The organism is Streptomyces sp. NPDC048560 (assembly GCF_040650955.1).
Lineage (GTDB): Bacteria > Actinomycetota > Actinomycetes > Streptomycetales > Streptomycetaceae > Streptomyces.
Genome location: NZ_JBEZIJ010000005.1, coordinates 413,762 through 471,432, shown reverse-complemented (window position 1 = coordinate 471,432; position 57,671 = coordinate 413,762). Strand labels below are relative to the sequence as shown.

At 70.1% G+C, this 57,671-nt stretch carries 49 protein-coding genes, 2 tRNA genes and 1 pseudogene (2 of these 52 running past the window's edge); 33 read left to right on the top strand and 19 right to left on the bottom strand.

Translation table 11 applies throughout. The features are described 5' to 3' along the window. From AB0C82_RS17105 to AB0C82_RS17095, 3 genes are all read right to left on the bottom strand, one after another. Positions 1-901: the 5' portion of an ABC transporter substrate-binding protein gene (locus tag AB0C82_RS17105; protein ID WP_362842005.1), read on the bottom strand. It extends 440 nt beyond the left edge of the window; 901 of the gene's 1,341 nt are visible here — the first part of the coding sequence; its start codon is at positions 899-901; its stop codon lies beyond the left edge, outside the window. 62 nt (positions 902-963) lie between these two features. Then, positions 964-2,178 carry an ROK family transcriptional regulator gene (locus tag AB0C82_RS17100; RefSeq protein ID WP_362842002.1) on the bottom strand — a complete coding sequence of 405 codons (1,215 nt, stop codon included), beginning with the start codon at positions 2,176-2,178 and terminating at the stop codon, positions 964-966. Between the two features lie 225 nt (positions 2,179-2,403). Beyond that, on the bottom strand, positions 2,404-3,468 hold the full coding sequence (locus AB0C82_RS17095; protein ID WP_362841999.1) for a mechanosensitive ion channel family protein: 1,065 nt from the start codon (positions 3,466-3,468) through the stop codon (positions 2,404-2,406). Between the two features lie 316 nt (positions 3,469-3,784). Here AB0C82_RS17095 and AB0C82_RS17090 point away from each other — a divergent pair, with 316 nt between their 5' ends. Then, positions 3,785-4,321 (top strand): HNH endonuclease, encoded by a 537-nt coding sequence (locus AB0C82_RS17090; RefSeq protein ID WP_362841997.1) that lies wholly within the window; start codon positions 3,785-3,787, stop codon positions 4,319-4,321. 102 nt (positions 4,322-4,423) lie between these two features. Here the strand turns inward: AB0C82_RS17090 and AB0C82_RS17085 are convergent, their stop codons facing one another. Further along, positions 4,424-7,408 (bottom strand): beta-N-acetylglucosaminidase domain-containing protein, encoded by a 2,985-nt coding sequence (locus AB0C82_RS17085; RefSeq protein ID WP_362841994.1) that lies wholly within the window; start codon positions 7,406-7,408, stop codon positions 4,424-4,426. 327 nt (positions 7,409-7,735) lie between these two features. On the opposite strand from AB0C82_RS17085, the gene AB0C82_RS17080 reads away from it, so the two are divergent. The 6 genes from AB0C82_RS17080 (at position 7,736) to AB0C82_RS17055 (ending at position 13,290) form a co-directional block, all read left to right on the top strand. Next, the gene (locus AB0C82_RS17080) at positions 7,736-8,050 is read left to right on the top strand and encodes a hypothetical protein (protein WP_362841992.1); all 315 of its coding nucleotides are present in this window, start codon (positions 7,736-7,738) and stop codon (positions 8,048-8,050) included. Continuing rightward, complete coding sequence (gene malQ / locus AB0C82_RS17075; protein ID WP_362841989.1) at positions 8,051-10,237, top strand: 4-alpha-glucanotransferase; 2,187 nt, start codon at positions 8,051-8,053, stop codon at positions 10,235-10,237. Between the two features lie 20 nt (positions 10,238-10,257). Further along, the gene (locus AB0C82_RS17070; RefSeq protein ID WP_362841986.1) at positions 10,258-10,488 is read left to right on the top strand and encodes a hypothetical protein; all 231 of its coding nucleotides are present in this window, start codon (positions 10,258-10,260) and stop codon (positions 10,486-10,488) included. 90 nt (positions 10,489-10,578) lie between these two features. Continuing rightward, the gene (locus AB0C82_RS17065) at positions 10,579-11,487 is read left to right on the top strand and encodes a LysR substrate-binding domain-containing protein (protein ID WP_362841983.1); all 909 of its coding nucleotides are present in this window, start codon (positions 10,579-10,581) and stop codon (positions 11,485-11,487) included. Positions 11,488-11,556: 69 nt separating this feature from the next. Further along, on the top strand, positions 11,557-12,705 hold the full coding sequence (gene alc / locus AB0C82_RS17060) for an allantoicase (protein ID WP_362841980.1): 1,149 nt from the start codon (positions 11,557-11,559) through the stop codon (positions 12,703-12,705). 174 nt (positions 12,706-12,879) lie between these two features. Beyond that, complete coding sequence (locus AB0C82_RS17055; protein ID WP_362842109.1) at positions 12,880-13,290, top strand: VOC family protein; 411 nt, start codon at positions 12,880-12,882, stop codon at positions 13,288-13,290. A gap of 62 nt (positions 13,291-13,352) precedes the next feature. On the opposite strand, the gene pepN (AB0C82_RS17050) is transcribed toward AB0C82_RS17055, so the two are convergent. Further along, positions 13,353-15,929 (bottom strand): aminopeptidase N, encoded by a 2,577-nt coding sequence (pepN, locus tag AB0C82_RS17050; protein WP_362841977.1) that lies wholly within the window; start codon positions 15,927-15,929, stop codon positions 13,353-13,355. Between the two features lie 112 nt (positions 15,930-16,041). Between pepN (AB0C82_RS17050) and AB0C82_RS17045 the strand changes: the two genes are divergently transcribed. Genes AB0C82_RS17045 through AB0C82_RS17035 form a run of 3 tightly spaced genes read left to right on the top strand, consistent with a single transcriptional unit; the run spans position 16,042 to position 17,165 of the window. Further along, positions 16,042-16,542 (top strand): DUF1203 domain-containing protein, encoded by a 501-nt coding sequence (locus AB0C82_RS17045; RefSeq protein ID WP_362841974.1) that lies wholly within the window; start codon positions 16,042-16,044, stop codon positions 16,540-16,542. 58 nt (positions 16,543-16,600) lie between these two features. After that, positions 16,601-16,825: a ribbon-helix-helix domain-containing protein gene (locus AB0C82_RS17040; protein WP_362841971.1), complete on the top strand. Its 225-nt coding sequence runs from the start codon at positions 16,601-16,603 to the stop codon at positions 16,823-16,825. Next, positions 16,818-17,165 carry a type II toxin-antitoxin system PemK/MazF family toxin gene (locus tag AB0C82_RS17035; RefSeq protein WP_362841968.1) on the top strand — a complete coding sequence of 116 codons (348 nt, stop codon included), beginning with the start codon at positions 16,818-16,820 and terminating at the stop codon, positions 17,163-17,165. The genes AB0C82_RS17040 and AB0C82_RS17035 overlap by 8 nt, the downstream gene beginning before the upstream one ends. A 65-nt stretch (positions 17,166-17,230) precedes the next feature. Here the strand turns inward: AB0C82_RS17035 and AB0C82_RS17030 are convergent, their stop codons facing one another. After that, on the bottom strand, positions 17,231-18,259 hold the full coding sequence (locus tag AB0C82_RS17030; protein ID WP_362841965.1) for an aspartate-semialdehyde dehydrogenase: 1,029 nt from the start codon (positions 18,257-18,259) through the stop codon (positions 17,231-17,233). Positions 18,260-18,428: 169 nt separating this feature from the next. Between AB0C82_RS17030 and AB0C82_RS17025 the strand changes: the two genes are divergently transcribed. Then, on the top strand, positions 18,429-18,959 hold the full coding sequence (locus tag AB0C82_RS17025) for a sigma-70 family RNA polymerase sigma factor (RefSeq protein WP_362841963.1): 531 nt from the start codon (positions 18,429-18,431) through the stop codon (positions 18,957-18,959). A 2-nt stretch (positions 18,960-18,961) separates the two neighbouring features. Continuing rightward, entirely contained in the window at positions 18,962-19,609 is a 648-nt protein-coding gene (locus tag AB0C82_RS17020; protein ID WP_362841961.1) for a hypothetical protein, read from the top strand. A gap of 62 nt (positions 19,610-19,671) precedes the next feature. On the opposite strand, the gene AB0C82_RS17015 is transcribed toward AB0C82_RS17020, so the two are convergent. The 3 genes from AB0C82_RS17015 to pepN (AB0C82_RS17005) form a co-directional block, all read right to left on the bottom strand. Next, the gene (locus AB0C82_RS17015; RefSeq protein WP_362841958.1) at positions 19,672-22,965 is read right to left on the bottom strand and encodes a S8 family serine peptidase; all 3,294 of its coding nucleotides are present in this window, start codon (positions 22,963-22,965) and stop codon (positions 19,672-19,674) included. A gap of 166 nt (positions 22,966-23,131) precedes the next feature. Beyond that, on the bottom strand, positions 23,132-24,148 hold the full coding sequence (locus AB0C82_RS17010; protein ID WP_362841955.1) for a hypothetical protein: 1,017 nt from the start codon (positions 24,146-24,148) through the stop codon (positions 23,132-23,134). 287 nt (positions 24,149-24,435) lie between these two features. Beyond that, a complete protein-coding gene (gene pepN / locus AB0C82_RS17005; protein ID WP_362841953.1) occupies positions 24,436-27,015 on the bottom strand; it encodes an aminopeptidase N in 2,580 nt (859 codons plus the stop codon). 130 nt (positions 27,016-27,145) lie between these two features. Between pepN (AB0C82_RS17005) and AB0C82_RS17000 the strand changes: the two genes are divergently transcribed. Next, entirely contained in the window at positions 27,146-27,793 is a 648-nt protein-coding gene (locus AB0C82_RS17000; protein WP_362841950.1) for a disulfide bond formation protein DsbA, read from the top strand. 57 nt (positions 27,794-27,850) lie between these two features. On the opposite strand, the pseudogene AB0C82_RS16995 reads toward AB0C82_RS17000, so the two are convergent. The 5 genes and pseudogenes from AB0C82_RS16995 to AB0C82_RS16975 all read right to left on the bottom strand — a co-directional run. Then, a pseudogene (locus AB0C82_RS16995) lies at positions 27,851-28,090 on the bottom strand (VOC family protein); the annotation flags it as partial. Positions 28,091-28,276: 186 nt separating this feature from the next. Next, entirely contained in the window at positions 28,277-28,933 is a 657-nt protein-coding gene (locus tag AB0C82_RS16990; RefSeq protein WP_362841947.1) for a CatB-related O-acetyltransferase, read from the bottom strand. A 102-nt stretch (positions 28,934-29,035) separates the two neighbouring features. Beyond that, a complete protein-coding gene (locus tag AB0C82_RS16985; protein ID WP_362841945.1) occupies positions 29,036-30,106 on the bottom strand; it encodes a glycerophosphodiester phosphodiesterase family protein in 1,071 nt (356 codons plus the stop codon). A 158-nt stretch (positions 30,107-30,264) separates the two neighbouring features. After that, on the bottom strand, positions 30,265-31,683 hold the full coding sequence (locus AB0C82_RS16980) for an amino acid permease (protein WP_362842106.1): 1,419 nt from the start codon (positions 31,681-31,683) through the stop codon (positions 30,265-30,267). Between the two features lie 122 nt (positions 31,684-31,805). After that, positions 31,806-33,239: an amino acid permease gene (locus tag AB0C82_RS16975; RefSeq protein WP_362841944.1), complete on the bottom strand. Its 1,434-nt coding sequence runs from the start codon at positions 33,237-33,239 to the stop codon at positions 31,806-31,808. A 259-nt stretch (positions 33,240-33,498) separates the two neighbouring features. On the opposite strand from AB0C82_RS16975, the gene AB0C82_RS16970 reads away from it, so the two are divergent. After that, entirely contained in the window at positions 33,499-34,092 is a 594-nt protein-coding gene (locus AB0C82_RS16970; protein WP_362841941.1) for a biotin transporter BioY, read from the top strand. Between the two features lie 389 nt (positions 34,093-34,481). Here AB0C82_RS16970 and AB0C82_RS16965 read toward each other — a convergent pair whose 3' ends face one another. Then, a complete protein-coding gene (locus AB0C82_RS16965; RefSeq protein WP_362841939.1) occupies positions 34,482-35,957 on the bottom strand; it encodes an amino acid permease in 1,476 nt (491 codons plus the stop codon). A gap of 252 nt (positions 35,958-36,209) precedes the next feature. Between AB0C82_RS16965 and AB0C82_RS16960 the strand changes: the two genes are divergently transcribed. The 3 genes from AB0C82_RS16960 to AB0C82_RS16950 all read left to right on the top strand — a co-directional run bounded on the left by AB0C82_RS16960 (position 36,210) and on the right by AB0C82_RS16950 (position 38,929). Then, positions 36,210-36,698, top strand: coding sequence for a ribose-5-phosphate isomerase (locus tag AB0C82_RS16960; RefSeq protein ID WP_362841936.1), 489 nt, complete (start codon positions 36,210-36,212; stop codon positions 36,696-36,698). 92 nt (positions 36,699-36,790) lie between these two features. Next, on the top strand, positions 36,791-37,600 hold the full coding sequence (locus tag AB0C82_RS16955; protein ID WP_362841933.1) for a DNA-formamidopyrimidine glycosylase family protein: 810 nt from the start codon (positions 36,791-36,793) through the stop codon (positions 37,598-37,600). Positions 37,601-37,783: 183 nt separating this feature from the next. Beyond that, positions 37,784-38,929, top strand: a complete 1,146-nt coding sequence (locus AB0C82_RS16950; RefSeq protein ID WP_362841931.1) for a PP2C family protein-serine/threonine phosphatase — start codon at positions 37,784-37,786, stop codon at positions 38,927-38,929. 76 nt (positions 38,930-39,005) lie between these two features. On the opposite strand, the gene AB0C82_RS16945 is transcribed toward AB0C82_RS16950, so the two are convergent. After that, on the bottom strand, positions 39,006-40,172 hold the full coding sequence (locus AB0C82_RS16945) for a cation:proton antiporter (protein WP_362841928.1): 1,167 nt from the start codon (positions 40,170-40,172) through the stop codon (positions 39,006-39,008). A gap of 203 nt (positions 40,173-40,375) precedes the next feature. On the opposite strand from AB0C82_RS16945, the gene AB0C82_RS16940 reads away from it, so the two are divergent. Then, complete coding sequence (locus AB0C82_RS16940; protein ID WP_362841926.1) at positions 40,376-40,837, top strand: HD domain-containing protein; 462 nt, start codon at positions 40,376-40,378, stop codon at positions 40,835-40,837. Positions 40,838-40,879: 42 nt separating this feature from the next. Here AB0C82_RS16940 and AB0C82_RS16935 read toward each other — a convergent pair whose 3' ends face one another. Next, positions 40,880-42,034, bottom strand: coding sequence for an acyltransferase family protein (locus AB0C82_RS16935; RefSeq protein WP_362841923.1), 1,155 nt, complete (start codon positions 42,032-42,034; stop codon positions 40,880-40,882). Between the two features lie 499 nt (positions 42,035-42,533). Between AB0C82_RS16935 and AB0C82_RS16930 the strand changes: the two genes are divergently transcribed. Continuing rightward, positions 42,534-42,728, top strand: coding sequence for a hypothetical protein (locus AB0C82_RS16930; RefSeq protein ID WP_173313276.1), 195 nt, complete (start codon positions 42,534-42,536; stop codon positions 42,726-42,728). Between the two features lie 83 nt (positions 42,729-42,811). Here AB0C82_RS16930 and AB0C82_RS16925 read toward each other — a convergent pair. Next, a tRNA-Gly gene (locus AB0C82_RS16925) sits at positions 42,812-42,885 on the bottom strand. A 192-nt stretch (positions 42,886-43,077) separates the two neighbouring features. On the opposite strand from AB0C82_RS16925, the gene AB0C82_RS16920 reads away from it, so the two are divergent. From AB0C82_RS16920 to AB0C82_RS16890, 7 genes are all read left to right on the top strand, one after another. After that, positions 43,078-43,154, top strand: a tRNA-Pro gene (locus AB0C82_RS16920). A gap of 149 nt (positions 43,155-43,303) precedes the next feature. Further along, entirely contained in the window at positions 43,304-44,710 is a 1,407-nt protein-coding gene (gene tig / locus AB0C82_RS16915; RefSeq protein WP_362841920.1) for a trigger factor, read from the top strand. Positions 44,711-44,971: 261 nt separating this feature from the next. Then, a complete protein-coding gene (locus tag AB0C82_RS16910) occupies positions 44,972-45,577 on the top strand; it encodes an ATP-dependent Clp protease proteolytic subunit (RefSeq protein ID WP_362842103.1) in 606 nt (201 codons plus the stop codon). Between the two features lie 76 nt (positions 45,578-45,653). Then, positions 45,654-46,337: an ATP-dependent Clp protease proteolytic subunit gene (locus tag AB0C82_RS16905; RefSeq protein ID WP_308460991.1), complete on the top strand. Its 684-nt coding sequence runs from the start codon at positions 45,654-45,656 to the stop codon at positions 46,335-46,337. A gap of 155 nt (positions 46,338-46,492) precedes the next feature. Beyond that, positions 46,493-47,791 (top strand): ATP-dependent Clp protease ATP-binding subunit ClpX, encoded by a 1,299-nt coding sequence (gene clpX, locus AB0C82_RS16900; protein ID WP_362841917.1) that lies wholly within the window; start codon positions 46,493-46,495, stop codon positions 47,789-47,791. A gap of 101 nt (positions 47,792-47,892) precedes the next feature. Next, positions 47,893-48,276 carry a type II toxin-antitoxin system RelE/ParE family toxin gene (locus tag AB0C82_RS16895; RefSeq protein ID WP_362841914.1) on the top strand — a complete coding sequence of 128 codons (384 nt, stop codon included), beginning with the start codon at positions 47,893-47,895 and terminating at the stop codon, positions 48,274-48,276. Further along, positions 48,276-48,581 (top strand): helix-turn-helix transcriptional regulator, encoded by a 306-nt coding sequence (locus AB0C82_RS16890; RefSeq protein ID WP_362841911.1) that lies wholly within the window; start codon positions 48,276-48,278, stop codon positions 48,579-48,581. The genes AB0C82_RS16895 and AB0C82_RS16890 overlap by 1 nt, the downstream gene beginning before the upstream one ends. 157 nt (positions 48,582-48,738) lie before the next feature. On the opposite strand, the gene AB0C82_RS16885 is transcribed toward AB0C82_RS16890, so the two are convergent. Further along, a complete protein-coding gene (locus AB0C82_RS16885; RefSeq protein ID WP_362841908.1) occupies positions 48,739-49,743 on the bottom strand; it encodes a hypothetical protein in 1,005 nt (334 codons plus the stop codon). 137 nt (positions 49,744-49,880) lie between these two features. Here AB0C82_RS16885 and AB0C82_RS16880 point away from each other — a divergent pair, with 137 nt between their 5' ends. The 7 genes from AB0C82_RS16880 to mreD form a co-directional block, all read left to right on the top strand. After that, positions 49,881-52,502 (top strand): valine--tRNA ligase, encoded by a 2,622-nt coding sequence (locus AB0C82_RS16880; protein ID WP_362841905.1) that lies wholly within the window; start codon positions 49,881-49,883, stop codon positions 52,500-52,502. Positions 52,503-52,630: 128 nt separating this feature from the next. Continuing rightward, entirely contained in the window at positions 52,631-54,133 is a 1,503-nt protein-coding gene (locus AB0C82_RS16875) for a folylpolyglutamate synthase/dihydrofolate synthase family protein (RefSeq protein ID WP_362841902.1), read from the top strand. A 3-nt stretch (positions 54,134-54,136) separates the two neighbouring features. Further along, the gene (locus AB0C82_RS16870) at positions 54,137-54,493 is read left to right on the top strand and encodes a DUF4233 domain-containing protein (RefSeq protein WP_362841899.1); all 357 of its coding nucleotides are present in this window, start codon (positions 54,137-54,139) and stop codon (positions 54,491-54,493) included. Between the two features lie 112 nt (positions 54,494-54,605). Next, on the top strand, positions 54,606-55,019 hold the full coding sequence (ndk, locus tag AB0C82_RS16865) for a nucleoside-diphosphate kinase (RefSeq protein WP_266930635.1): 414 nt from the start codon (positions 54,606-54,608) through the stop codon (positions 55,017-55,019). A 291-nt stretch (positions 55,020-55,310) separates the two neighbouring features. Further along, positions 55,311-56,330, top strand: a complete 1,020-nt coding sequence (locus AB0C82_RS16860; protein WP_362841896.1) for a rod shape-determining protein — start codon at positions 55,311-55,313, stop codon at positions 56,328-56,330. Positions 56,331-56,455: 125 nt separating this feature from the next. Beyond that, positions 56,456-57,541: a rod shape-determining protein MreC gene (gene mreC / locus AB0C82_RS16855; RefSeq protein WP_362841893.1), complete on the top strand. Its 1,086-nt coding sequence runs from the start codon at positions 56,456-56,458 to the stop codon at positions 57,539-57,541. A gap of 11 nt (positions 57,542-57,552) precedes the next feature. Beyond that, positions 57,553-57,671 carry the 5' end (the start) of a rod shape-determining protein MreD gene (mreD, locus tag AB0C82_RS16850; RefSeq protein ID WP_362841890.1) on the top strand. Its footprint extends 550 nt past the window's final position, so only the first 119 of its 669 coding nucleotides appear in the window; it begins with the start codon at positions 57,553-57,555; its stop codon lies beyond the right edge, outside the window.

Here is a 57,671-nt window from a genome sequence, read left to right as displayed (position 1 = left end):
CCTTGGCGTCGGTCGTCATGCCGAGCCGCCACTCACCGTCCAGCTGCATCGCGACCTGGCCGGTGTGGAACGGGTGCTTGGCGCCCCACTCGTCACCGAAGGTGCCGCGGTACTTCTCCAGCTTCCTGTATCCGCCGAGGTCCTCGACCAGCTTCTTCTGGTACGTGAACATCTCGGCGAACGCCGGGTCCTTGGCGATGTTGGACTTGCCGTCCTCGTCGAAGTAGGCGTGCTCCCAGGAGGACTGGTAGTGGTCGGCGACCGTCTCGTAGCCGTGGAAGGTCGGCATGAAGCCGAGCTGCTCGTAGCTGTCGCCCTTCTCGACGGTCAGCTTCTTGGCGACCGCGGCGAGCTCGGACATCGTCTGCGGCGGCTCGGTGACGCCGGCCTTCTCGAAGGCGTCCTTGTTGTAGTAGAGGCCGTACGCGTCGGTGAGCAGGGGCAGCGCGCAGCGCTTGCCCTCGAACTGGGTGTAGTCCAGGAGCACCTTCGGGAACGTCTTCTCCAGGTCCAGCCGCGACTTCTCGATGAACGGCTTCAGATCGGCGAACGCGCCGGACGAACAGAACTTGCCGACGTTCGCGGTGGTGAACGAGGACACCACGTCGGGCCCCTTCGAACCACCCGCGCGCAGCGACTGGTTGAGCTTGTCGTCGTTGATGTTGCCCACGACGTCGACCTTGATGTTCGGGTGGGCCTTCTCGAACCGGGCGATGTTGTCCGTGACGGCCTTGACCTCGGCGGGGGCGCTCCAGCCGTGCCAGAAGTTGATTGTCGTCCTCGCGTTCGGGTCGTCGGTCGCCCCCTGCTCCGCCTGGCCGGTGCAGGCGGTCGCGAGGACCGATATCGCGGCGACGGCGACGGCGGCGGTGGTGGTGGTGGTCGGTCGGCTTCTGCGCATGACAGGACTCCCAGGGACGGGGGAAGGAGAGGGGGAGGGGGGAAGGGCTGGGTGGCGGCGGCTCAGCGAGAGGTGTCGAACACTTCGTCGCGGGTGTCGGCGAGGGCCCGTTCCAGGGCGCCCCGCAGGACGGGGTGGCGTTCGATCTCTCCGAGGACGAGGCGGGGCCGGGACGCGGCGAGCTCGGCGAGCTCCGACTGGATCAGCGAACGCAGCAGGTCGCCGCCCGAGGAGACGAGCTTCCCGGAGAGCACGATCAGCTCCGGGTCGAGCACGGCGGTGACGGAGGCGAGCCCTGTGGCGAGGCGCTGGGCGTACTGCCGCAGCAGCTCGGTGAGCGCCGCGTCGCTCTCGTACGCCTCGGCCGCGCGTGCCAGCAGCCCCGCCGCGACCTCGGCGTACGGCTGGTGCGGGGTGTCGATGCCGAGGGCGGTGGCCATCCTCGGCACCGCCTGGGCGCCCGCCAGTTCCTGGAAGCCGCCGCTGTTGACCTTCACGACCTGGCGTACGAGGGGTGTGCCGGGCACCGGCAGGAAGCCGACCTCGCCCGCGCCGCCGGTCCAGCCGCGGTGCAGCCGCCCGTTGATCACCAGGGCGGCGCCGAGGCCCTCCTCGTTCCACAGCAGGACGAAGTCGTCGTGCCCGCGGGCCGCGCCGAGCCGCTGCTCGGCCACCGCGACGAGGTTCACGTCGTTCTCGTACTCGACCGGCATCGGCAGGAACGCGGCCAGCTCCTCCAGCAGGGTGGGGGAGTGCCAGCCGGGCAGGTGCGAGGCGTAGCGCAGCCGGCCCGTGCCCGGGTCGAAGGCACCCGGGGTGCCGATGACGACGCGGTGCACGTCGGCGCGGGTCAGACCGGCGTCCTTGACCGCGCCGTCCAGGGCGTCGGCTACCTGCCGGACGACACCCGCCGCACGCCTGCCGGGGGTGCGCAGCTCGTACTCCCCGACGGTCTCGCCGGTCACGTCGGCGACCGCCGCGACGATCCGCTCGGCGGTCACGTCGAGTCCCGCCACATGGGCGGCGCGGGCGTTCACGGCGTACAGCTGGGCGCTGGGGCCGGGGCGGCCCTCGCTCGTGCCGGTCACCATGACGAGTCCCGCGGCCTCCAGGCGGGCCAGCAGCTGGGAGGCGGTCGGCTTGGAGAGGCCCGTCAGCTTCCCGATCCTCGTACGGGAGAGGGGGCCGTGCTCCAGGAGCAGGTCGAGGGCGGCCCGGTCGTTCATGGCGCGCAGGACCCGCGGCGTGCCCGGAGTCCCCGGCGTCGTTCCCGCCATGGTGCCCACCTGCCCTCTGTTAGGAAACTTTCCTATTCGTGAGAGGAAGGTATGGCGCAGGTCACCGGACCGTCAATGGCCCGCACCCTCGCGGCTATCAAAGCGTTACCTGGAACACCGCGTACGCCGAAGGGGCGCACCGCATGTGCGGAACGCCCCTCACGTGTGTTCTCCCGCTGCCCGGCCCCGTCCGGCGGCGGCATTTCCTGTCGCGTGGCAGCCGCGCTACTTGGTCAGGTTCGGCGGCGCTATCGGCGTCGCGGCCAGCGACTGCGGCGAGGTCGCCGACGCGTACGCCGAAGGGGCGGCCATGCCGGCCGTCGGGTCCGGCGTGCCGTCCTCGTCCACCATGAGCGGCAGGGTCCCGACCATCCGGATGCCCGCGTCGTCCAGCGCCTGCTTGATGCGCCAGCGGAGCTCGCGCTCCACGGACAGCGCCTTGCCCGGCATCGTCTTCGCCGTGACCCGGACGGTCATCGAGTCCAGCAGCACCGCGTCCAGGCCCAGGACCTCGACCGGGCCCCAGAGGCGCTCGGTCCACGGGTCCTCCTTGGCCATGGCCTCCGCCGCCGAGGTGATCGCCTTGCGGACGTGGTCCAGGTTCTCCGTGGGGCGCACCGTCACATCGACACCGGCCGTCGACCAGCCCTGGCTGAGGTTGCCGATCCGCTTCACCTCGCCGTTGCGGACGTACCAGATCTCACCGTTGTCGCCGCGGAGCTTCGTGACCCGCAGGCCCACCTCGATGACCTCGCCCGAGGCGACACCCGCGTCGACCGTGTCCCCGACGCCGTACTGGTCCTCAAGGATCATGAAGACGCCGGACAGGAAGTCGGTGACCAGGTTGCGCGCCCCGAAGCCGAGCGCGACGCCCGCCACACCGGCGGACGCCAGCAGGGGCGCCAGATTGATCTGGAACGCGCCCAGGATCATCAGGCCCGCCGTGCCGAGGATCAGGAACGACGTCACCGAGCGGAGTACGGACCCGATCGCCTCCGAGCGCTGGCGGCGCCGCTCCGCGTTGACGAGCAGACCGCCGAGGGCGGTGCCCTCCACGGCCTGGGCGCTGCGGTTCATCCGCTCGATGAGGTTGGTCAGGGCGCGGCGGATCACATAGCGCAGCACGATGGCGATCGCCGCGATGAGGAGGATGCGCAGACCGGTGTTCAGCCAGGTGGACCAGTTCTCCTCGACCCAGCCCGCGGCGTTGCCGGCCTGCTCGGCGGCTTCACCCAGCGAACCGGCCGGCTCCGGCGAAGGTGCTGCGGCCAAGAGGGCGGACAAGTACACGGTGGGGACCTCCAGGAGCGGCGACGGGTGACCAACAACAGTAACGAAGCCATGGGAGTGGATCGTTGCCGTGTTCGAGGGAGAGACACGTCTCACCCGGGGATACAGCAGGTGTGGCCGATCGCACCGGGCGTGCGGCCGCCGTGGTCGAGCGCCTGGTACCGGGTGTCACGGCCGTGACCGGCGAGTGGGATGAGAAAAATCCCTCCGGCCCGTTACCGGCACGTGGTGGCGTTTCGACCAGGCATAAGGAGAGACTGAGATCGGATCGTCCCGGCGCGAGCCACGCGCCGCCGGCGTACAAGGAGGCATCCACGTGCCGCACGTCCTGGTTCTCAACGCGTCGTACGAGCCGCTCGGCGTCGTACCGCTCCACCGCGCGCTCGTCCTCGTCCTCGAAAGCAAGGCCGTCTGCCTCGAGGAGTCCGGCGCCTTCATGCACAGTGCCACCCGTGCTGTACCGGCGCCCAGCGTCATCCGCCTCAAGCGGTTCGTGCGGGTCCCCTACCGGGGGCCCGTTCCACTGACCCGGCGCGCGCTCTTCGCCCGGGACGGCGGACGCTGCATGTACTGCGGCGCCGCGGCCACCAGCGTCGACCACGTCATTCCGCGCAGCCGCGGGGGCCAGCACGCCTGGGACAACGTGGTGGCTGCCTGCCGCCGCTGCAACCACGTCAAGGCCGACCGCCACCTGCCCGAGCTGGGATGGCGGCTCCGGCACGCTCCCGCCCCGCCCAGCGGTCTCGCCTGGCGGATCATCGGCACCGGGCACCGGGATCCGCGCTGGCTCCCGTACCTGCAGCCGTTCGGCGCGGACGACGTGCTGGCCAGGATCGACGGCATTTCGGCGTGAGCCGGGCCGGACCGGCCGATCCGGGTCCCGGTCCGGGTCAGCCGGTCCGGCCCGCCCGTCGCCCGGCGGGACAGCGGCAGCGGGCCGGGCCGGTCAGCACCGCTACCGCTCCGCGCCCGCCACCGCGTACGCCTCCACGGACCAGAGCGAGTACCCGAACTCCGTCGCCCGGCCGTCGCCCTGTATCCGGATGAAGCGGGTGTCCTTCGCGTCCATCCGGACCGCTTCGCGCCCGCCCCGGCCCTCGCGGACCGTCGCCGCCGTACGCCAGGTGCGGCCGTCCGCGGAGACCTGGACGCGATAGCGCGAGGCGTAGGCGTCCTGCCAGCGCAGTACCACCTGCCCCAGCCGCACCGGCTCGGGCAGCTCCGTCTGCCACCAGGCGCCGTCCTCCACGGGTGAGGACCAGCGGGTCGCGGGGTCGCCGTCCGTGGCGGCCGCCGCGGGGAAGTCCGGGGTCTCGTCGCCGGACGAGGACGCCGTGCCCGTACGCGCCAGATCGGCGCCCGCCGTACGCGGGAAGGCCCGTACCGTCAGCGTGCTCCGCTCACCACCGAAGCTGAACGGCACCTCGTACTCACCGGCCGGGGTGTCCGCCGGGACCGTGATGTCCACCGGTACGTCGGTGCTGGAACCGCGCGGGACCGTCGTCCGCTTCGGAACCGTCACCTCGATGCCCCTGGGCGCCTCGGCGGTCAGCGCGCCCCGCACCTCGGCGGGGCGGCGCCCGGCCAGCCGCGCCTCGACCCGCTGCGGGCTGCCGCCGATCACCGCGTCCGTCTCGCCGCGTACGAGCGCGAGGCGGGCCGCGGGCTCGTCTCCGAACCAGGGCACGACCGCACGGATCCTCGGGCCTGCCGCTCCCGCGCCACGGCCGGGCAGGAGCGGGGGCGCCGTGCCGGTGAAGGACGGGAAGCCGGCGGGCAGCACGACACGGAGCGCGTCCGCCCGCAGGTCCTTCGTCGTCGCCTGGGTCCAGCCCGAGGAGGACAGCCGGCCGAGGCCGCGCCAGCCCTCGCCCGGCACATGGGCCTGGAGGACCGCGCCGGCCGCGCGGCCTCCCGGGTCCGTCATCACGGTCACGGCGTCCACGGGACGGGTCCTGCCCAGCTGAACGGTGTAGCTGTTCGCGTCCCTGCCGACCGTGCCGGAGTCGCGGTCGGCGCCGTTCCAGCCGTCGGCCTCCTTGCGGACGCGGTCCAGGAACGGGCCGAGCACGCCCTTGCCGACGGTCGCCGCGCCGTCCGCGATCTCCCCGCGCAGGTCCTCCAGTGCCAGCTGCGCCTGCCAGGCGCCCGGCCCGTCACCACGTGCCTGCGCCTGGAGCAGATCGATCGCGAGCTCACCCGCCCGGCCGTACCGGGCCAGCTGCTGCGTCCACGGACGCACTTCGTCGTCCAGCCGTCCGTCCGCCGGGGCGGCCAGCCGGTCAGGGGTCTCCCGCATCACGGTGAACGCCGCCCGCAGCTCGCGCGCCGCGCCGTCACGCACGGTGCCGCTCGCGGACCTGGACGCCCAGAACGCGGTGAGCAGGGGCCGCAGGTAGGCGGACTCGGCGCCGCCGAGCACGGATGTCGCGCTGTTGCCCGCCAGGGCACCGAGCGCGGCCCGGGTACGGGCGTCGCCGCCCGCCAGGTCGTCGATCGCCGCCTGCCAGGACTCCTGCGGCCGGTAGCCCCTCGGGTTCCAGGCGAAGTCCGCGGCCGTGAACAGCGGGATGCGGGACGCGGAGGGCTGCTCCATCGCGTTGGCGATCAGCGCGGCCGAACCGCTCGCGACCGCCGGGTCCCGGCCGGTGTAGGGGCCGAGGAAGATCCGGTCCTGCGCGAAGTCGTTGACCGGGTAGTTGTCCATGGTGACCAGCGGATGACGGAAGGCGGCCCTGGCACCGGCCAGCTCCCGCCCGGTGATGGTCCGCGGTACGACCCCGACCCCGGTCCAGGCCACCTGCACCCGGTCGTCCAGCTCGGCGGCGAGGGCCTTGCGGTAGTCCGTCGATCCGTCCTGGTAGTACTCCGTCGGCATCACCGTCAGCGGCTCCGCCTCCGGGTGGCGCTCCGCGAGATGCCGGTCGACGGCGCTCGCGACGCGCGCCTGCGCCCTGGCCGCGGCCTCCGGGCCGCTGCCGAAGGTGTCCGCGTCGTCCTCGCAGTGCCACTCGCTGTAGCTGACGTCCTGGAACTGGAGCTGGAAGACCCGCACGCCCAGTGCCCACATCGCGTCGATCTTCCGCGTCAGCGCCCTGACGTCCCCGTCCGACGCCATGCACATCGCCTGACCGGGGGAGACGGCCCAGCCGAGTGTCACGTGCTCGGCGCGCGCCTTCGCCGCCAGTGCCCGGAAGTCCGCGCGGCCCTCGGCGGGGTAGGGCTCGCGCCAGCGGGCCTGCCGGTAGGGATCGTCGCCCGCCGCGTACAGGTAGCGGTTCTGCTTGGTGCGCCCCATGAAGGCGATCTGCGCGAGCCGCTCCTCGCGGGTCCACGGCTGCCCGTAGAACCCCTCGGCCGTCCCCCGGACGGCCGTGCCAGGCCAGTCCCGTACGACGGCGCCCGCGACGGCGCCGTCGCGGATCAGCTGGCGCAGCGTCTGGACGGCGTGGAAGAGGCCGTCGCCGCCTACCCCGTCCAGGGCGACGGTGGAGCGCCCGGCGACCTGGCCCGCCGCGATGCGGTAGCCGCCGGCGGGCAGGTCGGCGCGCTCGGGCGCCCGCATGACCCGCAGGGCCTCCAGAGCCCCCGGACCGCCGACGCGCAGGACGGGACCTCGTCCCGGCAGCGTGTCGTGCAGGGTGGTGACGCCCGCGCTGCGCAGCACGCTGCGCAGCGCGTCCACAGCGTACGGATCGGCGCCCGCGTCGGCGACGACAGTGACCTCGGTACCGAGGGGCACCGCCTGTCCGGACGCCTTGATGGTCTGCGGACGCGGCCAGACGGAGGGCAGCCGCGAGTCGTCGACGCGGTCGGGCACGGCGGTCCGGGGTCCGGGCACGACAGGGGCCGCCATCGCGGCGGGGGCGACGGAGCCGAGCAGTCCGCCGATCACGGCGACGGCGACGGCCGTCGCGTGCTTCCTGCGCCCGAACTGCACGTCGCGCCCCTCTCGTCCCGGTGGGATCCGAGCCCACCACCCGGGCGCGAGGGTGTCAATGCGGGTGACCGTTGCGCCAGATATGCCGGGTCGCCCTCCCGCGTATGGCTTGTACGCGTCGTTGCGGGTGGTGCGAGGGGCGCGAGGGCACTGCGGAGGCGGCAGTGAGTGGCCGGAAACGGCCCGTGACCGCCGTTCGGGGGAACGGAATGTGACCTACGGCACGTTGGGCTCGTTGTCATAACGCCTATGTCACGTCCACGTCTGCGGTCGCACCGGCTGGGTAGGTCTGGCGATGTCCTGTTCTCCAACGGCCAGGAGGCCCCCATGCCCGCCGCCGCGCAGCTTCTGCTCTCCGCCCTCTCCAAACAGGTACCGAGCCCCGCGGGTCCTTCCGCACCGACCACCGAGCCGCACCTGACCGACCTCGCGCCTCCGATGATCAGCGAACTGCCGCTCGCCGATGTCTCCCACCTGAGCGTCGAGGCCGCGTTCGCCGACACCGCACCGCTGACCAGCGAGCCGCCGCTCGCCGATGCCACCCCTCTCACGAGCGAGCCACCGCTCGCCGCCGTCGCCCCTCTGACCAGCGAGCCGACCGCCCCCGGCACCGCAGGGGGCATGGAGTCCCCAGGAGTCTGAATGGGCTTGTCCCGGCTCGCCGCACTGCACGGTGTCGCCACCTCCTACTCGCCGTCCCCGGATGTCACGGTGTCCGTCCCCGACGACACGGTCACGGCCGTGCTCGCCGCGCTGGGCGTCGACGCCGGCACTCCCGACGCCGTACGGAGGGCGCTGGACGCCGCGGAATCGGCGGCGGTTTCACGCCTGCTCCCGCCGACGGTGGTGGTCTGGTCGGGAGAGCCGCTGCCGGCCGCCCTGACTGCTCTGCCGCCGGACACGACGCTCACGATCGAGCTGGAGCCCGCCCCCGGGACGGCCGCCACGCCCCCGGAGCCCCTGACCGGGGTGGCGAACCCGACGGCGCGCCAGGCGCCTGCCGATTCCGCCGGGTCCGCCGACGGCCCTCCTTCCGGGATCCCCGGCTGGTGGAGTGAGCCACCCCTCGGGGTCCACCGGCTGTCCGCGCGCACCCCGGACAACAGGCACGCCGCCGCCACGCTCGTCGTCGCCCCGCCCCGCGCCCCGCAGCCGCCCGCCCGGGTCCACGGCTTCCTCGTCCAGCTGTACTCCCTGCTCTCCGCCCGGTCCTGGGGCATGGGCGACCTCGGTGACCTGGCCGACCTCGCCGCCTGGTCCGGCCGGAGCCTCGGGGCCGGATTCGTCCAGGTCAACCCGCTCCACGCCGCCGTACCTGGCGCGCCCACCGACCCCTCCCCCTACCGCCCCTCCTCGCGCCGCTTCCCCGACCCCGTCCATCTGCACATCGAGTCGGTGCCCGAGTACGGGCACGTCAGGGACCGTGCGGCCCTGGACGACTTCCGCCAGGACGCCGCCGGGCTCTCCGAGGCCGTGCTCAGCAAGGGCGCCCTGATCGACCGGGACGCCGTCTGGGAGCTCAAGCGGCAGGCCCTGGAGCTCATCCACGAGGTGCCGCTGACCCCCGGCCGCCGGGCCGCGTACTGCGACTTCCTGGCCGGACAGGGGCGGGCGCTGGAGGACCACGCCCTGTGGTGCGCCCTGGCCGAGGCGCACGGTTCCGACTGGCACTCCTGGCCCGAGGGTCTGCGGGACCCGCGTTCCCCGCAGACCGCCAGGGCCCGCGCCGAGCTGCTGGACCGGGTCGACTTCCACTCCTGGCTCGCCTGGCTCACCGCCACGCAGCTCGCCGCCGCCCAGCAGGCCGCGCGGGACGCCGGGATGGCCGTCGGGATCGTCCACGACCTGGCGGTGGGCGTGCACCCGGCAGGCGCCGACACCTGGTCCCAGCAGGACGCCTTCGCCCACGGGATGTCGGTCGGCGCGCCACCGGACGCGTTCAACGCGCGCGGCCAGGACTGGGGGCTGCCGCCGTGGCGCCCCGACGCGCTCGCCGCCTCGGCCTACGCCCCCTACCGCGGACTCCTGCGCGGCCTCCTCGCCCACGCGGGCGCCCTGCGCATCGACCATGTGATGGGGCTGTTCCGGCTCTGGTGGGTGCCCGAGGGGCGTCCGCCCACCGAGGGCACGTACGTCGGCCAGGACGCCGAGGCCATGCTCGCCGTGCTCGTCCTGGAGGCGCACCGGGCCGGTGCCGTCGTCATAGGGGAGGACCTCGGGACCGTCGAGCCCGGTGTGCGGGAGGTCCTCGCCCGGCGCGGTGTGCTCGGCACCTCCGTGCTCTGGTTCGAGCGCGACTGGGACGGTACGGGCGAGCCCCTGCCCCCGGAGCGGTGGCGCCGGGACTGCCTGGCCACGGCCACCACCCACGACCTGCCCTCCACCGCCGCCCGGCTGACGGGGGACCACGTGACGCTCCGCCACCGTCTGGGGCTGCTCACCCGCCCGCTGGAGCAGGAGCTGACCGAGGACGCCACGGAGACCGCCGAGTGGATGGCGTACCTCGCCCGGCTCCGTCTCCTGCCCGAGGGCGAGGGCGACGAGGAGGCCGCGATCCGCGCCGTGCACCGCTTCCTGCTGCTCACCCCGGCCCGGATGACCGGGGTATGGCTCCCCGACACGGTGGGGGACCGCCGCCCGCAGAACCTGCCGGGGACCTGGGACCAGTACCCCAACTGGCGCCTGCCCATCGCCGATGCCGAGGGTCACCCGGTCACCCTGGAGGAGCTCGCCGCGTCGCCCAGACTGCACCGGCTGATGGAGGTGCTGAGACCCCGCCCGGAGCATCCGGGGTCCCCTACGGCACCCCCGGGCGCGCGCCTCCCGTAGCCGTTCGCTACGTTTGCACCGTGGACAAGAAGAACGCTATGCGCGCCGGCGCCGTCGCAGCCGGTACGACGCTGATGATGCTGCTCATGTCGTCGCCCGCGCTCGCTCTCACCCGCGACGACGGTGACGACCCGGGCTCCGGCCTGAGCGTGATGGATACGATCGGGCTGTACGTCGTGGCACCCATCGCCCTCTTCGCGGTGATCGTGGGTCTCGTCATGGTCCTCGACAAGTCCAAGAAGACGGTCTAGAAGCTCTTCCCGAGTGCACCGCCGGTACCGGGTACCGCGCGGTGCACCGGCATGTCCGGGCACCTTCATGACGCCGGGTAGGTTGCGCCCATGACCGAGTGGGACGTCAAGAAGCTCCGCATCCTGCGCACCCTGCGCGACCGGGGCACCGTGACCGCGACCGCCGAGGCCCTGCTGATGACCCCGTCGGCCGTCTCCCAGCAGCTCAGCAACCTGGCCGGACAGCTCGGCGTCCCCCTCCTCGAAGCCCAGGGCCGGCGGGTGCGCCTCACCGACGCCGCCCATCTGGTCCTGCGCCACGCCGAGGCCGTCTTCGCCCAGTTGGAGCGCGCCGACGCCGAACTCGCCGGCTATCTGCGCGGCGAGGCGGGCGAGGTCCGGGTCGGCGCCTTCTCGACGGCCGTGCCCGCCCTGGTCGTACCGGCGGTCCGCCTCCTGCGCGCCGAGGACCGCCCGGGTCCCGAGGTGCGGGTGCGGGAGGCGGAGGCGGCAGAGGCGTACGAGCTCCTCTCCTGCGGTGACGTGGACCTGGCCCTGTCCCTCGCGGCGCACGCCCCCACCGCGCGCGACCCCCGTTTCGCCCTCGTCCCGCTCCTCGCCGACCCCCTGGACGTGGCACTGCCGACCGACCACCGCCTTGCCGCGGCCCCCGGCCTGCGCCTGGCCGACCTGTCGTCCGAACCGTGGATCTTCGGAGGTTCGGGACCCTGGTCGGAGATCACGACGGCCGCGTGCGAAGCCGCGGGCTTCGTACCCGAGCAGGCCCACAGCGCCTCCGGCTGGAGCGCGATCCTCGCCATGGTCGAGGCGGGCATGGGGATCGCGCTGATCCCCCGGATGGCGTCGGGGGAGCGCAGTGACGGCGTCGTGATGCGGGTCCTCGATGCGGACCAGCCGCGCCGCCATGTGGTGGCGGCGGTGCGTCAGGGGGCGGAGAGCGGCCCGGCGGTGGCCCGGGTCCTGGGCGCCCTGCGGACAGTGGCCGGGCATTACCGTTAAGTTCAGCTGAACGAACCGTGCGGAAACTTTCGATGGACCTGATGGGTTGGTCGGCGCGACAGTCATCACATGACCTTCGACGTGAGCGAGACCGCATTCCAGGACGACGACCCCCACGCCAACGACGCGGCCCCTTACGGCGGCGGCGACCCGTACGCCGACTACCGCACCGCCACCGGCCTCCCCTTCACCGACCTCGTCGACCTCGCGGACCGCCGTCTCGGGGCGGGCGTGATCGCCGCCAACGACGAGTTCTTCGCCGAGCGCGAGAACCTCCTCATCCGCGAACGCGCCGTCTTCGACCCGGAGCGCTTCGGGCACAAGGGCAAGATCATGGACGGCTGGGAGACCCGCCGCCGGCGTGGCGCCGACGCAGCGCATCCCTTCCCCGCTCCCCAGGAGCACGACTGGGCCATCGTCCGGTTCGGCGCCCCCGGTGTCATCCGCGGTCTGATAGTGGACACCGCCCACTTCCGCGGCAACTACCCGCAGCGCGTCTCGGTCCAGGCGACGGCCGTCACCGGCTCGCCCGGCCCCGCCGAACTCCTCGCCGACGACGTGAAGTGGGAGGAGATCGTCGCGCCGACCCCCGTACGCGGCCACGCCGCCAACGCCTTCGAGATCACCGGCGGCCGCCGCTACACCCACGTCCGGCTCTGCCAGCACCCCGACGGAGGCATCGCCCGCCTCCGCGTCCACGGCGACGTCGTCCCCGACCCGGCCTGGCTCGCGGCCCTCGGCACGATCGACCTGATCTCGATCCTGAACGGCGGCACGTACGAGGACGCCTCGGACCGCTTCTACTCCTCCCCGGCGCAGATCATCCTCCCCGGCACCTCCCGCAAGATGGACGACGGCTGGGAGAACCGCCGCCGCAGGGTCCGCGACACGAACGACTGGGTCCGCTTCCGCCTGCCCGCCCAGGGCGCCGTCCGCGCGGTCGAGATCGACACCGCCTACCTCAAGGGCAACGCGGCCGGCTGGATCGCCCTCCAGGGCCGCAACGGAGAGACGGGCGAATGGTTCGAGATCATCCCCCGCACGAAGCTCCAGCCCGACACCCCGCACCGCTTCGTCCTGCGCGCCCAGGCCGTGGTCACCCACGTCCGCCTCGACGCGTTCCCCGACGGCGGGGTGGCCCGTATGCGCCTGCACGGCTCCCTGACCGAGTCGGGCACCGCGGAACTGACCCGCCGCTACGAGGAGTCGGGCGCGTAAGCCCCTCCTCCCTCACTCCCGCCCGTCGGACGGCTGCGCAAGGCGCCCGCCCGACGGGCGGTTTCCATTCGCGTACGCGTGGGGCGGCTGGGACTAACCCTGGGAGCACGGGCGTTGGTGAATCGCGGAAGCGACGCAAGTCGGCAGAAGCGAATCCCTGAAGGGTGTCCCATGCTGCGAGTCAAGGCCTTCGATCATCTGGTGCTCAATGTGCAGGACGTCGAGCGGGCACTGGAGTTCTACTGCGGGCCGCTGGGTCTCGAACCCGTACGGGTGGAGGAGTGGCGGGCAGGGAAGGCGCCGTTCCCGTCGGTGCGGGTCAGTCCCGTGACCATCATCGATCTGCTCGACCGCCCCCGTGGCACGTCCAACGTCGACCACATCTGTCTCGTCGTCGAGCCGCTGGACTGGCAGGAGGTGATCGACTCGGGCACGCTCACCGTGCTGGAGGGGCCCGCCGGGCGTTTCGGGGCCCGTGGCGAGGCGCAGTCGGTCTACGTCCAGGATCCGGACGGCAACACCGTGGAGCTGCGCTGGTATCCGCAGGACGCCGACGTTGACGCCGACGCCGACGGCACGGAGTAGGCGGACGTGGACGAGGGGGCGCCACAAACCGTGGCGCCCCCTCACCGTTCGGTCGGTGCCGGTCAGGCGGTCGCCGCCGCGGCGTCGGCCGCCTGGGCCTTCAGCGCGCGCTCGACGCCCGCGCGGGACTCCGACATCAGCCGGCGCAGGGCCGCGTTCGGCTCGGCGGTCGCGAGCCAGGCGTCCGTCGCGTCCAGCGTGGCCTGCGAGACCTGGAACGACGGGTACAGGCCGACCGCGATCTGCTGGGCCATCTCATGGCTCCGCGAGTCCCAGACGTCCTTGACCGTCTCGAAGAACTTCTCCGTGTACGGGGCCAGCAGCTCGCGCTGGTCCGTCTGGACGAAGCCGCTGATCACGGCCTCCTGGAGGGAGTTCGGCAGCTTGTCGGACTCGACGACCGAGGCCCAGGCCTCCGCCTTCGCCTCCGCCCTCGGCTGCGCCGCGCGCGCGGACGCCGCGTGGCGCTCGCCCGCCGCCGTCCTGTCGCGCTCGTACTCGGCGGCGATCTCCTCCTCGTCGTGCAGGCCGGTCGCGGCGAGCCGCTCCACGAACGCCCAGCGCAGCTCGGTGTCGACGGCCAGGCCCTCGATCGTCTCCGTGCCGTCCAGAAGGGCCTGCAGCAGGTCCAGCTGGACCGGCGTGCGGGCCGTGGCCGCGAAGGCGCGGGCCCAGGCAAGCTGGTGGTCACTGCCCGGCTCCGCCGCACGCAGATGGGCCAGCGTGGCGTCCGTCCACTGCGTCAGGGCCGCCTCGCGGGCCTCCGGCGCCGCGTAGAGGTCCAGGGCCAGCTTCACCTGACGGTGCAGCGACTGGACGACGCCGATGTCCGACTCCTTGCCGATGCCCGAGAGGACGAGGGAGAGGTAGTCGCGCGTCGCCAGCTCGCCGTCGCGGGTCATGTCCCAGGCCGAGGCCCAGCTCAGGGCACGCGGCAGGGACTCGGCGAAGTCGCCCAGGTGCGCGGTGACGACGCGCAGCGACTCCTCGTCGAGGCGGACCTTCGCGTACGAGAGGTCGTCGTCGTTGAGGAGGATGACCGCCGGGCGGGCGGTGTCCGCCGGGAACGGCACGGTCGTGCGCTCGCCGTCGACGTCCAGCTCGATCCGGCTCGTACGGACCAGCTTCCCGGCCTCGTCGAGGTCGTAGCAGCCCACCGCGATCCGGTGCGGACGCAGCGTGGGCTCGCCCTTCGCGCCCGCGGGGAGCGCGGGGGCCTCCTGGAGGACGGTGAAGGACGTGACGTGACCGTTCTCGTCCGTCTCGATCTCCGGGCGCAGGATGTTGATCCCCGCCGTCTCCAGCCACAGCTTCGACCAGGTCTTCAGGTCACGGCCGGAGGTCTTCTCCAGCGCGCCCAGCAGGTCGGACAGCTGGGTGTTCCCGAAGGCGTGCGCCTTGAAGTACGCCTGCACGCCCTGGAAGAACGCGTCCATGCCGACGTACGCCACGAGCTGCTTCAGGACCGAGGCGCCCTTCGCGTACGTGATCCCGTCGAAGTTGACGAGGACGTCGTCGAGGTCGCTGATGTCCGCCATGATCGGGTGCGTGGACGGCAGCTGGTCCTGGCGGTACGCCCACGTCTTCATGGAGTTGGCGAACGTGGTCCAGGAGTGCGGCCACCTGGAGCCCTCGGCGTACGCCTGGCAGGCGATCGAGGTGTACGTGGCGAACGACTCGTTCAGCCACAGGTCGTTCCACCACTCCATGGTGACGAGGTCGCCGAACCACATGTGGGCCAGCTCGTGCAGGATGGTCTCCGCACGGACCTCGTACGCCGCGTCCGTCACCTTCGAACGGAACACGTACTGGTCGCGGATCGTCACCGCGCCCGCGTTCTCCATCGCGCCCGCGTTGAACTCCGGGACGAAGAGCTGGTCGTACTTGGCGAAGGGGTACGCGTAGTCGAACTTCTCCTGGAACCAGTCGAAGCCCTGCCGCGTGACCGCGAAGATGTCGTCCGCGTCGAGGTACTCGGCGAGCGACGGGCGGCAGTAGATGCCGAGCGGAACGATCTGGCCGTCCTTCTCGTACGTGCTGTGCACCGCGTGGTACGGGCCGGCGATCAGCGCCGTGATGTACGTCGAGATGCGGGGGGTCGGCTCGAAGACCCAGAGGTCGTCCGTGGGCTCGGGCGTCGGCGAGTTGGAGATCACGGTCCAGCCGGCCGGGGCCTTCACGCTGAACCGGAAGGTCGCCTTCAGGTCGGGCTGCTCGAAGCTCGCGAACACCCGGCGCGCGTCCGGGACCTCGAACTGGGTGTAGAGGTACGCCTGCTCGTCGACCGGGTCGACGAAGCGGTGCAGGCCCTCGCCGGTGTTGGTGTACGCGCAGTCGGCGACGACCTTCAGCTCGTTGGGGCCCGCGTGCAGGTGCTTCAGTGCGATGCGCGAGTCGCGGAAGACGGCGGCGACGTCCTGCGCCTTGCCGTTCAGCACCACCTCGTGCACGGCCGGGGCGACCAGGTCGATGAAGGTCTCCGCGCCGGCTTCGGCGGAGTCGAAGCGCACGGTGGTGACGGACCGGTAGGAGCCACCCTCCTGCGCTCCGGAGAGGTCGAGATCGATCTCGTACGCGTCCACGGTCAGCAGGCGCGCCCGCTCCTGTGCCTCTTCGCGGGTCAGATTCGTGCCAGGCACGCGGTCATCTCCTTGATATGCGAGTTTTTGGTCATCCTTCCATGGGAGATGGGCGAAGCGCGATGTCCGTTTTCCGCCGGACTCCCGGGGAGGGCCGCGCGACCCTCGAACCATGAACCGCTACCAGGCACGTCCCATCGGACCGACCGCACTCGAAGAGCTCCGCAGGACGGACGATGCGGGCCGGCCGTGTGTCCCGTACACCGCCACGGAGGCGGGCGATCCGCTCCGCTGCTGTCTGCGGGGCGCGGAACCGGGGGAGCGCATCGCGCTCGTCTCGTACGCGCCCCTGCGCCGCTGGGCGGCCACGCACTGGGCGAAGCCCGGGGCGTACGACGAGCAGGGGCCGGTCTTCATCCATGCCGAGGAGTGCGGGGGGCCGGTGGCCGAGGGGGAGGGGTATCCGTTCTCACGGGCCGGTGCGCTGCGGGTGGTGCGGCGTTACAGCGCGGAGGGCCGGATCGTCGGCGGGCGGCTGCTGGAGATCCCCGTCGAGGAGGAGCACGGGTTCGACAGCGCGTTCGCCGAGGCGTTCGCGGACCCGGAAGTGGCGCTGGTGCACGTGCGGGCGGTGGAGTACGGGTGCTTCCACTTCGAGGTGCGGCGCGGGTAGGACAGGGTGCCGTCTTTAGGGTAGCCAGGTTGATCCTACTGCGGGTAGCATAGCAAGCATGAAGATCAGTGTGAGCTTGCCGCAGGAGGATGTCGCCTTCGTCGACGAGTACGCCGCGAAGACCGAGGCGGATTCCCGGTCGGCGGTGATCCACGCCGCGATCGAGCTGCTGCGCGAGGCCGGGCTCGAAGCGGAGTACACCGAGGCGTTCGAGGAATGGGACGCGAGCGAGGACGCAGCCCTCTGGGACCGCACGGTCGGGGACGGAATCGCCGATGCGTAGAGGTGACATCCACCTGGTCGATCTCGAACCTGCCAGGGGCAGCGAGGCCAACAAGGTCAGACCTGCCGTGATCGTGTCCAACAACGCCGCCAACCAGTCTGCCGAGTCGAACGGCCGCGGTGTGATCACTGTCGTGCCCCTGACGTCGAACACGGCACGTGTTCTCACGTTCCAGGCGCTCCTCAGGTCTGCGGAGAGCGGGTTGCCCAGGGACTCGAAGGTCCAGTGCGAGCAGATCCGGGCAGTCGCCCTGGAGCGCGTACTGGAACGCATCGGTACCGTCCCGCGCCGGCGCATGACCGAGATCGACACGGCGCTTCGGCGGCACCTCGCCCTCTGACCCGACAGGCACGCGAAAGGGGCGGCCACCGGATTCCGGTGGCCGCCCCTTCCGACGTACGGCTGTCAGCCGTTCAGCTCGGCCGCCACCAGCTCCGCGATCTGTACGGCGTTCAGCGCCGCGCCCTTGCGCAGGTTGTCGTTGGAGACGAACAGCGCCAGACCGTGCTCGACGGTCTCGTCGACGCGGATACGGCCCACGTACGAGGCGTCCTTGCCGGCCGCCTGGAGCGGGGTCGGGATCTCGGACAGCTCGACGCCGTCGGCGTCCTTCAGCAGCTCGTAAGCGCGCTCGACGCTGACCGGACGGGCGAACCGGGCGTTGATCTGGAGCGAGTGGCCCGAGAAGACCGGGACACGGACGCAGGTGCCGGACACCTTGAGCTCCGGGATCTCCAGGATCTTGCGGGACTCGTTACGGAGCTTCTGCTCCTCGTCCGTCTCGAACGAACCGTCGTCCACGATCGAGCCGGCCAGCGGCACCACGTTGAACGCGATGGGGCGCTTGTAGATCGTGGGCGCGGGGAAGTCGACGGACTCGCCGTCGTGGGCCAGCTTGTCGGCCTGGTCGACGACCTTCAGCGCCTGGTTGTGCAGCTCGGCGACACCGGCGACACCGGAGCCCGACACCGCCTGGTACGAGGCGACCGTCAGCGTCTCCAGACCGGCCTCGGTGTGCAGCGGGCGCAGCACGGGCATGGCGGCCATCGTGGTGCAGTTCGGGTTGGCGATGATGCCCTTGGGGCGGACCTTCGCCGCGTGCGGGTTGACCTCGGAGACGACGAGCGGCACCTCGGGGTCCATGCGCCAGGCGGAGGAGTTGTCGATCACGACGGCGCCCTGGGACGCGACCTTCTCGGCGAGCGCCCTCGACGTCGCGCCACCGGCCGAGAACAGGACGATGTCCAGGCCCGTGTAGTCGGCCGTGGAGGCGTCCTCCACGGTGATGTCCGTGCCTTCCCACACGATGGTGGAGCCCGCGGAACGGGCGGAGGCGAAGAGCCGCAGCTCGGCGACGGGGAACTTCCGCTCGGCCAGGATGCTGCGCATGACTGTGCCGACCTGACCGGTGGCGCCGACGATTCCGACCTTCACGAAGACTCCTCAGTACGTGTGTGCGACCCGCTTGCCGCTCCATGATGCGTATGTCCCCGCCCGCCTTGTCCAATCCATTGTCCGTTCCTCGGACGGGGCACGCCGTCCGGGTGAACGTTCCGCCGCACTTCCGCGTCACAGGGGAAACACATTCAGGGGGAGGCAGTCCTTGCTGGGAAGGAAGGTCGCCGGCGCGGGGGAAGATCCTCTCGGCCCGGCACAGGTGAACCGGGTGCGTGCGGTGCTCTCGCTCGGCGGAGTGCCGCACTCCGACCTCCAGGACGGGGTGCAGCAGGTACGGCTGCGTCTCCTGGAGCGCGCGGCGAGCGGCCAGGAGGCACCCCGCGAGATCGGCGCCTGGGCGGCGGTGGTCGCCTCCCGGCTGGCCGCGGACTGGCACCGGGGCCGCAGCAGACAGGAACGGATCGGTGCCCGGCTCGCCGCGCTGAGCCCGGCGGACCCCCTGACCGAGGGCGGCCAGGAGGCCCGGCTGCTGGCCCTCACCGTCGCGGAGGGGCTCGACGAGCTGCCCGCCGCGCAGCGCCAGGCCCTGGTGCTGCGGTTCTACGCCGATCTCTCCGTACCGCAGATCGCGGCGGAGCTGGGCATTCCCGAGGGCACGGTGAAGAGCCGCCTGCACACGGCGGCACGAGCGATGCGCGAACGGCTGACGCGGCTGCACGCGGACGAGGTGGTGTGACGGTGAACACGGACGGACAGGACGAGCTGATGGCCGTACTGCTGGGGGAGCCGGCGCCCGACGCGGACCAGGACGCGGACGGCGCGGCGCGGTACGCCTCGGCTGCCCGTGACATGGCGGTGCTCGGGGAGCAGCTGCGCGTCGTCGGGGACCGGCTGGCCGCGCCGGAAGCACTCCCGGAGGTCCGCGCGCCCGGCCGTCCCCGGTGGACCGGGAGGGGGCCGCTCGCGCTGGCGGCGTCGGTGGTGGTCGCCGCGTGTCTGGCCGGGACCGGGATCCTCTGGACGGTCGCGCAGCCGTCCGGGGAGCACGGCGACGCCAAACTGACCGAGGAGGGGAGGCTGGCCTGTGCGCGGGTCATCGCGGACGGCACGGTCAGCCGGACGGAACGGGCCGCCGGCCTCGTACGGGTCGTGCTGACGGTGGACCGGTACCTCAAGCCCGACAAGGGGCCCCGGGAGACCTCGTTCGTCGTCACGGGTGAGGAGGAGGACTACTTCCGGCCCGGCAGGCCCATGCTCGTGGTCGTCTCGCGCTTCCCCGGCGAGGGGGTCGAGTCCTACCTCGGTGACGACCGGGCCGTCGCATGGCAGTCGATGCAGGCCGCGCTGCCCGCCTCGCGCGACCTGGAGTGCACGGACCCCGGATGACGCACAGCGGGGCGGGAGCTCCCGGAAGAGCGCCCGCCCCGCTGCTCAGATACTGCCGGTCGTTACGGCGTGACCTTCTCGATCACGACGCTGCCGGTGCCCGCCGCGGTGCCGCGGGCGTTCACCAGCTGGACCTCACCGAAGAACTGACGTCCCTCGGGGGCCGCACCGGCGACCAGGACCTCGGCGCCGAGCTGGGCCGAGGCGCCGTTGGCGAGGGTCACCGACTTCGACTCGTCGACCGTGATCGCACCGAGGGACGGCGCGTAGTACACGTCGCGGTAGTCGTACTCGGTGGTCCCCGCCGGAACCGCGTAGCCGTCGACGACGACGGTGTACGTGCCGGCGGCCGGCTTCACCAGGCTGACCGACTCCTCGGAACCGGCCGACGTGGAGGCACCGACCTCGGTGTCGCCGTTGTAGACGTACAGGTCGATGTCGGCGTTCGCGTCCGACGTGCCACCGATGGCGAAGTCGAGCTTCTCGACGCCCTCACCGATGGTGACCGTGGTCTCGTACGTCTCGCCCGTGGCGATCGACGGGCGCTCGACCTTGGCCGAACCCAGCGAGCCGCCCTTGAGCTTGCCCTCCAGGTCACCCGCGTTGTTCGTGACCGTCCAGTTGACCGCGGCCGGGGTGCCGACCTTCGCCTCGGCGATGGTCTGCACCGCCGGGTCGAAGGTGGCGCCGAGCAGCGAGACACCCAGCTTGTACGGGTTGTCCAGCAGCGGCGACGTACGCCGCGACTCGACCTCGATCTCCCAGACGCCGGGCTGCGGGTCCTGGTAGGAACGCGTGTCCGGGCGGCAGGTGTTGGTCGGGCTCTCGTAGTTCGGGTAGCAGTAGATCGTGGCGCTGTCCTCCACCGCGACCCCGTAGGGGTGGATGGAGATGAACCGCGTCTGGCTGCCCGAACGGAGTGCGCTGAGGGCGACCTCAAGGGTCTTCGCGCCCTCCGGCACGTTCACGAAGTACGACTTGTGGTCGTTGCGCTGCACCGACCCGGTCGTCGTGTAGGAGTAACCCGGCGCCACGAGCTGCTTGGAGACGACGACGGTGGCGAGGATCTGGTGGTCCACACCGACGGTCCGCGAGTCGTTCACCTTGAGGATCGCGCTGTGCACACCGGCACTGCCCGGGCGCGCCTTGACCTTGACGGTCACCGGCTTGCCGAGGGGCAGGTAGACGGTGCTCGAACCCGCCAGCGAGAAGGTGCCGTCGTTGTTCTTCCAGGACAGCGAGTGCGCGACGTTGCGGTCGGGGCCCGTGGTGCGGGTGACCGTCACGTCGTACGTCTTGCTCTGGCCGGCCTTCAGGCCGCCCTCGCGGTCGTACAGGCCCGTGCCGAAGCCCGGGGTCTTCAGCGCGAAGTCGATCGCGGTGTCGACCGGGGCCTTCACCGAGTACTCGTGCGCCGTGGCGCCCGCCTTGATGGAGTTCCAGGCACCGATGATGTTCATCAGGCCGGCACCCTGGGCGTGCGCGGGCACACCGCTGATGTGGGTGGCGGTGCTGGTCAGCGCGGTGCGGAGATCGGCCGGGGGCAGCTCGATGTCCTTCTGCTCCGCGGCCGAGAGCAGCAGCGCGGCGGCACCGGCGGCCTGCGGCGAGGACATCGACGTGCCCTGCAGCATGGAGTAACCGGCCGGCAGGCTGTAGCCGGCCTCCTTGACCGGACCGCCGGCCTGCCACGTCTGGGTGGTGTTGATCGAGGCACCCGGAGCGGTCAGGATCGGCGCGAAGCCGCCGTCCTCACGCGGACCGCGCGAGGAGAAGGGCAGCATGGCGTACTTCTTGGTGACCTTCGAGCCGTAGTTGGCGGCCCACGTCTCCTTGGAGATGGACGCACCCACCGAGATGACGTGGTCGGCGAGACCGGGGTCACCGATGGTGTTCACACCCGGGCCGTCGTTGCCGGCCGAGATGACCAGCTGGACGCCGTAGGTGTCGATGAGCCGCTTGTAGAGCTCCGCGCGGGCGTTGTTGCCGTCGTTCAGCGGCGGCAGGCCGCCGATCGACATGTTGACGATGTCGACACCGCGGTTCACGACGAGGTCGATCATGCCCTCGGTCAGCGCGATGTTGGTGCAGCCGCCGGACCAGGTGCAGGCACGCGAGGAGACGACCTTGGCGCCGGGCGCCGCGCCGTTCATCTTGCCGCCGAACAGGCCGTGGGCCGCGGTGATGCCCGCGACGTGCGTGCCGTGAGAGCCCTCGATGACACCGATGTTCACGAAGTCGGCCTTGGCGCCGGCCGCGTTGTACACGACGTTCTTGCGGGTCTCCACGACGAACGGAATCCGCTCGACGACGTCGGTCGCCGGGTTGTCCGTACCGAAGTAGCCGACCTGGTTGCCGTCCTTGTACGGCTTCATGGCGGCGTCGTTGGTGAAGTCGGCGTCGTTGTTCAGGTCGACGCGCGCGGTACCGGCGACGGCGTCGTACAGGACGGCCCACACGTCGGTGGTGTCGCCGTCCCGGTTCAGGTCTCCCGCCATGTCGCCACCGCGGGTGGCGGCCTCGGAGAAGAGCTGGATCTTGTACGCGCCCTCCGGCGCCGTGTACGTGCGTCCGGCGATCGTGAAGGTGGGACCGGCCACGGATGCCGTCATCCGCAGCCACGTGCCGTCGCCGTCGCTGACCGGGTCGGTTGCCGTGACCCAGTCGACGATCTTGCGCTCGCCGGTGGTGGTCTTCTGCAGCGCCGGGTGACCGAGGTCCACACCGGAGTCCAGGACACCGATGGTGATACCGCGGCCGTCGGCCTTCGGGTTCTGCGCGACGAAGTCGACGGCGCCCGTCTCGAAGGACGGGTTGTACGGGTTCTTCGCCGGAGTCGACCTGCCGGGCGCCGGGTAGGAGCCCGTCGCCTGCGTCGAGGCACCGGCCGCGCGGTCGCCCGCGGGAGTCGGGTCGTCGAGCTTGATCTCCTGCTTGAGATCGATGCCGTACACGGACGACAGCTTCTGCGCCGCCTTGAGCGTGGCCTCGGCGGTGGCAGTGGGCACGGTCGCGCGCACGTAACCGAGCTTGTCGTACGTCTGCCCGAGCACGGACCCCTTGACGGCGTCCAGCTGCTTGGTCACTTCCTCGGTCGCACCGGGGGCGGTGGCGACCATCAGCGTGATGCTCTTCTCGCCCTTGGCCTCGGCCTTCGCCAGCACGTCGGCGTCGGCGCTGCCGAGCTTGTCGCCCTTGGCAGTGGACTTGACCGGTGCGGTGGCGGGGTCCTCGGAGGCGAAGACCGGGGCGGCGCCGGAGGCTGCCAGTGCGGCCACCAGACCGGCGGCGGCGGCGATTCTGGCCGCTCGTCTCGCTCCGGGTATGAAGCTGGGGGATTCCTTGGTCATCAGCATCCCTGTATGTGAAAGAGAGAGTCCGGAATTCGGTACCCGATGACCGCTCACCCTGTCGTAAATGACAGGGGTTTGTGGAGAGTTGACGGGGGCGAGTATGGGACATGGCGTAGATCCGCCAATGAGGTCAAAGCGTCACGTGGGACGAATGGGTCGATAGGTGTCGTCATCGAGGCAGGATCACCACATAGGCGGCCGGTACCCGGTCGTTCGCCGCCATCAGCGCGGTGCGCACCACGGTCGCCTGCTGCGCCGGGGTCTCGCGCAGCTTCCCCGGCGTGACGTGCACGACGGTGATCCCGAGCCGTTCCAGGTGGTCGCGCTTCTCGGCGTACGCGGACCAGTGCGCCTCGTCGTCCTCTCCCGGGGCGCGGCAGTCGATCTCGACGGCCACGGCCTGCTCGGGCCAGTAGGCGTCCACCTCGCCCAGGTGCGGGCCGCCCGGCAGTCGCAGGTCCACGTTCCACAGCGGGTCCGGCACCCCCTGGGTGCGGACCATCTCGTACAGCCGGCTCTCCGCGATCGCCCGGCCCTCCGTCAGCAGGGCGTCGACGGCCTCCCTCACGTGGGCCCGCCCCAGAAGCTTCGCCGCGCTCAGCTCCCGCACCACCGAGGAAGGTTCGCAGTACCCGTCCCTGACGGCGTCCGTCAGCAGCCGGCGCGCCACGGAGCCGTCCGTGATCCCGGCAAGGGCATCCGCGAGGGCCCGCTCGACGGGGGCCACGGGGATCCCGTCCACCTGCACGGGACGGGGCAGCCCCGTACCGCGGAGCACCTCGACGTACCGGGTCGAGCGCAGCCGCCGGGTGCGGGGCACCAGCACGTCGATCCGGTGGAGCGAGACCATGGGCGGCGCGGAGCGGAACCCGTACAGCGCGAGCGCGGCCAGGCCCGTCACCATGGCCTCCCCGTACTGGGGCCCGGGCTGCTCGGGAACCGGACGCCGCGCCGACGCGGGAGGGCGCCCGGCGTACAGAAGGGCGCCGTGCAGGCGTTCCTCGCCGGTGGGGGGACCGGGGTGCAGCAGGTACACGCCGGGAAGAAGTTGCTGCCAGGAGCCGCCGGGCAGGCACTGTGCGGCGGTCTGTGCGGCGGATACGCCCTGGGCCCGCAACTGCGCGGTGGACCGCACGCGGTGGCGTACCTCGTGGGGGTGGGGGAAGAGAGGGGTGTTCTGCGTCATGACCCCGACGTTCCCGCGAACTGAGGGGCCCCTAACCTCTGTTACACGCCCGTCGACAATCCGGGACAACGCCGCCCTAAAGTACGGGAGTTCGACTGCCGAAAAGGCCCGTCCCGCCGGAAATCGTGCGGCGGCCGACCGTGTGCGTGTACGAACCCCGCACGTACGGGCGAGGTCCCGTTCCGGGCTGGCGGGACCCGGGCCACCCCTACAGGGCGGCCCGGGACCCCGGCACCGGCTTCAGCCCGCCCGGCGCCCGAGCCCGGATCGGGGACGCACGACCCGGGTCACACCGCCTGCCCGCGCAATGCCCGCGCCAGATCGTCCCGCGCCTCCAGGACCAGCCGCCGCAGCGCCGGAGCCGCGTCCGCGTGCGAGGTCAGCCACGCGTCCGCCGCCGCCAGCGTCTCCGGACTGTCCTGAAGCCCCGGGAACAGCCCCGACACCACGTCCATACCGATCTGGATCGACCGCTCGGACCACACGCGCTCGATCGCGGCGAAGTACGCGTCCGCGTACGGCGCCAGCAGCTCCCGCTGCGACGACTGGACGAAGCCCGAGATGGTCGCCGTGACCAGCGCGTTGGACAGCTTGTCCGACTCGACGACCGCCGCCCAGGCCTGCGCCTTGACCGCCGCTGACGGCCGCGAGGCCAGGCACCGCACCTGGTGCCGCTTGCCCGACGCCGTGTCGTCGCGCGCCAGCTCGGCGTCGATGACCGACTCGTCGGCCCGCCCGTGCGAGGCCAGCGGCGACAGGAAGGCCCAGCGCAGTTCCTGGTCGACCTCCAGGCCGTCGATCTGCTCCGAGCCGTCGAGCAGCCCCTCCAGCAGTTCGAAGTCGGCGTCGCGCGTGGCGGCGGACGCGAAGAAGCGCGCCCAGGTCAGCTGGTGCTGACTGCCCGGCTCCGCGGCGCGCAGCTCACGCAGCGCACCCTCGGCCAGCAGTCGGCCGCCCTCCGCACGCCGGTCGGCCGCGACGTAGTGCACGAGCGCCGAGTGCGTCCAGTTGTGGAGCATCTGGAGCACACCGATGTCCGACTCGCGGCCGGAGAAGGCGAGGACCAGCCCGATGAAGTCGCGGGCCGGCAGCAGCGCGTCCCGCGTCAGGTTCCACAGCGCCGACCAGCAGACCGCCCGTGCCAGGGGATCCGTGATGTCTCCGAGGTGCGCGCCGAGGGTGGCGAGGGAGCCCGCGTCGAAGCGGACCTTGCAGTACGTGAGGTCGTCGTCGTTGACGAGGATCAGCGCGGGCTGCTCCGCGCCGGTCAGCTCGTCGACCACCGTGCGCGGTCCGGCGACGTCGACCTCGGCGCGGGCGTAACGGACCAGGGCGCCCTCGGGGCCGTGCCGGTAGAGGCCGACCGCGATCCGGTGCGGGCGCAGCTCCGGGTGGGACTCGGCGGCGTCCTGGAGGACGGCCAGTTCCGTGATCCGGCCGGCCACGTCGTACGTCACGTCCGGCGTGAGCACGTTCACGCCCGCGGTCTGCAGCCACGCCCGGGACCAGGCCGTCATGTCGCGCCCCGAGGTCTCGGCGAGCGCGGAGAGCAGGTCGCCGAGCTGGGTGTTGCCGTAAGCGTGGCGCTTGAAGTAGCGCCGTGCGCCTTCGAGGAACGCGTCCCGTCCGACGTACGCCACCAGCTGCTTCAGCACCGAGGCGCCCTTGGCGTAGGTGATGCCGTCGAAGTTGAGCTTGGCGTCCTCCAGGTCACGGATGTCGGCCGTGACGGGGTGGGTGGACGGCAGCTGGTCGGCCCGGTAGGCCCACGCCTTGCGGTTGTTGGCGAAGGTGACCCAGCCGTTGGTGAAGCGGGTCGCCTCCACCTGCGAGAACGTGCCCATGAAGTCCGCGAAGGACTCCTTGAGCCACAGGTCGTCCCACCACTGCATGGTGACCAGGTCGCCGAACCACATGTGCGCCATCTCGTGCAGGATGACGTTGGCCCGGCGCTCGTACGACGCCGACGTCACCTTGCCGCGGTAGATGTACTCCTCGCGGAACGTGACACAGCCCGGGTTCTCCATCGCACCGATGTTGTACTCGGGCACGAACGCCTGGTCGTACTTCCCGAAGGGGTACGGGTAGTCGAAGTTGTCGTGGAAGAAGTCCAGGCCCTGCTTGGTGACGAGGAAGATGTCGTCCGCGTCGAAGTGACGGGCGAGCCCCTTGCGGCACATCGCGCCGAGCGGGATCTCCAGCGTCGTGCCGTCGTCGGACACCCGGGTGTAGAGGTCGCTCTCGTAGTGGTACGGACCGGCGACGACCGCCGTGATGTACGTCGAGATCGGCTTCGTCTCGGCGAAGCGCCGCACCTCCCCGTCGCGGGACTCCTCGGCGCCGTTGCTCCAGACGGTCCAGCCCTCGGGGGCCGTCACCTCGAATCGGAACGGCGCCTTGAGGTCGGGCTGTTCGAAGTTCGCGAAGACGCGCCGGGCGTCGGCCGGTTCGTACTGCGTGTAGAGGTAGACCTCGCCGTCCTCCGGGTCGACGAAGCGGTGCATACCTTCGCCGGTGCGGCTGTACGCGCACTGCGCGTCGACCACGAGGACGTTGTCGCCTTCGGCGAGGTCGTCGAGCGCGACCCGGCTCCCGTCGAAGACGACCGCCGGATCCAGCGGCTTCCCGTTCAGCGTCACCGCGTTCACGCTCGGCGCCAGCAGATCGGCGAAGGTCGGGACTCCGGCGTGCGCGGCGCGGAAGCGGATGGTGGTCTGCGAGCGGAAGGTACGCGGGCCGGCCTCCCCTTCGTCCCCGCCGGGCTCACCGACGGCGGAACGCAGGTCGAGAGCGACCTCGTAACCGTCGACGGTCAGCAGCTCGGCCCGCTTGCGGGCCTCGTCGCGGGACAGATTTTCACCGGGCACGGGCACTCCTTCGTGTCTCGTTCGAACGGCTTTGATCCTCGCATGTCGCTTCTGGTGCCGGTATCCGGGAATGGGGAGGCGGCCGGGTGGTGTTCTGTCGCTCAGTGGACGGGCCCTTCTGAGGAGAGACATGTCTGACAACAGCACGGCGAACGGCCGGACTCCGGTCGATTTCTGGTTCGACCCGCTCTGCCCCTGGGCGTGGATGACTTCCCGCTGGATGCTGGAGGTGGAGAAGCTCCGTGACGTCGAGGTCCGCTGGCACGTGATGAGCCTGTCCGTACTCAACGAGGACAAGCTCGACGAGCTGCCCGAGCGGTACCGCGAACTCCTGGAGACGGGCTGGGGCCCCGTCCGGGTCGTCATCGCGGCACAGCAGAAGCACGGCGACGAGGTTGTGGGCCCGCTGTACACGGCGCTCGGCACCCGCTTCCACAACAAGGGGGAGGGCGCCACGCCCGAGGCGATCGCCGCCGCGCTGACGGATGTCGGCCTCCCGGCCGAGCTCGCCGAATACGCGGACTCCGACGCGTACGACACGGAGCTCCGCGCCTCCCACAAGGAGGGCATCGACAAGGTCGGCCAGGAGGTCGGCACACCCGTCATAGCCGTTCCGGGTGACGACGGCGAGCAGGTCGCCTTCTTCGGTCCGGTCGTGACCCCCGCCCCGAAGGGTGAGGACGCGGCGAAGCTGTGGGACGGCACGCTGCTGGTGGCGTCGATACCCGGCTTCTACGAGATCAAGCGGACCCGCACCCAGGGCCCGATCTTCGACTGACGGCGGGAGAGGGGGGCGGGCTCCGGACACGGTCCGGAGCCCGCCCCCCTCTTCATGTCAGGCGTCGGCCGGGGTGACCCACTCGACGAACTGGACGATCACGCCGTTCGGGTCGGTGATCTGGAAGAGGCGTTCACCCCAGGGCTCCTCCCGCACGGGCATGGTGATCGCCACGCCCTCGGCCCGCAGCCGCTTCTCCTCGTCGTCGAGGCCGGTGACGGTGAAGGCGAGGATCAGGCCGGAGGCGTGCTGCTCGCGCTGCCCGGCCGGCAGGATCTCGATGCCCCGGCGCAGCAGGCCGCACCGACCCCGAGATCGCGGCCGTGCTCGCGGACGAGACCACGCGCGCCTTCGGCCTGCTCGAACCGGCCCTCGGCGACTACGCCGTGGCCTGATCCCGCGGGAACTGCTCCAGGCCGGTCGCCGGCAACCGCCTCGACCGTCTCCTCCACCGTGCCCCGAGGTGTCGGTCCACGTCGAGACTCAGCTGCCGCTCCGCCCGCCGGGCGCTGCCGCCTCCAGCTCGTCGATGCTGCCGGACATGATCGTGCGCACGTGCTCCGTGATGTGCTCGGCGGGCCAGTCCCACCACGCGACGGCGAGCAGGCGGGCGATGTCCTCGTCGGCGTACCGGGTGCGGATCAGCTTGGCGGGGTTGCCGCCGACGATCCCGTAGTCCGGTACGTCGGAGACGACCACCGAGCCGGAACCGATGATCGCGCCGTGCCCGATGCGTACGCCGGGCATCACCGTCGTGCGGTAGCCGAACCACACGTCGTTGCCGACGACGGTGTCGCCCCTGCACGGCAGACCGGTCAGCAGGTCGAAGTGGTCGGCCCACGAGCCGCCCATCGTGGGGAAGGGGAACGTGGAAGGGCCGTCCATACGGTGGTTGGCGCCGTTCATGATGAACCGCACCCCCGTGCCGATCGCGCAGAACTTCCCGATGACGAGCTTCTCCGGCCCGTAGTGGTACAGCACGTTGCGCGTCTCGAACGCGGTCGCGTCGTCCGGGTCGTCGTAGTACGAGAAGTCCCCGGCCTCGATCAGCGGCGAGGTCACGAGTGGCTTCAGCTGCACCACGCGCGGCTGCCCCGGCATGGGGTGCAGCACCGTGGGATCGGCGGGGACGAGGCTCATGCGTGCTGCTTCCGACGGTACGACTGCGGGCGGGGGCCCTCATGATGGCAGCCGTCTCCGGGCGGCCGCACGCCCGTTTCCGCGCGGCCGCCCCGCCTCCGCTCAGGCCCGCGGGTCGTCCCGCGCGCTCGCCGCGATGTCGGGGAAGTCCGTCACGACGGCGTCCACGCCCTGCGCGAAGTGGAAGGCGTACTCGGCGAACGCGTCACCGAACTCGGTCGGCACGGCGCCCCGGCGGTACGACGCCGGAAGGTACTGGTTCTCCGCACGGAAGGTGTACGCGCCGACCTTCAGACCCGCCGCGTGGGCGTCCGCCAGCAGGGTGAGCGGCGGGACGAGCGAGGACTTGTCGGGGCCGATCCAGTCCGCGTAACGGGCGATCTCGCGCAGCCCGGCGGGCGTCATCATCTCCTTGTACGTGACCGTGTGGCCGTACGGACCACCGCTCGTACCGAGCGCCTGCCAGAGCGGCAGCCCGAGCTCTGCCTCCGCCACCCGGTGCAGGCTGGAGGGTTCGAAGGACTGGACGACGCAATCGCGGGCGCCGAGGCGGTTGCGGCGGATGACACGGATCAGTTCCGGCTCCAGCGGCAGCCCGATCGACCGGAAGTACGTGGGGTGCTTGGTCTCCGGGAAGACCGCGATCCGGCGGCCGTGCTCCCGGGACAGGGCGCGGGCCAGATCGATGACCTCCTGGAACGTCATGACCTGCTCGCGGCCGTCGAAGACCGTGTTGCGGTTGCGGACCAGCGGCAGCCGCTCCACGGCCCGCAGTGTCCTGAGCTCGGCGAGCGTGAAGTCCTCCGTGAACCAGCCGGTGACCGCCCTGCCGTCGACGGTCCTCGTCGTGCGCCGGCCGGCGAACTCCGGGTGGGCTGCGACATCGGTGGTGCCCGATATCTCGTTCTCGTGGCGGACGACCAGGACGTGGTCCTTCGTCGGGACGAGGTCGGGCTCGATCCAGTCGGCCCCGGCCCGTACCCCGAAGGCGTAGGCGGCGGCGGTGTGTTCGGGACGCCACCCGGCCGCACCGCGGTGACCGATGACCAGGGGGCCCGCCGGCCGGCGGCCGTTCCGGTCGGAAGCGTCCGACGCGACGGCGGGACTCGCCGCCGCGGCCGTCACCGCGGCCGTGGCCAGCAGGACCGAACGTCGTCTCGGGGCGTGGTTCATGCGGAACTCCTCGCGTGGGACGGAGGAACCACATAAGCGACGAGGGGTTACGGCACGGGGGACGGCGCCCTGCGGGCGTATGTACGTGCGGGGGACCGACCCGGCACACATCCGCCCCGTCCCCCGCGACCTGATCCGGCGTCCGAGGAGACGACCGGCTAGCGGACCGCCCCGGCACCCTTGCGCTGCCGCACCAGCCCGATCCCGGCCAGTACCAGCGTCAGCAGACCCGTCGCCAGCAACTGATCCCGGGTGTCCGGCTGCCGCAGCATCAGCAGGAAGATCCCGGCCATGGCGGCAAGCGCCACGATCGTCCCCACCGGGAACAGCCACATCCGTACGACGAGCTTCTCCGGGGCCTCCCGCTCCATCCGCCCGCGCAGGAGCAGCTGCGAGACCGCGATGAAGATCCACACCACCAGGATCACCGCGCCGATCATGTTGAGCAGCCACGGGAAGACGTCGTCCGGCCGCCAGTAGCTGAGCAGCACGCACAGGAATCCGAACACGGAGGAGACGAGGACCGCCGTACGCGGCACGCCGGACGTGACCTTGCCCAGCCGCGCCGGGCCCTGACCGCGCGACACCAGGGAGCAGGCCATGCGCGAAGCGCCGTAGATGTTGGCGTTCATCGCGGAGAGCAGCGCGATCAGGATGACCACGTTCATGATCTCCGCCGCGCCGGTGATGCCGAGGTGGTCCAGGGCCGCGTAGAACGGGCCGACGGTGGCGACCTTCGGGTCGTCCCACGGGACGAGGGTCACGATGACCGCCATCGAGCCGACGTAGAACAGCGCGATCCGCCACATGGCCGTCCGTACGGCCTTCGCCACACCCTGCACCGGGTTCTCCGACTCGGCCGCCGCGATGGTGACGGTCTCCAGACCGCCGTACGCGAACACGGAGGCCAGGAGTCCGATGATGAATCCCTCGGAGCCGTTTGGCAGGAAGCCCCCGTCCCCGGTGAGGTTGGACGTGCCCGGTGCGTCCGTGCCCGGCAGGACACCGAGGATCGCCAGCAGCCCGAGCACCAGGAAGAGCGTGATGGCGACGACCTTGAGCGAGGCGAACCAGAACTCGAACTCGCCGAAGTTCTTCACGGCGGCCAGGTTCGTCCCGAGGAACACCACCATGAACAGCGCGACCCAGGCCCACTCGGGAGTCCCCGGCAGCCAGCCGGTGACGATCTTCGCCGCGCCGATGCCCTCAAGGCCCACCGCGACACAGAGCAGCACCCAGAACGCCCACCCGGCGGTGAACCCCGCCCAGGGGCCGATCGCGCGCTCGGCGTGTACGGAGAAGGAACCGGACGCCGGGTTGGCCGCCGACATCTCGCCGAGCATCCGCATCACGAACATGACGAGCAGTCCGGAGATGCCGTAGGCGATGACGATCGACGGACCGGCGGCCGCGATACCGGCGCCTGAGCCGACGAACAGCCCCGCGCCGATGACGCCGCCGAGGGCGATCATCGACAGATGGCGCTGCTTGAGGCCGTGCGTGAGTGCGGAGTCGACCGTGCCGGTGCCGGGGGACTCGGGTCCGGCGGTGGGGGGCGACGCGGAGGTCCGGGACATGGACACGCTCTGTTCGGTAGCCGGGACAGGGGAAGTCCACAGTCTGTGCACGCACGCCGCCCACAGGGAACGGGTGTCCGCTATACGGTCACGAGGCTCACACAAGGTGCGCACCCGGCTACTTATGCGCCGATACCCCTGCGGTCCCTGAACTCCCGCCCCAGCGCGACCAGAAGCACCAGCCCCGTCGCCCCGGCCGACCACAGAACCTGGGGGCGCGCCGTGTCATCGGTCAGCATCAGCACCAGCACGCCGAGCAGTCCGGCCAGCGTCAGCCATGTCAGATACGGGAAGCACCACATCTTCAGGGTCAGCGCCTCGGGCGCCTCACGTTCGATCCGGCCGCGCAGCCGCAGCTGGGACGCCGCGATCAGGGCCCACACGAACAGCAGGACCGCGCCGACCGAGTTGAGCATGTAGAGGAAGACCGACTCGGGCCACCTCAGATTGAGGAGGACGGACACGAAGCCGAAGGCCACCGAGGCGAGCACCGCCCGCCGGGGCACGCCCCCGTCCGCAGCGCTCCCGTCCCTCGCCACGCCGCCCGACACCTTCAGCAGCGCGCGCGGTGCCTCACCGCGCTCGGCCAGCGAGAAGATCATCCGGGACGAGCCGTACAGATTGGCGTTGAGCGCGGAGAGCAGCGCCACGAAGACCACGATGTTCATGATCTGCCCCGCCGACGGCACCCCGACCGCGTCCAGGACCTTCACGTACGGGCTGAGCCCCGCCTGCTGCGCGGTCCACGGCAGCACGGTCACGATCACCAGCATCGACCCGACGTAGAAGAAGAGGATGCGCACCACCGCGCTGCGCACCGCCCGCCCCACGGCCCGTGCCGGGTCGTCGGTCTCGGCCGCGGCGATGGTGACGACCTCCAGACCGCCGAAGGCGAACACCACCGTCAGCACGCCGGAGACCACCCCGTCCCAGCCGTTCGGCAGGAAACCGCCCTGCCCGGTGAGGTTCGTCAGCCCGACCGGATCGGTGTCGGGGAGCACTCCGAAGATGGCCAGCAGCCCGAGCACAAGGAAGACCACGATCGCGGTGACCTTCAACGCGGCGAACCAGAACTCGAACTCGCCGAAGTTCTTCACCGCCGTCAGGTTCGCCGCGGTGAACACGACCATGAAGACCAGCACCCAGGCCCACGGCTCCACGGCCGGCACCCAGCCGTGGGCGATCTGCGCGGCGGCCGTCGCCTCCACGGCGAGCACCACCACGAGCAGGAACCAGTAGAGCCAGCCCGCACTGAAACCGGCCCACCGGCCCAGCGCCCGCTCCGCGTGGACGGAGAACGAGCCCGAGGCCGGCATCGCCGATGACATCTCGCCGAGCATCCGCATCACCAGCATCGCGAGCGCGCCCGCGATCAGGTACGAGAGGACGATGGCCGGACCGGCGACCGCGATACCGGCGCCGGAACCGACGAACAGCCCGGCACCGATCACCCCGCCCAGCCCGAGCATCGTCAGATGGCGCTGCTTCAGACCGTGGGACAGGGGCTCGGGCCGCGTGGGGGACGGGAGGGGGGCGGGAGGGGGCGAGTCGTGCATGAGGTGCGGGTCACTCTCGGATCATTTATGGGGAACCTACAGTCTCACGCCCTTAGATCCGGCCTGGAGAACGGGCCCACCCCGCCCCCACCTCAGTGACGAGCATCACGCCCAGGTGAGATTGCGTTCCCCGCTTTGTTTGAACCCGACCAATTCCCCAACCTCCGCTTTGTGGACGGCTGATGGTGATCGAGCGTTAACCGGTGGGCTAACGTCGGCCGGAGTCCCCTGTCCTGCTGCCCTCACCCGCGGAGTCCCGATGAGTCTCGCCGCCACCCACGTCCGCTCCGGAGCGGTCCTCGCCGACCTGCTGCCCGCGGCCCGGATCCGCTACGCCGTCGACACGGCCCTCGTCATGGGCGGCGCCGCCCTCACCGGCGTTGCGGCCCAGATCGCCGTCCCGGTCCCCGGCTCCCCGGTCCCCGTCACCGGCCAGACCTTCGCGGCGCTCCTCGTCGGCACGGCGCTCGGTGCACGCCGCGGTTTCCTCTCCCTCGGGCTGTACGCGCTGATCGGCATGGCCGGTATGCCGTGGTTCGCCGGCGGCACCTCCGGTGCGGGCGGCGCCTCGTTCGGCTACGTGCTGGGAATGCTGCTCGCCGCCACCGTGGTCGGCGGCCTGGCCCGCCGCGGCGGTGACCGTTCCGTGCTGCGCACCGCGGGCACGATGGTCGTCGGCTCCGTCATCATCTACGCGGTCGGCGTGCCGTACCTGGCCCTCTCCACCGGCATGTCGATGAGCTCGGCCGTCGCGCTGGGCCTGACGCCCTTCCTGATCGGCGACGCCCTCAAGGCGGCCCTGGCCATGGGCGCGCTGCCCGTCACCTGGAAGCTCGTCGGGCGCCGCGGCTGACGCCGTACGCCCCACCGAAGAGGCTCGCCGGGTCGTGAGAACGACAGACCGGCGGGCCTCTCGCATGTCCGGGGCCGGTGAGCCCCCGGTACCGGCGGGCTCTCCCGAGCACCGCACCCCGTGCACGGGCCCCGGGCTCTCCCGTTTCTCGCACCGCCGGAGCGGCGCGAGGCGGTGGCCACCTACGCCGCGGTCGGTCCCCCCGCGCGCGACCCGGCAGGCCCGGCGGGAGTCCGCCGCAGCATGCAGGCGGTCGGTCCCGCGCGCGGTCCACGCAGGCGCGCGACCCACGCAGGCGAGGGACGACATGGAAAAGCTCTCCTTCGCTCGCTGGGGACTTGCGAAGGAGAGCCTTCCGGGAACGCCTGACGTCGTCCGTCAGGCGTCGACTACTTCTTGGCGGAGTCCACGGACGGCGTCGGCTGCGCGCCGTCCACGGCGTCCGGCTTCCGGCCGCGGAACTCACGTACGAGCGAGATCGCCACCACCAGCGCCGCGACCAGCAGCGAGAGGATGACCTGCTCGCGCCCGGTGTCGTCGGTCAGCATGTAGACCAGGACGAACGAGATCATGGCGATCGTCGCCCAGGTCAGGTACGGGAAGAGCCACATCCGTACGACCAGCTTCTCCGGCGACTCGCGCAGGATGATGCCGCGCATCCGCAGCTGGGTGAAGCAGATGACGAGCCAGACGAACAGGGCGACCGCACCGGAGGAGTTCAGCAGGAACGCGAAGACGGTGTCGGGCCACTTGTAGTTGAAGAACACGGCGACGAAGCCGAAGACCACCGAGGACAGGATGGCCGCCGTCGGCACGCCCCGCTTGTTCACCTTGGCGAACGCCTTCGGAGCGTCACCGCGCTGTCCGAGCGAGAACCCCATCCGCGAGGCCGTGTAGAGGCCGGAGTTGAGGCAGGAGAGCACCGCGGTCAGCACGATGAAGTCCATGACCTGGCCGGCGTGCGGGATGCCGATGGAGTTGAGCGCGGCGACGTACGAGCCGTCCTTGACGATCGACGGGTCGTTCCACGGCAGCAGCGTCAGGACGACGAAGATCGAGCCGAGGTAGAAGATGGCGATGCGCCAGATCACGCTGTTGGTGGCCTTGGAGACGGCGCGCTGCGGGTCCTCGGACTCGCCGGCCGCCAGGGTGACGATCTCGCTGCCCATGAAGGAGAAGACGACCATCAGCACACCGGTGAGGATGGCCCCCGGACCTTCGGGGAAGAACCCGCCGCTGTCCGTGAGATGGGCGATTCCCGACCCGGGGTTGTCCGAACCCGGCAGGAAGCCGAAGACGGCGAGGAAGCCGACGACGACGAAGGCGCCGATCGCCACGACCTTGATGCCGGCGAACCAGAACTCGAACTCGCCGTACGAGCCGACCGAGACCAGGTTCGTCGCCGTCAGCACCACCATCACGATGAGCGCCCAGGCCCACTGCGGTACGCCGGGGATCCAGCCTTCAAGGATCTTCGCGCCGGCGGTCGCCTCGACGGCGAGCACCACGACCCAGAAGAACCAGTACAGCCAGCCGATCGAGAACCCGGCCCAGCGTCCCAGGGCCTGGTCGGCGTAGGCGGAGAACGAGCCGGAACTCGGGCGGGCGACGGCCATCTCGCCCAGCATCCGCATGACGAAGACGACCATGAGGCCGACCAGCGCGTAGGACAGGAGGATGGCGGGCCCCGCGGCGGCGATACCGGCGCTCGAACCCACGAAGAGTCCGGCCCCGATGACACCGCCGATCGCGATCATCGAGAGATGACGGTTCTTGAGTCCGGCCTGGAGGCCGTCGGACGAACCGGGGCTGTCCGGCGTACCGGGCTGTTCGCCCGGCCCCGCCAGAGTCGTCTGCGACGTCATGGATCGAGTCCTTACGTGTTGATCGCGCCTTGTGGGCGTCGCCACCGTGGGGGTGTGGGGTGGTGTGGTGTGGCGGCCAGCCACGCATTCAAGCCCGGGGGTTCCGGAATGGGAACCCCCTCTTCCGTTTCGTTCACCGGATCGTTGCCGCTGTGGCGTTGCGCACACCGCACCCTCGTGACCTGGGAACCGTCCCCAGGTGCCCCGACCCCGCTGACGGATACCCCGTGATGTTCGTGCCACACTCTGGACATGCGCGTGTACCTCGGCTCCGACCATGCCGGCTACGAACTCAAGAACCACCTCGTCGAGTGGCTCACGGCCCATGGCCACGAGGCCGTCGACTGTGGTCCCCACATCTATGACGCCCAGGACGACTACCCGCCGTTCTGCCTCCGCGCCGCCGAGAAGACGGCAGCGGACCCGGACAGCCTGGGCATCGTCATCGGCGGTTCCGGCAACGGCGAGCAGATCGCCGCGAACAAGGTCAAGGGCGTCCGCGCCGCGCTCGCCTGGAGCGAGCAGACCGCCGCGCTGGGCCGCGAGCACAACGACGCCAACGTGATCGCCATCGGTGGCCGGATGCACTCGGTGGAGGAGTCCACCAAGTTCGTCGAGATCTTCCTCGGCACCCCGTACTCGGGCGAGGAGCGTCACACCCGGCGCATCGAGATGCTCGCCGCGTACGAGACGACCGGTGAGCTCCCCCCGATCCCGGCCCACCACCCGCAGCAGGGCTGAACAGGCCCGCCACCCGCCCTGACCGTGCCGCCGGCCTCCACCCCGGCGGCACGCTCATGTCACCGCCGTCCCACACCTGTACGGGAGCCGTCGTGCCCGAGGGCCACACGATCCACCGCCTCGCCGCGGACCACCGCGAGCGGTTCGCGGGCGCCCCGGTGCGGGTCAGCAGCCCTCAGGGGAAGTTCTCCGGAAGCGCCGCGCTGCTCGACGGCCACACCTTCACCGGCGTGGACGCCCACGGCAAGCACCTCTTCCTCGGCTTCGGGGAAGTGGGCTGGGTCCACATCCACCTCGGCCTCTTCGGCAAGCTCGGATTCGGTACGGCCCCGGCACCGCCGCCCACGGACACGGTCCGGCTGCGCCTGGTCAACGCCGAGCACCACGCGGATCTGCGCGGCCCCACCACCTGCGCCCTGATCACCCCGGCCGAGAAGCAGGCGATACACGACCGCCTCGGCCCCGACCCGCTGCGGACGGACGAGGACGGCGAGCGCGCCTGGCGCCGGATCTCCGGCAGCCGCGTGACGGTCGCGGCGCTCCTGATGGACCAGAAGGTCGTCGCGGGCGTCGGGAACGTCTACCGGGCCGAAGTCCTGTTCCGGCACGGCATCGACCCGTACCGCCAGGGCAGGAGCCTCACGCGCGCCGAGTGGGACGCCATCTGGTCCGACCTCGCGGAGCTGATGCGTGAAGGCGTCCGCAACAACCGCATCGACACGGTCCGCCCCGAGCACCTGCCCGAGGCCATGGGCCGCGCGCCGCGTGTGGACGACCACGGGGGCGAGGTCTACGTCTACCGGCGTACCCACCAGCCGTGCCACATCTGCGCGACGGAGATCCGCACGGCGGACCTGGCGGCCCGCAACCTCTTCTGGTGCCCGCGCTGCCAGCACCGCTGATCCCTACGCGCGCACGGCCCGTCCGGTGACCTCAACCCCCTGACGGGCCCGGCTCATCGGCCGGTTCGGTGCCCCTCGGTCCCACGACGCGGTGCTGTACGCCGGACGAGCGACCCGATTTCGAACGCATTGTCACCGGGGTCCCCCTGCACCGGAGCCGCTCGGGTGGATAGGGTCCCCGCAATGGCACGTCGCGGAGGACCAGACTCGTACGCGGCCCGGTGGCGAAGATCGGCACACCGGGCCCGCATCGCCCTGCGCAAATCGGGAGTGGACTACTTCCGTGGCGACGGCTCCGACTGGATCGCCCTCGTCGGTCTGCTGCTCACCATTCCGGCCATCACGGTCACCACTCTGCTCAACCCGCTCTGGTCCGCCCCCGCGGCCCTCGTCCTCCCGATCATCGCGGGCGGTCTGGTGCTGCGACCGGCCAGCCTGCTCGGCCTGTACGCGACCGCCGCCGCCGCCCTGATCGTCGAGTCCATCGCGCTCGGCCCGTACGGCGCGGAGCCGGCCCGCGTCACTCCCGGGACCGTGCTCGTGGTCGCGGCCTGCGGCTTCTTCGGCCTGGTCCTCGCCCAGTTCAGGGCGAGAGTCGGGGTCCCGTGGCGCCGCGGCGGCACGATGCTCTTCGACCTGCGCGAGCGCATCCGTGTCCAGAGCGCCCTGCCGAGGCTGCCCCAGGGCTGGCACCGCGAGATGGCTCTGCGCCCCGCGGGCGGCCAGTCCTTCTCCGGTGACTTCGTCGTCGCGGCCCGAACCAACGGCGGCCGCACCCTGGAAGCCGTCCTCACCGATGTCTCCGGCAAGGGCATGGACGCCGGCTCCCGCGCGCTGCTCCTGTCCGGCGCCTTCGGCGGCCTCCTCGGCTCGCTGCCCCCGCACGGCTTCCTGCCCGCCGCCAACGGCTATCTGCTGCGCCAGGACTGGGACGAGGGCTTCGCCACGTCGATCCACCTCGTCCTGGACCTGGAGTCGGGCGACTACGAACTCCTCTCCGCCGGGCACCCGCCCGCCCTCCAACTGCACTCGGGCAGCGGCGCGTGGGAGGAGATGGCGGCCGAGGGGCCCCTGCTCGGCGTCTACGACGGGGCGCAGTTCGACGCGGTCAAGGGCCACCTCGCACCCGGCGACGTCCTGATGCTCTTCACCGACGGCCTTGTCGAGACCTCGGACCGGGACATCGCCGAAGGCATCGACCGGCTGACGGGCGAGGCCGACCGCTACGTCACCACCGGCTTCGAGGGCGCCGCCTGGCACTTGATCGAAGCCTGCGCGAAGGACGTCAACGACGACCGCGCGCTGCTCCTGCTGTGCCGTCACGCCTGAACCGCACCCGCACCGCGCCCCGATCCGCGACCGTCCAAGGCCGAACCGTACGGAAGCGGGTGAAACACCGCACCCGTCAACTCGCCGGCGCCGCGTACTCCTTGTCGCGCCCGCCGGGCAGGATCCGGGCCAGGACGTGCGAACGCCCGGCGGCCAGCGGCGCGAGAACCGCGAGGACGAGTACATATCCGGCGATGAACGGGGAAAGCCGCTCGTCCAGCCCCGCGCCCGCGGCCATCGTCGCCAGGATCAGGGCGAACTCGCCGCGTGCCAGCAGGGTGGTGGAGATGTTCGCCGTGGCCTGCGCCCCGAAGGCGTACACCTTGGCGGCGGCCAGCCCCGCGCACACGTTCATCGCCACGGTCACCGCGACCGCCGCCAGCACCGGCCACACCACGCTCGGCAGGTCACCCGGGTTGATCGAGAGGCCGAAGGCGAAGAAGAAGATCGCGCCGAAGGCGTCCCGCAGCGGGTGGACCAGCTTGAGGATGCGTGCACCCGATGTGGTGCTCCCCAGCATCAGACCGACCATGAAGGCGCCGATGGCGTCGGCGACGCCGAACCACTCCGAGACGCCGGCCACGAACACGGCGGCGCCGAGGAAGGAGATGACGAGGAGTTCGTCGTCCTTGGTGTCGATCAGCCGGGACACGACCTTGGTACCGAAGCGGGCGACCAGCGCGAGCAGCAGCAGGAACCCGAACGCCTTGCCCCCGTCCAGGACCGCCGCGGCGAGGCTGTCCGCACCGGACAGGATCGGCTGGAGTGCGGCGAGGTACAGGGCGAGGAAGACGTCCTCGACGACGATGATGCCGAGGATCGGCTTCGTCTCCGGATTGCCGATGCGCCCGAGGTCGACCAGGACCTTGGTGACGATGGCCGACGACGAGATGCCGAGGACACCGGCGAGCACCAGCGCCTCCGAGGTCCCCCAGCCGAGCGCGAAGCCGAAACCGAGCCCCGCCCCGACGTTCAGCGCGAGATACGCGCCTCCGGCGAGCGCCATCTTGCGCCCGCCCTCCTTGAGGTCGTCGAGGTGGAACTCGAGCCCCAGATAGAACAGCAGCAGCACGAGGCCGAGCGCGGAGAGCATCTCCAGGTCGTGAGGGTCGGCGACCAGGACGATGCCTGGGGTGTGCGGGCCGAGGAGGATCCCGGCCAGGATGAACAGGGGGATGGTCGGCAGCCCGATCCGGCCGCCGACGCGGGCGAGGACTGCGGCGGCGAGGAAGGCGCCGCCCATGGCTATGAGGGTGTCTGCGTGTCCGATGAGCCTGATCCTTCGGTCGGTAGGTCAAGAGGGCGTCAAGGAATCGTCAGTAATTAGTTTACCGAACGATTGACACTGCAACTCTTCGGACCGGCTCCGGGCGCCGCGGTCCCCTTCTCGTCGCACGCCAATGGAGCCGGATCCCCGGCGAGCCGGCGCCCCATAGAGTCGGCACCGTGACCACTTCTCCCCAACTGACCCTGGCCGAAGTCGAGGCGATCGCCCGTCAGGCCCACGCGAACCAGACCGACAAGGCGGGGCGCCCCTACACCGAGCACCTGGCGGCGGTCGCCGACGGCGTACGGAAGCGGGGCGGGAGCGATGAGCAGATCGCCGCGGCCTGGCTGCACGACGCCGTGGAGGACGACGCGCTGAGCAGGCGGTGGCTGGACGGGGCGGCTCTGCCGCAGCCCGTGAAGGACATGGTCCTCGCCGTCACCAAACAGGACGGCGAGGACCTCTCCTCGTACACCGCGCGGATTCTCGCGACCCCCGGAGCCCTGCTCGTCAAGGAGTCGGATCTCGCCCACAACGCCGACCCGGCCCGGCTCGCGGTGCTGGAACCGGCCACGCGTACCCGTCTGACCGCGAAATATGCCCAGGTACGAAGGCTGTTGGGGCTCGCAGAGGGCGAATAGCCCTCCGACCGACGGATTCAGGCCAACCCGTCGGCGAGCTGTTCAGAGCTTGGCGGCGTCCCGCCGGAACGCCCAGCTCATGTCCGGCTCCGTGGCGAACCGAAGGACGCGACGGACCGGCGGAGTGCAGAACAGGGTCACCGCGGCAGCCGCGACGAGCGAGACGAACACGATCCCGCCGGGCGAACCCAGCCACTCGAACCGGTCGAACACCCCGGCGAACCCGGCGCCCTTGATCAGGAAGCCGTGCAGGAGATAGCCGCAGATCGTCCCGGCGCCCAGCACCGTGAACCACATGTGCCGACGCGGCACCCAGGCCAGGAACGCGGCGGTCAGGACCAGCGCGCAGCCGAACATCGCCAGCGACATCACGGCCCCGGACCACCAGGGTGCGCCCATCTCCTGCGCACTGTTGCTGCGGTAGAACCAGCCGAGCTGCATCCGCGGCGCGGCCCAGTAGGCGAACAGCAGGGCCCCGGCGAGCAACGGCAGGCTCAGCAGCCTGACTTCGCGGCGCCGCACCAGCTGGAAGTGCTCGGGCCTGAGGACCAGGCCGAGCACGAAGAAGGGCAGGAACTGCAGCACGCGCTGGAGATCGAGGTCGTCGCCGATCGCGGGGGTCACCGAGGCGAGCACCGCGATCCCGAGCGCCACGGGCAAGGGGTGGCGCAGGGACTTCCACACCGGCGTGGTGACCCGCCACACGAACAGGGCGATCAGGAACCAGGTGAGGTACCACGGGTCGAGCAGGCTGACCTCGTGCTCGGGCGCCCCGCCGGCGTACCGCTTGAACAGCGAGTACGCGGTCTCGAACAGCACGTAGGGCACGGCGACGCCGGTGATCAGACGCTTCACCTTGCCCGGCGTCATCTCGAACGAGCGGGAGAAGTAGCCCGAGATGAGGATGAACGCGGGCATGTGGAACGCGTACACGACCATGTACATCGCCCGGGCGGCCCGGCTGCCGTCCATCACCGGCTCCCAGGCGTGTGCGACCGCGACGAGCACGATCGCGAGGAATTTCACGTTGTCGAAGTAGGCATCACGCTTTTTGGCCGGTGCGGCGGCGGCGGGACGGGTCGGCCCGGTGGTGTGGGGAGGACCGGGCGCCGTCAGGACCTGCTCGTGTCTGGGCTCCGACTCCCGGGTCGCAGGGGGGAGTGGGGCCCTCTGAAATACGCTCGGAGCTTGGAACATCTAAAGCACCCTAGACCCGTCCATCGCAATTCGTAAAACCCTCAAGAGATATTGCGTGTTCCCGCTCATTCGGAAGTGAAACCACCGAGATCTGCCCCCTATGCACCATTTAATCCCCCTTAAATGGTGCATAGGGGAGGGTAGTTGAGGTGTGTGAATTTCGCCTCGCTCATCCCTGGGAATGGGCTGTGAATGAAGTGTGGCGATATGGAAACGGTCACACTCATTTAAATTCTCTTCAGCGGTCCACAGTTACCTCACAGCCGCCTCACAGGAGGGTCCGCGGCCCGTGTGCCGCACGGCCTGGGCCCCGGGGGCGCCTGGGTGCAGCCGTCCGCCCCGGTGTGTGCGCGGGCGTGAATATGGCGCGATCCGGGCAGGTCGATTCGTCACCTGGCAGCAACCACAGGGGAGTTGGTGGCACGATGGACGCGACGGGGCGTGCCGGAAGGCGCGCAGCCGGGCCGGCAAGGCGGACCGACCAAGGGTGTGATCAGTCGTGGCCATTTCACTGTCTGTGGTGCTTCTGTTGGCGATCATCCTGGTGGTGCTGATCCGTGGTGGATCCATCAAGGCCGGGCCCGCGATCGTCGCAGTGCTCTTCGGCTTCTTCCTGGCATCGACCGGCATGGCGCCGTCGATCAACAGGTTCATGAACTCGCTCGCGGACACCATCAACCAGATCAGTTTCTGATCCGGCGGATCCGTGCGTCCGCGGTGTACGGGCGAACGCGGAAGGCCCGGTCCGGCAGTGACTGCCGGACCGGGCCTTCTGTATGGAGCGGGCGACGGGAATCGAACCCGCGTAGCTAGTTTGGAAGACTAGGGCTCTACCATTGAGCTACGCCCGCATACGCCGCACCGCAGGTCCGTGGACCTCGGCACGAACAGCATCGTAGCGGGTCCGCGGCGTGCTCCGCACACCCGTTACGGGACGGGCCGGCCGAGCTGCCGGACACACCCTGCCGACACCCCCTGTGAGGCGCCCGGTGCAAAGCGTGCGATGCACCGCCCGGCGGCATGTACCCTACGTGTCGCACCGACGGGGTGTGGCGCAGCTTGGTAGCGCGTCCGCTTTGGGAGCGGAAGGTCGTCGGTTCGAATCCGGCCACCCCGACCACAGGCAAGATCGCATTGGGGGAGTCCTCCCCCTTGCCGTTACTATGCAAATTGCGTGCCCGTGTGTCCGATGAACCGGGCCCGATCCGCGAAGCCGCCCCCGGCGGTCCAGCAGAACCCCAAGAAGTCAGCCCCCAAGGAGACCGAACCGTGAAGAGCGCCGTGGAGACCCTGAACCCGACCCGGGTTCGGCTCAGCATTGAGGTGCCCTTCGAGGAGCTCAAGGACAGCCTCGACGCGGCGTACAAGAAGATCAACCAGCAGGTCACGGTGAAGGGCTTCCGTAAGGGCAAGATCCCCAACCGGGTCATCGACCAGCGGTTCGGCCGTGGCGCAGTGCTGGAGGAGGCCGTCAACGACGCCCTCCCGAAGTTCTACACCGAGGCTGTCAACGAGGGTGAGCTCAACGTTCTGGGCCAGCCCGAGGTCGACATCACCGAGCTGAAGGACGGCGAGCTGCTGTCCTTCACGGCCGAGGTTGACGTACGCCCGACGATCGAGATTCCGGACTACTCCGGCATCGAGGTCACCGTGGACGCCCTCGAGGTCACCGACGAGGACGTCGAGAAGGCCGTGGAGCAGCTCCGTGAGCGCTTCGCCTCCACCAACCCGGTCGAGCGTGCCGCCGCCGAAGGCGACGTCGTCACGATCGACCTGGAGGCCAAGGTCGAAGGAGAGGTCCTTGAGGACGGCGTGGCCGCCGGTGTCTCGTACACCATCGGCTCCGGCGAGCTCCTCGAAGGCATCGACGAGGCCGTGACCGGCCTGGAGGCCGGTGGCGAGGCCACCTTCACCTCTCAGCTGAAGGGCGGCTCCGCCGAGGGCAAGGACGCGGAGGTCACCGTCAAGGTCACCGCCGTCGCCGCCCGTGAGCTTCCCGAGCTGGACGACGAGTTCGCCCAGATGGCGAGCGAGTTCGACACGCTCGACGAGCTGAAGACGGACAGCCGCAAGCGCCTCGAGAACACCAAGCAGTACGACCAGGCCACCCAGGCCCAGGAGCGCGTCCTCGACGAGCTGCTGAAGCTGGCCGAGGTCCCGATCCCCGAGAAGCTGCTCGCGGACGAGGTCCAGACCCGCAAGCACAACCTCGAGCACCACCAGCTCGGCCAGATGGGCATCGACCTCGAGAAGTACCTGGAGATCCAGGGCAAGACGCTCGAGGAGTTCGAGGCCGAGACCGCCGAGCAGGCGATCAAGGGCATCAAGACCCAGTTCATCCTTGACGAGCTCGTCAACAAGGAGAAGCTGAACGTCAACCAGGAAGAGCTCACCGAGCACCTCATGCGGCGCGCTGCTTCCTCCGGCATGAGCCCCGACCAGTTCGCCCAGGCCGTCGTCGAGGGTGGCCAGGTGCCGATGCTCGTCGGCGAGGTCGCCCGGGGCAAGGCGCTCGCCGTCGTCGTCGAGGCCGCCAAGGTCGTCGACACCAACGGTGAGGTCGTCGACCTCGAGGACGACGAGGAAGAGACCACGGAGGCCGTCGAGGCCGCCGAGGGCGACTCCGAGTCGGCCGACAGCGACACCGGGACCGCCGAGGACAAGCCCCAGGGCTGAGCCTCGTACCGATCCGTTCGACGGGCTCCGGACGCTGTGCGTCCGGGGCCCGTCGTCGTATCGGCGTGCGATCGCCGGAACCCTTGTGCGGACTGCTTACCTTGCGCTCCCAGCGAACAGTTGGGGAAGCGGGATGGCGTTGTCCTACCTGCGCGTTAGGGTCCATGAAGGAAGGGTGGGGGAGTCCCCGCCCACCCGGTACGAAGACGCTGAGACGGCCGGAGCCGTCAGAGACGAGCAGGTGGATACGTGACGAATCTGATGCCCTACGCCGCCGGAGAGCCGTCCCTCGGTGGTGGCCTCGGCGACCAGGTCTACAGCCGACTGCTCGGCGAGCGCATCATCTTCCTCGGTCAGCAGGTCGACGATGACATCGCCAACAAGATCACCGCACAGCTGCTGCTCCTTGCCGCCGAGCCGGACAAGGACATCTACCTCTACATCAACAGCCCCGGTGGCTCGGTGACCGCAGGCATGGCGGTCTACGACACCATGCAGTACATCCCGAACGACGTCGTCACCATCGGTATGGGCATGGCGGCCTCGATGGGCCAGTTCCTGCTGACCGGTGGTGCGGCGGGCAAGCGCTTCGCGCTCCCGAACACCGACATCCTCATGCACCAGGGTTCGGCCGGCATCGGCGGTACCGCCTCGGACATCAAGATCCAGGCTCAGTACCTGCTCCGGACGAAGACGCGTATGGCGGAGATCACCGCCCGCCACTCCGGTCAGACCGTGGAAACGATCATCCGCGACGGCGACCGTGACCGCTGGTACACCGCGGAGGAGGCCAAGGACTACGGCCTCATCGACGAGATCATCTCGGCCGCGTCGGGCATCCCGGGCGGCGGCGGCACCGGCGCCTGATCCGGCTTCCACCGGACCGGCACCACCTTCCGCACCTCCCGTACGCCGAGAACCCAGCCCACAGCACGCCACCAGGATGGTGAAGACCCACATGAACAACTTCCCCGGCGCCTCCGCGAGCGGCCTCTACACCGGCCCGCAGGTGGACAACCGCTACGTCATCCCGCGCTTCGTGGAGCGCACCTCGCAGGGTGTGCGCGAGTACGACCCGTACGCGAAGCTCTTCGAGGAGCGCGTGATCTTCCTCGGCGTCCAGATCGACGACGCCTCAGCCAACGACGTCATGGCGCAGCTCCTGTGCCTGGAGTCGATGGACCCGGACCGCGACATCTCGATCTACATCAACAGCCCCGGCGGCTCGTTCACCGCGCTCACCGCGATCTACGACACGATGCAGTTCGTGAAGCCGGACATCCAGACGGTCTGCATGGGCCAGGCGGCCTCCGCCGCCGCCGTCCTGCTGGCGGCGGGCACGCCGGGCAAGCGCATGGCGCTCCCGCACGCCCGTGTGCTCATCCACCAGCCGTCCTCCCAGACCGGCCGTGAGCAGCTCTCCGACCTGGAGATCGCGGCCAACGAGATCCTCCGGATGCGGACCCAGCTGGAGGAGATGCTGGCCAAGCACTCCACCACCCCGCTGGAGAAGATCAGCGAGGACATCGAGCGCGACAAGATCCTTACCGCGGAGGACGCCCTCGCGTACGGTCTGGTGGACCAGATCGTCTCCACCCGTAAGACCACCGCAGGCGCTTCCGTCTGAGCCGGTCTTTCCCCTTGGCACATTCCGTTCGCACGGTCTCGGCCGTGTGAACCGTGCCAAGGGGGGCCCGTACGGGGGGTCAGGCAAGGTACCGTCGGATAGAGGCACCAGGAGCCGCTGAACCAGGCGTCTCCCAGGCGAAGGGGAAGCACCTCGTGGCACGCATCGGTGATGGCGGCGACTTGCTCAAGTGCTCGTTCTGCGGAAAGAGCCAGAAGCAGGTGAAGAAGCTCATCGCGGGACCCGGTGTGTACATCTGCGATGAGTGCATCGATCTCTGCAACGAGATCATCGAGGAGGAGCTCGCCGAGACCTCCGAGGTGCGGTGGGAAGAGCTTCCCAAACCGCGCGAGATCTACGAGTTCCTCGAGGGGTACGTCGTAGGGCAGGAACCCGCGAAGAAGGCCCTCTCGGTCGCGGTGTACAACCACTACAAGCGGGTCCAGGCCGGCGAGAACAGCAGCGGGTCCAACCGCGACGACGCGATCGAACTCGCCAAGTCCAACATCCTGCTGCTGGGCCCCACGGGCTCGGGCAAGACGCTCCTCGCCCAGACGCTGGCCCGGATGCTGAACGTCCCGTTCGCCATCGCAGACGCGACGGCGCTGACGGAGGCCGGCTACGTCGGCGAGGACGTCGAGAACATCCTGCTGAAGCTGATCCAGGCCGCTGACTACGACGTCAAGAAGGCCGAGACGGGGATCATCTACATCGACGAGATCGACAAGGTCGCCCGCAAGAGTGAGAACCCGTCGATCACCCGCGATGTCTCCGGCGAGGGCGTCCAGCAGGCCCTGCTGAAGATCCTGGAGGGCACCACCGCCTCCGTACCGCCGCAGGGCGGCCGCAAGCACCCGCACCAGGAGTTCATCCAGATCGACACGACGAACGTGCTGTTCATCGTGGGCGGTGCCTTCTCCGGTCTGGAGAAGATCATCGAGTCGAGGGCCGGCGCCAAGGGCATCGGCTTCGGCGCGACGATCCGCTCCAAGCTGGAGATCCAGGCGAGCGACCAGTTCCAGGAGGTCATGCCGGAGGACCTGGTGAAGTTCGGGATGATCCCCGAGTTCATCGGCCGCCTCCCCGTGCTGACCTCGGTCCACAACCTGGACCGCGAGGCACTGCTCCAGATTCTGGTCGAACCGCGCAACGCGCTGGTGAAGCAGTACCAGAAGCTGTTCGAACTCGACGGCGTGGAGCTGGAGTTCGAGCGCGAGGCGCTGGAAGCGATCGCCGACCAGGCGATCCTGCGCCAGACGGGCGCGCGAGGCCTGCGCGCCATCATGGAGGAAGTCCTCCAGTCCGTGATGTACGAGGTGCCGTCCCGCAAGGACGTCGCCCGCGTCGTCATCACCCCGGACGTCGTCCGCAACAACGTCAACCCGACCCTGGTCCCGCGCGAGCCGCGCACGATCGGCAAGAACGACGGCGGACGCCACGAGAAGTCCGCCTAGCGGCACGCACTGCGGATACGCCGAAGGGGCGCCCGGCCGGATCGAACGGCTGGGCGCCTTTTTCTTGCCAGGCGACATTAGTTAGAGCTAATATAGTTGCTGTGGACGGTCCGTACGAACTCAGATTCTTCGCAGATGTCCTGGAGTGGATCCAAGAGCTCGCCAAGGGGGATCCAGACAGTCACGACCACGTCATCGCTGCTCTGGAGCGACTCCAGGAGTGCGGTCCCGCCTTACGGCGCCCGACTGTGGGGGCCGTTGAGGACAGCCAGTTCCGGAACATGCGGGAACTTCGCCCCCGAAACGGGAGCTCGGTCAGTATCAGGATGCTTTTCGCCTTCGATCCAGTGCGGCGGGCTGTCTTTCTCGTCGCGGGGAACAAGGCGAGCGGTCGGCAGTGGGCGGCCTGGTACCCCAAGGCGATCAAGCAGGCTGACGCAAGGTACATCGCTTACCTTGAAGCTCTGAAGGAGGAGGACGACTGATGAAGCTCGGCAGCATGGCCGACCTCACGGCTGACATCACGCCGGAGAAGCGTGCACGCATCGACGCCATCAAGAACGAGATGGTCGATGCGGAGAGAGGCCATGAACTCGCGTCTCTCCGCAAGGCGCAGGGGATGACCCAGGTTCAGGTGGCGAAGGCGATGGGAGTGACGCAAGGCCGGATCAGCCAGATCGAGCGTGGAGGCGTCCGGCTCGATACGTCGACGATGTCGGCCTACCTCCAAGCCATCGGCGGAGAGCTGACGATACTGGCGACGGTCGGAAATGTGTCAGTGAAGCTCTGATCCCGGAGGCCGGCCACCGGTCCCGCGCGAGCCGCGCACGATCGGCAAGAACGACGGCGGACGCCACGAGAAGTCCGCCTAGCGGCACGCACTGCGGATACGCCGAAGGGGCGCCCGGCCGGATCGAACGGCTGGGCGCCCCTTCGGCGTATCCGGATCAGACCTTGGTGCGGGAGGTGTTGTAGAGCTTGGCCGCGAGGTCGGCCACCTCGGACTGGGGCATGGGCTTGTTGGTCACGGCGCCGCCGATGTCCAGGCCGATCACGATGCCGACGGTGCTGTAGTCGGCCCAGATGCAGACCGGCATGACGAACTCGCTCGGCCCGTTCTTCGCGGAGCCGTCGCCCCCCTCGTTCTTCATCTTCATGTCCTGGCACTTCATCAGTGCCCCCTTGAAGCCTTCGGGCGTGACGTTCTTGGGGCTGCCGACCAGCGAGCCCTTCGCGTCCCCGTCCTTCTCCGCCTCCTGCTGCGCGCTCGTGAAGGAGCTGTCGATGACCTTCGCGGGGTCCTCGACCTCGCCCCAGACGCCCTTCAGGATGAGCAACTTGGCCAGGAGCGGGTTCGCCTCGGTGCCGCTCATGTACTGGGCGCCCGCGTTGTGGGGGTTCTTGATCCCCATCGCCTCGGCCTTGGTCTTCTCCTCGCCCGTGGCGGGACCGGCGGGCGGCTGCTTGCTGGTGGTGTCCTGCTTGTAGTCGTCGACGGACTTCGCAGGCGTCAGCTTGTAGCCCTTCGTGGAGTCCGCGACGTCACTGTTGCTCGCGCCCCCCGACGTAAGGAAGTACGCGCCACCGGCGATCACGGCCAGCGCCACGACGGCGCCCGTCACGATCAGGCCGGTCTTCTTCTTGGGCGCGGCGGGCGGCATCTGCCCGCCGTAGGGGGCCTGCCCGCCGTAGGGGGCCTGGCCGCCGTACGGAGGCGTGGGCGGCTGCTGGCCGTACGGGCCCGGCTGCTGGCCCTGCGGGTATCCGTAACCCTGCGGGGGCTGCTGCGGCGGAACACCCTGGGGGGCCTGCTGCGGGTACCCGTAACCGGGCTGGCCCTGCGGCGGACCCTGCGGCGGCTGGCCACCGTACGGGCCCGGCTGCTGTCCGTACGGTCCGGGCTGGCCCTGCGGCGGCTGGCCACCGTACGGGCCCGGCTGGTTGTAGCTCATGCTGCTGTCCCCTCCAGAATGCTTACGCGTTCCCAACATCCTGGCTGACGCGGCCCTGAGGTGGAGCACCGGACGGCACACCGTTACTGAACTAACCGGTTTCAGTGCAGGACCGTGACGGCCCTAAACTGTCCCTCGTGACCGAGAACACTCAGCAGCAGACAGCCAGCAACCCCGAACTGCCGACCCAGTACGCGCCGGCCGAGGTAGAGGGGAAGCTGTACGAGCGCTGGGTGGAACGCGGGTATTTCGAAGCCGACGAGCACAGCGACAAGCCCCCGTACAGCATCGTCATCCCCCCGCCGAACGTCACCGGAAGCCTCCACCTGGGGCACGCCTTCGAGCACACGCTGATCGACGCACTCGTCCGCCGCAAGCGGATGCAGGGCTTCGAGGCGCTCTACCAGCCGGGCATGGACCACGCCGGCATCGCCACCCAGAACGTCGTCGAGCGAGAGCTCGGCAAGGAGGGCAAGTCCCGCCACGACCTGGGCCGCGAGGCGTTCGTCGAGCGCGTCTGGCAGTGGAAGAACGAGTCCGGCGGCCAGATCGCCGGACAGATGCGCCGTCTCGGCGAGGGCGTCGACTGGTCCCGTGAGCGCTTCACCATGGACGAGGGCCTGTCCAAGGCCGTCCAGACCGTCTTCAAGCGGATGTTCGACGACGGGCTGATCTACCGCGCCGAGCGCATCATCAACTGGTGTCCCCGCTGCCTCACCGCCATCTCGGACATCGAGGTCGAGTACCAGGAGGACGACGGCGAGCTCGTCTCCATGACGTACGGCGAGGGCGACGAGACCATCGTCGTCGCCACCACGCGCGCCGAGACGATGCTCGGTGACACCGCCGTCGCCGTCCACCCGGACGACGAGCGCTACAAGCACCTCATCGGCAAGCAGATCAGGCTGCCGCTCACCGAACGCTCCATCCCGGTCGTCGCCGACCACCACGTCGACCCCGAGTTCGGCACCGGCGCGGTCAAGGTGACACCGGCTCACGACCCGAACGACTTCGAGATCGGCAAGCGCCACGACCTGCCGTTCCTGACGGTCATGGACGAGCGGGCCGTCATCACGGTCCCCGGCCCCTTCGAGGGTCTCGACCGCCTTGAGGCCCGTTCCGCCATCGTCGCCGCACTGCGCGCCGAGGGCCGGATCGTCGCCGAGAAGCGTCCGTACGTCCACTCGGTCGGCCACTGCTCGCGCTGCAAGACCACGATCGAGCCGCGCCTCTCCCTCCAGTGGTGGGTCAAGGTCGCCCCGCTCGCGAAGGCGGCCGGTGACGCCGTCCGCGACGGCAGCGTCAAGATCCACCCGCAGGAGATGGAGAAGCGGTACTTCGACTGGGTCGACAACCTCCACGACTGGACGATCTCGCGCCAGCTCTGGTGGGGTCACCGCATCCCCGTCTGGTACGGCCCGAACGGCGAGGTCGTCTGCGTCGGACCTGACGACGAGGTTCCCACCGGCGAGGGCTGGACACAGGACAGCGATGTCCTGGACACCTGGTTCTCCTCCGGCCTGTGGCCGTTCTCCACGCTGGGCTGGCCCGAACAGACCGACAGCCTCGCGAAGTTCTATCCGAACTCCGTCCTGGTCACCGGCTACGACATCCTCTTCTTCTGGGTCGCCCGGATGATGATGTTCGGCCTCTACGTCAACGACGGCGTCCCGCCGTTCGGGACCATCGTCCTGCACGGCATGGTCCGCGACGAGCACGGCAAGAAGATGTCGAAGTCCTTCGGCAACGTGGTCAACCCGCTGGACTGGATGGACAAGTACGGCTCCGACGCGCTGCGCTTCACCCTCGCGCGCGGCGCCAACCCGGGCACCGACGTCCCGATCGGTGAGGAGTGGGTCCAGGGTTCCGCGAAGTTCGCCAACAAGATCTGGAACGCCACGCGCTTCGCGCTGATGAACGGCGCCACGATCGAGGGCGAACTCCCGTCCGCCGACGAGATGTCGGTCACCGACCGGTGGATCCTCTCCCGGCTCAACAAGACGGTCGCCGAAGTCGACGCGTACTACGAGGACTACCAGTTCTCCAAGCTCAGCGAGTCGCTCCGGCACTTCGCCTGGGACGAGGTCTTCGACTGGTACGTCGAGCTGTCCAAGACCACGTTCTTCGCGGGCGGCAAGCCGGCCGAGGTCTCGGGCCGGGTCCTCGGTGAGGTCCTCGACGTGATGCTGCGGCTGCTGCACCCGGTCGTGCCGTTCGTCACGGAGACGCTGTGGACGGCGCTCACCGGCCGTGAGTCCGTCGTCATCGCCGACTGGCCCACCGACTCCGGCTTCCGCGACACCGCGGCCGAGCAGGAGATCGAGCTGGTCCAGCAGGTCGTCACCGAGGTCCGCAGGTTCCGTTCCGACCAGGGGCTCCAGCCGGGTCAGAAGGTTCCGGCCCGCCTCACCCTGACCGGGACGGCGCTCGCCCCGCACGAGGCCGCCATCCGCCAGCTGCTGCGCCTCCAGCCCGCCGAGGAGGGCTTCCAGGCCACGGCGACGCTGCCGGTCGCGGGCGCCACGGTGGCGCTCGACCTCTCCGGGACGATCGACGTCGCGGCGGAGCGCAAGCGCCTGACCAAGGACCTGGACGCCGCCCGGTCCGAGGTCGCACAGGCCAACGGCAAGCTCGGCAACGAGGCGTTCGTGGCGAAGGCCCCGGACCACGTCGTCGAGAAGATCCGTGGCCGTCTGACCAAGGCCGAGGCGGACATCGCCCGGATCCAGGGACAGCTGGACGGTCTGCCCGCCGCCTGACCCACGACCCCTCGCAAGGCCCCGGACCTCGGTGTCCGGGGCCTTGCGCCGTCCCCGGGCAGGAGCCGGGGGACGGCGGGGGAGGGCGGGTAGCGGGCCGTGTCGGTGGTCCTCCGTAGACTGGTCCCGTGACCGAGCAGCCCGACCCCAGCGACAACAGCTTCGACGAGATCGTCGACGCCGAGACCCAGCGCGACCCCGACCTGGCGGTGATCGAGGCCGGGAGCCGCACACTGCGCACCCATGCGGGACCGCCGCAGGGCGCCGAGGTTCCCTCCCGCCCCACCGACCCGGAGATCGACAAGGCACTGCGCGCCGTGGAGCAGGAGCTCGCGGGCCGCTGGGGCGAGACCAAGCTCGAACCTTCGGTGACGCGCATCGCGGCACTGATGGACGTGCTCGGTGAGCCGCAGCGCGCGTACCCCTCCATCCACATCACCGGAACCAACGGCAAGACGAGCACGGCCCGCATGATCGAGGCCCTGCTGAACGCCTTCGAACTGCGCACCGGCCGCTACACCTCGCCGCACGTCCAGTCGATCACCGAGCGGATCAGCGTGGACGGCGCCCCGATCGAGGCCGAGCGCTTCGTCGAGACGTACGACGACATTAAGGCGTACGTCGAGATGGTCGACGCCCAGCAGGACATCCGGCTGTCGTTCTTCGAGGTGCTGACGGGCATGGCGTACGCGGCCTTCGCCGACGCGCCGGTCGACGTCGCGGTCGTCGAGGTCGGCATGGGCGGCACGTGGGACGCGACCAACGTCATCGACGCCGGTGTCGCGGTCGTCACGCCCATCTCACTGGACCACACGGACCGCCTCGGCAACACGCCCGCGGAGATCGCGGGGGAGAAGGCCGGCGTCATCAAGCAGGGCGCCACGGTCATCCTGGCGCAGCAGCCCGTGGACGCCGCTCAGGTGATGCTGAAGAAGGCCGTCGAGGTGGACGCCACCGTCGCCCGCGAGGGCATGGAGTTCGGCATCGTCTCCCGGGAGGTCGCGGTCGGCGGCCAGTTCCTGACCCTGCGCGGCCTCGGTGGCGAGTACGACGGCATCTTCCTCCCGCTGTACGGCGCCCACCAGGCGCACAACGCGGCGGTCGCGCTCTCCGCCGTGGAGGCGTTCTTCGGCATCGGCGCCGAGCAGAGCGGCTCGCTGGACATCGAGGCGGTCCGCAAGGCGTTCGCCTCGGTCGCCTCGCCCGGCCGCCTCGAAGTCGTCCGCAGCAGCCCGACCGTCGTCCTGGACGCCGCCCACAACCCGGCGGGTGCGCGAGCCGCCGCCGAGGGACTGTCGGAGGCGTTCAGCTTCTCCCGGCTCATCGGCGTGGTCGGCACGAGCGGCGACAAGGATGTGCGGGGGCTCCTGGAGGCCTTCGAGCCGATCTTCGCCGAGGTCGTCATCACGCAGAACTCCAGCGGCCGTGCGATGGACGTGGACGAGCTGGCCGGGATCGCCGTCGAGGTCTTCGGCAACGACCGGGTGCAGGTCGAGCCGCGCCTCGACGACGCGCTGGAGGCGGCGATCACCCTGGCCGAGGAAGAGGACGAATACGCGGGAGCGGGCGTCCTCGTGACGGGCTCCGTGATCACGGTCGGCGAGGCCCGGCTGCTTCTGGGAAGGGGCTGACCTGTGCGTATGCTCTGCGCGTCGACGCTGATCGGCGAGTTCTTCGTCATCGGTTTCGCCGGACTGGTGGCCATGAAGTCGGACGGCCTGTCGACGGCCACGGTGTGGACGGTCTGCGGGATCGGCATGGTGCTCTCCGTGCTCCTCTGCGGCCTCATCACCCGCCCGGGCGGCGTACAGCTGGGCTGGGCGTTCCAGATCGCTCTGGTGCTGAGCGGCTTCTTCGTCCCGGCGATGTTCATCCTCGGTCTGGCCTTCGGCGCCCTGTGGTGGGCCTCCGTGCACTACGGGCGCAAGATCGACGAGGCGAAGGCCAGGTGGGCGGCGCAGGAGGCCGCACAGACCCCGGCCGCGGGCTGATGTCCATCGCGTCGTCGCCTGTCGGCGGCGGCGCGTAAACCCGGCCGTCGGCCCGTCCGCGTACCCCTGTAATCTCGCCTCACCGCACCCGTATGCCTGCAAGGAGCCGTACATGACTCAGCGCACCCTCGTCCTTCTCAAGCCCGACGCCGTCCGGCGTGGGCTGATCGGCGAGATCGTCGGCCGTATCGAGCGCAAGGCCGGCTGGCAGATCACCGCGCTGGAGCTGCGCACGCTCGACCAGGAGACGCTGGAGCAGCACTACGGCGAGCACAAGGGCCGTCCGTTCTACGAGCCGCTCGTCGAGTTCATGGCGTCCGGCCCCGTCGTCGCTCTTGTGGCCGAAGGCGAGCGGGTCATCGAGGGCGTCCGCGCCCTCGCCGGTCCGACCGACCCGATCGCCGCCGCGCCCGGCTCGATCCGCGGTGACTTCGGCACGATCACCCGGGAGAACCTCATCCACGCCTCGGACTCCGAGGAGTCCGCAGAGCGAGAACTGAAGCTGTTCTTTCCCGGACTTTCCTGACTTCGGATCAGCCAAACAGCGCTCATGACCTGGGGCGACCGAAGTAATTCGGTCGCCCCTCGGCATAGGGTCAGCGATCGCGGGAACGCATCCTTCCGACGTATCGTCACCATGAGTGGAGCGGGCACCCGTTCCACCCGCATTGGCGAAGGACCGTCGCGCTGTGTCCGTGCTTACGGCACTACGATGGAAGCTTCCACGCCCACAGCGCCAACCTCGCCTACCAAAAACAAGCCAATCGCTTCAATTGGGAAGGCCCGACGCATCCTCATGGGGAACAAGGGGAACTCAATGTCGTTCATCGGCCGTGACATGGCTATCGACCTCGGGACTGCCAACACGCTGGTGTACGTCAGGGGGCGCGGCATCGTCCTCAACGAGCCGTCCGTCGTGGCCATCAACACCAACACGGGCGGCATTCTCGCGGTCGGTTCCGAGGCCAAGAAGATGATCGGCCGCACACCGGGCAACATCGTTGCCGTGCGGCCGCTGAAGGACGGCGTGATCGCCGACTTCGAGATCACGGAGCGGATGCTCCGCTACTTCATCCTCAAGATCCACAAGCGCCGCTATCTGGCCCGCCCGCGGGTCGTCGTCTGTGTGCCCTCCGGCATCACAGGGGTCGAGCGACGCGCCGTCATCGAAGCATCGACGCAGGCCGGCGCGCGTCAGGTGCACATCATCGAGGAGCCCATGGCGGCGGCCATCGGCTCGGGACTGCCGGTCCACGAGGCCACCGGGAACATGGTCGTCGACATCGGTGGCGGCACCACCGAGGTCGCTGTGATCTCGCTCGGCGGAATCGTCACTGCCCAGTCGATCCGGGTCGCCGGTGACGAGCTGGACAACGCGATCATCCAGCACATCAAGAAGGAGTACTCGCTCCTCCTCGGTGAGCGGACCGCCGAACAGATCAAGATCACGATCGGTTCCGCGTACGAGCTGGAGAAGGACGAGCACACCGAGATCCGGGGCCGCGACCTCGTCTCGGGGCTCCCCAAGACGGTCGTCATCTCGGCCACCGAGGTCCGCAAGGCCATCGAGGAGCCGGTCAACGCGATCGTCGACGCGGTGAAGACGACGCTCGACAAGTGCCCGCCGGAGCTCTCCGGCGACGTCATGGACCGGGGCATCGTCCTCACCGGCGGCGGCGCGCTGCTGCGCGGCCTCGACGAGCGGCTCCGCCGGGAGACCGGAATGCCGATCCACATCGCCGAGGACCCGCTCGACTCCGTGGCGCTCGGAGCCGGCAAGTGTGTCGAGGAGTTCGAGGCACTCCAGCAGGTGCTGGACGCCCAGCCGCGCAGGTGACGGATCCCTCGGCCGGCCCCCGCACCCCCACGGGTGCGGGGGCCGGGCGGACGCCGCCGCCCGGTTCGGCACAACGTTGATATACAGGCACGAACATTCCGACGAGGAAGGCACGGCCGCCGCACGTGAGGGACACACGAGAGAGCCGGCTGCTCCTGGTGCTGCTGATCGCCACCGCGTTCGCGCTGATCACGGTGGATATCCGTGGTGGCGAGGAGTCACCGGTCGACGGCGCCCGGCAGGCCGCCGCAACGGTCTTCGGACCGGTCGAGAACGGCGTCGCGGCAGCGGTGGACCCGGTGGGCAACGCCATAGGTGCCGTACGGGACTCCGGTGACCGGCACGACCGGATCGCGGCCCTCGAACACGAGAACGCGGCGCTGAAGGCCAGGCTCGGCAGCGACGACCGCAACCGCAGCAGGGTCCGCCAGCTCGACGCGATGATGAAGAACGCGGGCGCCGGGCAGTACGGCATCAAGGCCGCCGAGGTCATCGCCATAGGAGCGGCCCAGGGCTTCTCCTGGACGATCACCATCGACGCCGGTGCCAACGACGGCCTCAAGCGCGACATGACCGTGCTCAACGGCGAGGGCCTGGTCGGCCGGGTCACCACCGTCGGCCCCGACACCGCGACCGTGCTGCTGGCCAACGACCCCGACTTCACCGTCGGAACCCGGATGGAGAAGACCGACGAGCTCGGCTTCGCCACCGGCCAGGGGTCCAGGCCGCTCTCGGTCCAGTTCCTCAACGGCAAGGCCAAGGTGAAGAGCGGCGACCGCCTCGTCACCTTCGGCTCCAGCAAGGACAAGCCGTTCGTCCCCGGAGTCCCCGTCGGCGAAGTCGTCCGGGTCGACCCGTCCGGCGGCGCCCTGACCCGAACGGTCTACGTGAAGCCGTACGTCGGCTTCACCAAGCTCGACATCGTCGGCATCGTCGTCCAGGCACCGCGCGAGGACCCCCGCGACATGGTCCTGCCCAAGCAGCCGAAGAAGCCCGAGAAGCCCAAGCCCACGCCGACGGTCACGGTCACCCTCCAGCCCAACGGCGACCTCGTCGACGGCAGCGGAAAGGTCGTCGGGAACGTCAACGAGACCGACGAACCCGTGGGGAACGACGCCGCCGACCCCCAGGGGAGCGCCGATCCCGCCGACCCGGCAGGCAACGCCGGCACGGCCGATCCCGCCGGCGACACCGCAACCGACCAGGAGTAGAGCTGATCCCCATGCGCCTCAACCGGACTCTGCTCTCCGTCTCCCTGGTCGTGGTCGCCCTCGTCGTCCAGGTGTCCGTACTCGCCCGGCTCCAGCTTCCCGGAGCCGTCCCCGACCTGCTGCTGCTCGT

Coding starts and splice junctions, on each gene's coding strand:
- AB0C82_RS17100 (WP_362842002.1), bottom strand. CDS start 2,178: ATGGCGGGAACGACGCCGGGGACTCCGGGCACGCCGCGGGTCCTGCGC.
- AB0C82_RS17080 (WP_362841992.1), top strand. CDS start 7,736: ATGCCCGCCGCCGCGCAGCTTCTGCTCTCCGCCCTCTCCAAACAGGTA.
- malQ (WP_362841989.1), top strand. CDS start 8,051: ATGGGCTTGTCCCGGCTCGCCGCACTGCACGGTGTCGCCACCTCCTAC.
- AB0C82_RS17065 (WP_362841983.1), top strand. CDS start 10,579: ATGACCGAGTGGGACGTCAAGAAGCTCCGCATCCTGCGCACCCTGCGC.
- alc (WP_362841980.1), top strand. CDS start 11,557: ATGACCTTCGACGTGAGCGAGACCGCATTCCAGGACGACGACCCCCAC.
- AB0C82_RS17045 (WP_362841974.1), top strand. CDS start 16,042: ATGAACCGCTACCAGGCACGTCCCATCGGACCGACCGCACTCGAAGAG.
- AB0C82_RS17040 (WP_362841971.1), top strand. CDS start 16,601: ATGAAGATCAGTGTGAGCTTGCCGCAGGAGGATGTCGCCTTCGTCGAC.
- AB0C82_RS17035 (WP_362841968.1), top strand. CDS start 16,818: ATGCGTAGAGGTGACATCCACCTGGTCGATCTCGAACCTGCCAGGGGC.
- AB0C82_RS17015 (WP_362841958.1), bottom strand. CDS start 22,965: ATGCTGATGACCAAGGAATCCCCCAGCTTCATACCCGGAGCGAGACGA.
- AB0C82_RS17010 (WP_362841955.1), bottom strand. CDS start 24,148: ATGACGCAGAACACCCCTCTCTTCCCCCACCCCCACGAGGTACGCCAC.
- AB0C82_RS17000 (WP_362841950.1), top strand. CDS start 27,146: ATGTCTGACAACAGCACGGCGAACGGCCGGACTCCGGTCGATTTCTGG.
- AB0C82_RS16990 (WP_362841947.1), bottom strand. CDS start 28,933: ATGAGCCTCGTCCCCGCCGATCCCACGGTGCTGCACCCCATGCCGGGG.
- AB0C82_RS16985 (WP_362841945.1), bottom strand. CDS start 30,106: ATGAACCACGCCCCGAGACGACGTTCGGTCCTGCTGGCCACGGCCGCG.
- AB0C82_RS16980 (WP_362842106.1), bottom strand. CDS start 31,683: ATGTCCCGGACCTCCGCGTCGCCCCCCACCGCCGGACCCGAGTCCCCC.
- AB0C82_RS16975 (WP_362841944.1), bottom strand. CDS start 33,239: ATGCACGACTCGCCCCCTCCCGCCCCCCTCCCGTCCCCCACGCGGCCC.
- AB0C82_RS16970 (WP_362841941.1), top strand. CDS start 33,499: ATGAGTCTCGCCGCCACCCACGTCCGCTCCGGAGCGGTCCTCGCCGAC.
- AB0C82_RS16965 (WP_362841939.1), bottom strand. CDS start 35,957: ATGACGTCGCAGACGACTCTGGCGGGGCCGGGCGAACAGCCCGGTACG.
- AB0C82_RS16960 (WP_362841936.1), top strand. CDS start 36,210: ATGCGCGTGTACCTCGGCTCCGACCATGCCGGCTACGAACTCAAGAAC.
- AB0C82_RS16950 (WP_362841931.1), top strand. CDS start 37,784: ATGGCACGTCGCGGAGGACCAGACTCGTACGCGGCCCGGTGGCGAAGA.
- AB0C82_RS16945 (WP_362841928.1), bottom strand. CDS start 40,172: ATGGGCGGCGCCTTCCTCGCCGCCGCAGTCCTCGCCCGCGTCGGCGGC.
- AB0C82_RS16935 (WP_362841923.1), bottom strand. CDS start 42,034: ATGTTCCAAGCTCCGAGCGTATTTCAGAGGGCCCCACTCCCCCCTGCG.
- AB0C82_RS16910 (WP_362842103.1), top strand. CDS start 44,972: ATGCCCTACGCCGCCGGAGAGCCGTCCCTCGGTGGTGGCCTCGGCGAC.
- AB0C82_RS16905 (WP_308460991.1), top strand. CDS start 45,654: ATGGTGAAGACCCACATGAACAACTTCCCCGGCGCCTCCGCGAGCGGC.
- AB0C82_RS16890 (WP_362841911.1), top strand. CDS start 48,276: ATGAAGCTCGGCAGCATGGCCGACCTCACGGCTGACATCACGCCGGAG.
- AB0C82_RS16885 (WP_362841908.1), bottom strand. CDS start 49,743: ATGAGCTACAACCAGCCGGGCCCGTACGGTGGCCAGCCGCCGCAGGGC.
- ndk (WP_266930635.1), top strand. CDS start 54,606: ATGACTCAGCGCACCCTCGTCCTTCTCAAGCCCGACGCCGTCCGGCGT.
- AB0C82_RS16860 (WP_362841896.1), top strand. CDS start 55,311: ATGTCGTTCATCGGCCGTGACATGGCTATCGACCTCGGGACTGCCAAC.